The organism is Achromobacter aloeverae (assembly GCF_004121055.1).
Classification (GTDB): Bacteria; Pseudomonadota; Gammaproteobacteria; order Burkholderiales; family Burkholderiaceae_B; genus Bordetella_C; species Bordetella_C aloeverae.
Window position 1 is genome coordinate 112,805 of record NZ_PYAL01000009.1, and the last position, 57,671, is coordinate 170,475.

At 65.9% G+C, this 57,671-nt stretch carries 46 protein-coding genes and 1 other RNA gene (1 of these 47 cut by a window edge); 29 read left to right on the top strand and 18 right to left on the bottom strand.

Going from position 1 to position 57,671, the window contains the following annotated elements; genetic code table 11:
• Positions 1-26 precede the first annotated feature (26 nt).
• From C7R54_RS26030 to C7R54_RS26045, 4 genes are all read left to right on the top strand, one after another.
• The gene (locus tag C7R54_RS26030) at positions 27-968 is read left to right on the top strand and encodes an ABC transporter permease (protein WP_129153832.1); all 942 of its coding nucleotides are present in this window, start codon (positions 27-29) and stop codon (positions 966-968) included.
• 35 nt (positions 969-1,003) lie between these two features.
• Complete coding sequence (locus C7R54_RS26035) at positions 1,004-1,957, top strand: sugar ABC transporter substrate-binding protein (protein ID WP_129153833.1); 954 nt, start codon at positions 1,004-1,006, stop codon at positions 1,955-1,957.
• Between the two features lie 20 nt (positions 1,958-1,977).
• The gene (locus tag C7R54_RS26040; RefSeq protein WP_129153834.1) at positions 1,978-2,727 is read left to right on the top strand and encodes an ATP-binding cassette domain-containing protein; all 750 of its coding nucleotides are present in this window, start codon (positions 1,978-1,980) and stop codon (positions 2,725-2,727) included.
• 73 nt (positions 2,728-2,800) lie between these two features.
• Positions 2,801-3,400, top strand: coding sequence for a LysE family translocator (locus C7R54_RS26045; RefSeq protein WP_129153835.1), 600 nt, complete (start codon positions 2,801-2,803; stop codon positions 3,398-3,400).
• A gap of 17 nt (positions 3,401-3,417) precedes the next feature.
• On the opposite strand, the gene C7R54_RS26050 is transcribed toward C7R54_RS26045, so the two are convergent.
• From C7R54_RS26050 to C7R54_RS26080, 7 genes are all read right to left on the bottom strand, one after another.
• The gene (locus tag C7R54_RS26050; protein ID WP_129153836.1) at positions 3,418-4,458 is read right to left on the bottom strand and encodes a cyclase family protein; all 1,041 of its coding nucleotides are present in this window, start codon (positions 4,456-4,458) and stop codon (positions 3,418-3,420) included.
• A gap of 3 nt (positions 4,459-4,461) precedes the next feature.
• Entirely contained in the window at positions 4,462-5,241 is a 780-nt protein-coding gene (pcaD, locus tag C7R54_RS26055) for a 3-oxoadipate enol-lactonase (RefSeq protein WP_129153837.1), read from the bottom strand.
• A 22-nt stretch (positions 5,242-5,263) separates the two neighbouring features.
• Complete coding sequence (locus C7R54_RS26060) at positions 5,264-5,560, bottom strand: YciI family protein (protein ID WP_129153838.1); 297 nt, start codon at positions 5,558-5,560, stop codon at positions 5,264-5,266.
• 37 nt (positions 5,561-5,597) lie between these two features.
• Complete coding sequence (gene catC, locus C7R54_RS26065) at positions 5,598-5,873, bottom strand: muconolactone Delta-isomerase (RefSeq protein ID WP_129153839.1); 276 nt, start codon at positions 5,871-5,873, stop codon at positions 5,598-5,600.
• An 84-nt stretch (positions 5,874-5,957) separates the two neighbouring features.
• Entirely contained in the window at positions 5,958-6,683 is a 726-nt protein-coding gene (locus tag C7R54_RS26070; protein ID WP_129153840.1) for an SDR family oxidoreductase, read from the bottom strand.
• Positions 6,684-6,723: 40 nt separating this feature from the next.
• Complete coding sequence (locus tag C7R54_RS26075; protein WP_129153841.1) at positions 6,724-8,058, bottom strand: short-chain fatty acid transporter; 1,335 nt, start codon at positions 8,056-8,058, stop codon at positions 6,724-6,726.
• A gap of 121 nt (positions 8,059-8,179) precedes the next feature.
• Positions 8,180-9,112: a 3-hydroxyacyl-CoA dehydrogenase NAD-binding domain-containing protein gene (locus C7R54_RS26080; RefSeq protein WP_129153842.1), complete on the bottom strand. Its 933-nt coding sequence runs from the start codon at positions 9,110-9,112 to the stop codon at positions 8,180-8,182.
• Positions 9,113-9,496: 384 nt separating this feature from the next.
• Here C7R54_RS26080 and C7R54_RS26085 point away from each other — a divergent pair, with 384 nt between their 5' ends.
• From C7R54_RS26085 to ssrA, 5 genes are all read left to right on the top strand, one after another.
• On the top strand, positions 9,497-10,021 hold the full coding sequence (locus tag C7R54_RS26085) for a sigma-70 family RNA polymerase sigma factor (RefSeq protein WP_129153843.1): 525 nt from the start codon (positions 9,497-9,499) through the stop codon (positions 10,019-10,021).
• Positions 10,018-10,992 (top strand): FecR domain-containing protein, encoded by a 975-nt coding sequence (locus tag C7R54_RS26090; protein ID WP_129153844.1) that lies wholly within the window; start codon positions 10,018-10,020, stop codon positions 10,990-10,992. Before C7R54_RS26085 ends, C7R54_RS26090 begins: the two co-directional genes overlap by 4 nt.
• Positions 10,993-11,235: 243 nt before the next feature.
• Positions 11,236-13,665 (top strand): TonB-dependent siderophore receptor, encoded by a 2,430-nt coding sequence (locus C7R54_RS26095; RefSeq protein ID WP_158021283.1) that lies wholly within the window; start codon positions 11,236-11,238, stop codon positions 13,663-13,665.
• A gap of 226 nt (positions 13,666-13,891) precedes the next feature.
• Positions 13,892-14,869, top strand: a complete 978-nt coding sequence (locus C7R54_RS26100) for a Bug family tripartite tricarboxylate transporter substrate binding protein (RefSeq protein ID WP_158021284.1) — start codon at positions 13,892-13,894, stop codon at positions 14,867-14,869.
• 40 nt (positions 14,870-14,909) lie between these two features.
• Positions 14,910-15,313, top strand: a transfer-messenger RNA (tmRNA) gene (gene ssrA / locus C7R54_RS26105).
• 523 nt (positions 15,314-15,836) lie between these two features.
• Here ssrA and C7R54_RS26115 read toward each other — a convergent pair.
• From C7R54_RS26115 to argC, 3 genes are all read right to left on the bottom strand, one after another.
• Complete coding sequence (locus C7R54_RS26115) at positions 15,837-16,688, bottom strand: hypothetical protein (RefSeq protein ID WP_129153847.1); 852 nt, start codon at positions 16,686-16,688, stop codon at positions 15,837-15,839.
• Positions 16,689-16,703: 15 nt separating this feature from the next.
• A complete protein-coding gene (locus C7R54_RS26120) occupies positions 16,704-17,330 on the bottom strand; it encodes a hypothetical protein (RefSeq protein ID WP_129153848.1) in 627 nt (208 codons plus the stop codon).
• Positions 17,331-17,473: 143 nt separating this feature from the next.
• Complete coding sequence (gene argC, locus C7R54_RS26125; protein WP_129153849.1) at positions 17,474-18,403, bottom strand: N-acetyl-gamma-glutamyl-phosphate reductase; 930 nt, start codon at positions 18,401-18,403, stop codon at positions 17,474-17,476.
• Between the two features lie 122 nt (positions 18,404-18,525).
• Between argC and C7R54_RS26130 the strand changes: the two genes are divergently transcribed.
• The 4 genes from C7R54_RS26130 to C7R54_RS26145 all read left to right on the top strand — a co-directional run bounded on the left by C7R54_RS26130 (position 18,526) and on the right by C7R54_RS26145 (position 22,181).
• Positions 18,526-19,410 (top strand): LysR family transcriptional regulator, encoded by an 885-nt coding sequence (locus C7R54_RS26130; protein WP_129153850.1) that lies wholly within the window; start codon positions 18,526-18,528, stop codon positions 19,408-19,410.
• 59 nt (positions 19,411-19,469) lie between these two features.
• Positions 19,470-20,540, top strand: a complete 1,071-nt coding sequence (locus C7R54_RS26135; protein ID WP_129153851.1) for an RNA methyltransferase — start codon at positions 19,470-19,472, stop codon at positions 20,538-20,540.
• A gap of 90 nt (positions 20,541-20,630) precedes the next feature.
• Positions 20,631-20,954, top strand: coding sequence for a helix-turn-helix domain-containing protein (locus C7R54_RS26140; RefSeq protein ID WP_240039721.1), 324 nt, complete (start codon positions 20,631-20,633; stop codon positions 20,952-20,954).
• Positions 20,955-20,960: 6 nt separating this feature from the next.
• Positions 20,961-22,181 carry a type II toxin-antitoxin system HipA family toxin gene (locus tag C7R54_RS26145; RefSeq protein ID WP_129153852.1) on the top strand — a complete coding sequence of 407 codons (1,221 nt, stop codon included), beginning with the start codon at positions 20,961-20,963 and terminating at the stop codon, positions 22,179-22,181.
• Positions 22,182-22,190: 9 nt separating this feature from the next.
• On the opposite strand, the gene C7R54_RS26150 is transcribed toward C7R54_RS26145, so the two are convergent.
• The 3 genes from C7R54_RS26150 to C7R54_RS29395 form a co-directional block, all read right to left on the bottom strand.
• Positions 22,191-23,141, bottom strand: coding sequence for a DMT family transporter (locus tag C7R54_RS26150; protein ID WP_129154058.1), 951 nt, complete (start codon positions 23,139-23,141; stop codon positions 22,191-22,193).
• Between the two features lie 90 nt (positions 23,142-23,231).
• A complete protein-coding gene (locus C7R54_RS26155) occupies positions 23,232-24,002 on the bottom strand; it encodes an AraC family transcriptional regulator (protein WP_129153853.1) in 771 nt (256 codons plus the stop codon).
• An 87-nt stretch (positions 24,003-24,089) separates the two neighbouring features.
• The gene (locus tag C7R54_RS29395; RefSeq protein WP_275669708.1) at positions 24,090-26,048 is read right to left on the bottom strand and encodes a methyl-accepting chemotaxis protein; all 1,959 of its coding nucleotides are present in this window, start codon (positions 26,046-26,048) and stop codon (positions 24,090-24,092) included.
• A 307-nt stretch (positions 26,049-26,355) separates the two neighbouring features.
• Between C7R54_RS29395 and C7R54_RS26165 the strand changes: the two genes are divergently transcribed.
• The 5 genes from C7R54_RS26165 to C7R54_RS26185 all read left to right on the top strand — a co-directional run bounded on the left by C7R54_RS26165 (position 26,356) and on the right by C7R54_RS26185 (position 36,520).
• The gene (locus tag C7R54_RS26165; protein ID WP_129153855.1) at positions 26,356-27,540 is read left to right on the top strand and encodes a helix-turn-helix transcriptional regulator; all 1,185 of its coding nucleotides are present in this window, start codon (positions 26,356-26,358) and stop codon (positions 27,538-27,540) included.
• A 274-nt stretch (positions 27,541-27,814) separates the two neighbouring features.
• The gene (locus tag C7R54_RS26170; RefSeq protein ID WP_192903748.1) at positions 27,815-32,239 is read left to right on the top strand and encodes a beta strand repeat-containing protein; all 4,425 of its coding nucleotides are present in this window, start codon (positions 27,815-27,817) and stop codon (positions 32,237-32,239) included.
• Positions 32,236-33,564 carry a TolC family protein gene (locus C7R54_RS26175; RefSeq protein WP_240039723.1) on the top strand — a complete coding sequence of 443 codons (1,329 nt, stop codon included), beginning with the start codon at positions 32,236-32,238 and terminating at the stop codon, positions 33,562-33,564. The genes C7R54_RS26170 and C7R54_RS26175 overlap by 4 nt, the downstream gene beginning before the upstream one ends.
• On the top strand, positions 33,561-35,330 hold the full coding sequence (locus C7R54_RS26180; RefSeq protein WP_129153857.1) for an ATP-binding cassette domain-containing protein: 1,770 nt from the start codon (positions 33,561-33,563) through the stop codon (positions 35,328-35,330). Before C7R54_RS26175 ends, C7R54_RS26180 begins: the two co-directional genes overlap by 4 nt.
• On the top strand, positions 35,327-36,520 hold the full coding sequence (locus tag C7R54_RS26185) for a beta-barrel domain-containing protein (RefSeq protein WP_240039724.1): 1,194 nt from the start codon (positions 35,327-35,329) through the stop codon (positions 36,518-36,520). Before C7R54_RS26180 ends, C7R54_RS26185 begins: the two co-directional genes overlap by 4 nt.
• A 54-nt stretch (positions 36,521-36,574) precedes the next feature.
• Here the strand turns inward: C7R54_RS26185 and C7R54_RS26190 are convergent, their stop codons facing one another.
• Entirely contained in the window at positions 36,575-37,957 is a 1,383-nt protein-coding gene (locus C7R54_RS26190; protein ID WP_129153858.1) for an HdeD family acid-resistance protein, read from the bottom strand.
• A 236-nt stretch (positions 37,958-38,193) separates the two neighbouring features.
• Positions 38,194-39,096, bottom strand: coding sequence for a pirin family protein (locus tag C7R54_RS26195; protein WP_129153859.1), 903 nt, complete (start codon positions 39,094-39,096; stop codon positions 38,194-38,196).
• Positions 39,097-39,364: 268 nt separating this feature from the next.
• Here C7R54_RS26195 and C7R54_RS26200 point away from each other — a divergent pair, with 268 nt between their 5' ends.
• Positions 39,365-40,276: a LysR family transcriptional regulator gene (locus C7R54_RS26200; RefSeq protein WP_129153860.1), complete on the top strand. Its 912-nt coding sequence runs from the start codon at positions 39,365-39,367 to the stop codon at positions 40,274-40,276.
• A gap of 81 nt (positions 40,277-40,357) precedes the next feature.
• On the opposite strand, the gene C7R54_RS26205 is transcribed toward C7R54_RS26200, so the two are convergent.
• The 3 genes from C7R54_RS26205 to C7R54_RS26215 all read right to left on the bottom strand — a co-directional run bounded on the left by C7R54_RS26205 (position 40,358) and on the right by C7R54_RS26215 (position 44,298).
• Positions 40,358-41,341, bottom strand: a complete 984-nt coding sequence (locus tag C7R54_RS26205; RefSeq protein WP_158021285.1) for a Bug family tripartite tricarboxylate transporter substrate binding protein — start codon at positions 41,339-41,341, stop codon at positions 40,358-40,360.
• Between the two features lie 210 nt (positions 41,342-41,551).
• On the bottom strand, positions 41,552-43,105 hold the full coding sequence (locus C7R54_RS26210) for a DUF1254 domain-containing protein (RefSeq protein WP_240039725.1): 1,554 nt from the start codon (positions 43,103-43,105) through the stop codon (positions 41,552-41,554).
• Positions 43,075-44,298 carry a DUF1214 domain-containing protein gene (locus C7R54_RS26215; RefSeq protein ID WP_204524386.1) on the bottom strand — a complete coding sequence of 408 codons (1,224 nt, stop codon included), beginning with the start codon at positions 44,296-44,298 and terminating at the stop codon, positions 43,075-43,077. The genes C7R54_RS26210 and C7R54_RS26215 overlap by 31 nt, the downstream gene beginning before the upstream one ends.
• A 435-nt stretch (positions 44,299-44,733) precedes the next feature.
• On the opposite strand from C7R54_RS26215, the gene bioA reads away from it, so the two are divergent.
• The 10 genes from bioA to C7R54_RS26265 all read left to right on the top strand — a co-directional run.
• Positions 44,734-46,071 (top strand): adenosylmethionine--8-amino-7-oxononanoate transaminase, encoded by a 1,338-nt coding sequence (gene bioA, locus C7R54_RS26220; protein WP_129153863.1) that lies wholly within the window; start codon positions 44,734-44,736, stop codon positions 46,069-46,071.
• 12 nt (positions 46,072-46,083) lie between these two features.
• The gene (locus tag C7R54_RS26225; RefSeq protein ID WP_129154062.1) at positions 46,084-47,322 is read left to right on the top strand and encodes an aminotransferase class I/II-fold pyridoxal phosphate-dependent enzyme; all 1,239 of its coding nucleotides are present in this window, start codon (positions 46,084-46,086) and stop codon (positions 47,320-47,322) included.
• Between the two features lie 26 nt (positions 47,323-47,348).
• Positions 47,349-48,062 carry a dethiobiotin synthase gene (gene bioD, locus C7R54_RS26230; RefSeq protein ID WP_129154063.1) on the top strand — a complete coding sequence of 238 codons (714 nt, stop codon included), beginning with the start codon at positions 47,349-47,351 and terminating at the stop codon, positions 48,060-48,062.
• A gap of 138 nt (positions 48,063-48,200) precedes the next feature.
• Entirely contained in the window at positions 48,201-49,919 is a 1,719-nt protein-coding gene (locus C7R54_RS29515; RefSeq protein WP_129153864.1) for a peptidylprolyl isomerase, read from the top strand.
• 241 nt (positions 49,920-50,160) lie between these two features.
• A complete protein-coding gene (locus C7R54_RS26240) occupies positions 50,161-50,718 on the top strand; it encodes a sugar dehydrogenase complex small subunit (RefSeq protein ID WP_129153865.1) in 558 nt (185 codons plus the stop codon).
• A 75-nt stretch (positions 50,719-50,793) separates the two neighbouring features.
• Entirely contained in the window at positions 50,794-52,383 is a 1,590-nt protein-coding gene (locus tag C7R54_RS26245) for a GMC family oxidoreductase (RefSeq protein WP_129153866.1), read from the top strand.
• Positions 52,384-52,392: 9 nt separating this feature from the next.
• Positions 52,393-53,814: a cytochrome c gene (locus tag C7R54_RS26250; RefSeq protein WP_129153867.1), complete on the top strand. Its 1,422-nt coding sequence runs from the start codon at positions 52,393-52,395 to the stop codon at positions 53,812-53,814.
• A gap of 160 nt (positions 53,815-53,974) precedes the next feature.
• Positions 53,975-55,624 (top strand): methyl-accepting chemotaxis protein, encoded by a 1,650-nt coding sequence (locus C7R54_RS29400; RefSeq protein WP_129153868.1) that lies wholly within the window; start codon positions 53,975-53,977, stop codon positions 55,622-55,624.
• Positions 55,625-55,748: 124 nt separating this feature from the next.
• On the top strand, positions 55,749-56,657 hold the full coding sequence (locus C7R54_RS26260) for a LysR family transcriptional regulator (protein ID WP_192903749.1): 909 nt from the start codon (positions 55,749-55,751) through the stop codon (positions 56,655-56,657).
• Positions 56,658-56,753: 96 nt separating this feature from the next.
• Positions 56,754-57,671 carry the 5' portion of an MFS transporter gene (locus C7R54_RS26265; protein WP_129153870.1) on the top strand. It continues 426 nt past the right edge of the window, so only the first 918 of its 1,344 coding nucleotides appear in the window; its start codon is at positions 56,754-56,756; its stop codon lies beyond the right edge, outside the window.

Sequence of the window (57,671 nt, forward strand, 5' to 3'; positions counted from 1 at the left end):
GCCGCCCGACGTCCTGCCCGAACCCGATGCGTGATTTTCTAGAAACCTACGGCACCGCTGTCGCCGGCCTGGCCCTGGTGATTTTCTTCGCGGTGGCCGCGCCCAATTTCGCCGCGCCCGGCAACCTGCTCGGCGTCCTGAAGGAGACCAGTTTCCTGGCCATCCTGGCGGTGGGCTTCACGCTGGCCCTGATCAATGCCGAGCTGGACCTTTCCGTGGCCGACGTGGCCAGCCTGTCGGCGGTGGTGGCTGGGGCGCTGATCCAGGGCGGTCATCCGGTGATCCTGGGCGTGGCGGGCGGGCTGCTGGTCGGCCTGGCGTGCGGCCTGGGCAATGGCGTGGCCGTCACGGTGCTGCGCGTGCCGTCACTGATCGCCACCCTGGGCATGGCCGCCATCGCGCGCGGGCTGGCTTTCGCCTTGACCGATGGCGTGTCCTTCGTTGGCCGCTGGCCCACCGCGTACACCGGCCTGGGTCGAGGCAGCTGGCTGGGCGTGCCGGCGCCGGTCTGGTGGCTGGTCGCGGTCGTCCTGGGCGCCTTGTTCCTGGTGAAGTGGACCCGCACCGGCGCCCGCATGACCGCCACGGGCGAGGCGGGAGAGTCGGCGCGCCTGGCAGGCATCGATATCCGCGCCATGAAATGCCTGGGGCTCGCCCTGGCCGGCCTGCTGGCCGGGGCCACCGCCGTGCTGCTCACGGCCAGCCTGTCCTCGGCCGCGCCCAATATGGCCGGCGACTATTTCCTCTATGCCATAGCTTCCGTCCTGCTGGGCATGACGATGTTCGAACCCGGCCGCGCCAACGTGCCGGGCACGCTGGTGGGCGCGCTCACGCTGAAGGTCCTGGGCAACGGCCTGGTCCTGATGGGCGCCCCTTACTATGTCCAGGATATCGTGCTGGGCGTCATCATCATCGCGTCGGTCGCCGTGTCGGCCACCGTGCTCAAGAAAGCGGCATTCAAGTTCTGACCATTCCATCCAGGCTATCCCCGGGGACCTCCATCATGCGCAAGCTGCTCACTGGCCTTACTTTCCCATTCGCCTTCGCCGCGATGATGCTGTGCGCATCCTCGGCCCATGCCTTCGAACTGGGCATCGTGGCGTTCCAGATGTCTTCGGAAACGCACGCGCGCGTGGCCAATGCCGCTGCCGCCGAGGCCAAGGCCAAGGGCTGGAACGTCACCTTGCTGAACTCCGAAGGCTCGCTGCCCAAGCACGCGGAACAGCTGGACACGCTGGTCACCCGCAAGGTGGACGCCATCATCGTCGCCATGGGCAAGCCGGTCGAGGCCGACGCCCAGCTGCAAGCGGCCAAGGAGAACGGTATTCCGGTGATCGGGGTCATGTCCGGCGCCAGCCCCTATATGCTGTTCGACGTCGAGAGCAACGAGTACACCGTCGGCGCGGACGCCGCGCTCTACCTGCTGGGCCAGCTGGGCTACCGGGGCAATATCCTCACCGCGCGTTTCGAGAACAACTCGGGCACCCGCATCCGCGGCAAGGTCCTCGACGTGGTGCTGTCGGAGAATACCGCCGTCAAGGAGCTGGCCAAGTTTTCCATGGCCCGCACGCAGAGCTGGCGCGATGACGTGCGCAACGGCATGCGCGCGCTGCTCATGCAGCACCAGGGCAAGTTCCAGGGCATCTGGGCGTCCTTCGACGGCCAGGCCTATGTCATCGACGACCTGTTGCAACAGGCCGGCATGAAGAAGGGCGACGTCACCCTTGTGTCCATCGACGGCGGTCCGGAAACCTATCGCCGCATCGCCGACCCGCAAAGCCTGATCACGGCGACCGTCATGATTCCCTTCGAGGACATGGGCAAGCGCGCGGTGGACGCGCTGGACGCCATCGTGGTCAAGAAGCAGCCCAAGGAAAGCGTGACCACCGGTCCCTATCTCTTCGCCAATGCCGTGCTGGTGGACAAGAACAACGTCCAGAACTACCTGAAGCCCTGAACCCCAAGCCCCGAAACCCCATGTCCGTTGTCCTGTCGCTCAAGCAAATCAGCAAGTCCTACGGCGCCGTGCAGGCGCTGCACGGCATCGACCTGGACGTGCGCGCCGGCGAGGTGCTGGCCATCTGCGGCGACAACGGCGCTGGCAAGTCCACGCTGATCCGCATCATTTCCGGCGCGCAGCCCCCCAGCGGCGGCGCCATGGCCCTGAAGGGCCGGGCGGTGCGCTTCCGCTCGCCGCACGATGCCCTGCGCCAGGGCATCGCCACGATCTACCAGGACCTGGCCCTGGCTCCGCGCCTGTCCATCGTGGAAAACATCTTCATGGGCGCCGAGCACGTGCGCAGGCTGCTGCCGGGCATCCGGGTACTGGACAAGTCGCGCATGCGGCGCGAGGCCTTGGGCTACCTGCGGCGGTTGTCCGTTCCCATCGAGGATATGCGCCGTCCCGTGGAGCGCATGTCCGGCGGCCAGCGGCAGGCGGTGGCCATTGCCCGCGCGCTGCACTGGAACGCGGATATCGTCATCATGGACGAGCCCACCGCCGCCCTGGGCGTGAAGGAAACGGCGCTGGTGCTGGGCCTGATCCGCCGCCTGCGCGAAGAGGGGCGGACGGTCATCCTCATCAGCCACAATATGTCCGACGTCGCGGCGCTGGCGGACCGTGTCGCCATCCTGAAGGGAGGCACCAAGGTCATCGACCGGCCCATCGCCGGACTGGACGCCGATACGCTGGCCCACATGGTGATGACCGGACAGGACGTGGGCTGAATTGCAGCTCCAAATGTTGACGCCTAACATATTGCCGTCCCAAATATTGCCGCGCCACATGTTGCAGTACCAAATGTTCTCCTTTTCCGACGCGATGCTGCTGGCCCTGGGCGTCATGGTCGTACTGATCATGCCCGGCCCCACCAATACCTTGCTGGCCGCCGCCGGCCTGCGCCAAGGCGTGCGCCGGGCCGCGCGGCTGACCGTGGCGGAACTGGCCGGCTACACGGTGGCGATCACGATTTGGGGCGTCTTTCTCAACCAGGCCGCGCGCCAGTTTCCCTGGCTGCCCATGGCGACGCGCATGGTCTGTGGCCTGTACGTGGCGTGGCTGGCGGTGACCATGTGGCGCAGCGCCGTGGCGCTGCCTGCGGCGCAAAGGCGAGACATCGGCCTGAATACGCTGTTTGTCGCCACGATGCTCAATCCCAAGGCAGCCTTGTTCGCGGGCACGATATTCCCGGCCGCGGCTTTTGCCGGCCTGCCGGCCTACCTGGAGGCCATGGGCATATTCGCGGTACTGCTGCTGCCCATCGGGCTGTCATGGATAGCCTTCGGCGCGCAACTGGGCAGCGGACGCCTGCGTTGGCTCAAGCCGATGCATGCGCAGCGCGGCGCTTCCATCGTGCTGGGCGTCTTTTCCGCGACGCTGGCCTGGGCCGCATTCCACTGAGCGCCGCGGAGTTTTTCCTAGACCGTCGCGATGGGCGTCACCGGCGAGCCGATCGCATGCGGCAGCCGCAGCGGCGGGGCCGTCAGCATGAAGCGATGACGGCCGTTGGCGTGCAGCCATTCGGCCAGGTCCTTCAGGTACCAGAGCTCCGCCAGCGGCAGGCCCAGCTTGAACAGGCAGTGGTGGTGCAGGGGCAGCATGGCGCGCGGGCCCTGGCGCTCGCGGGCGGGGTAGGCCTCGACCGCGTAGTTGTCCGCGCACAAGGCGGCGATGCCGCTGTCGCTGATCCATTGCAGCAGTTCGGCGTCCGTGCCGTCCAGCGCCGCGCCGTAGCCATGCAGCACGTCGGCGTCCGGCTGGCCCGCCATGTCGACCACGGCTTCGGCGAAGCCGGTGCGCAGCACCAGCATGTCGCCCCGTTCGACCTCGATGCCGTCGGCAGCCAGGGCCTGGCGCAATTCCTTCGCGCCGATCAGGGTGCGGCCGGTGCCGAAGTGGCGCGCCAGGTCGACCAGCACGCCGCGCCCCTGCATGCCCTTGACGGCCATGTTCTCCACGCCCAGCTTCAGCGCGGCCGAAGGACCGTCGCCATCGCAGCCGCAGCCGGCGTGGGTGGCGTCCTTGGGGCCGATCACGTCGATGCCGGCGCGATAGCCGTTGTAGTAGCAGAGCTCGGCGCGGCCATCGCCGTCGGCATCGAACAGCGCGCCCACGTGCGCCAGCGAGTCCCACTGCGTGGAGTACTGCATGGACAGCAGCACCTGGTCATCGCTCAGGACATCGACGGCGTCGGGGTTGAGCATGCGCAGGGGGAAGTTCACGTAGGGCGTGTCCTGCAGCCGGGTGGGACTGAGCCGGGGCGGATGGCGGCGCGGATTCAGCACGTTGCCGCCAGGCAGGTCCAGGGGCAGCGACAGGCAGAAGGTCTTGCCCGCGCGGATCTCGCGGGCCCCCTTCAGCACCTGTTCCTCGCCGATCAGGTTGACCCGGCCCAGCTGGTCGTCGGGGCCGAACTCGCCCCAGTTGGATCCGGTCGGACGTTGCTCCCAGCGTGCCATGGCTTACCCCTTCAGAAAGTCGACCAGCAGGCGGGAGTAGGCTTGCGGCTGCTCCCAGTTGGAAATATGGCCGGCGTCCAGCTCTTCGTAGCGTGCGCCGGGGATGGCGGCGGCCAGCTCGCGGCCTTGTTGCGCCGAGGTCGAGGCGTCGTGGGCGCCGCCGATGACCAGCGTGGGCGCGGCGATGCGGCCCACCTGCTCGCGCAGGTCGCCGTCGCGCAGGGCGGCGCAGTTGCCGGCGTAGCCGGTGTCCGTATGGCGGCGCATCATGTCCACCAGCACCTGGGCCAGGCCCGGGTTGGCGGCGCGCCACTGCGCGGTGACCCAGCGTTCGATCAGCGCCGGCGCCATCGCATGCAGCGTATCGCGCTTGACGGCCTCGATGCGCTGGCTCCAGCCGTCCACGCTGCCGATGCGGGCCGCCGTGTTCGACAGCACCAGGCGGCCGATGCGCTGCGGGTAGTCGAGCGCGAACTGCATGCCGGTCGGGCCGCCCATGGACAGGCCGCAGAAATGCGCGCGGTCGACCTTCAGATGATCCAGCAGTTCGGCGACATCGCCGGCCAGCTGCTTGAACGTGTAGTCGCCAGCCGGGGCCGGCGAATGGCCATGCCCGCGCGTGTCGTAGCGCAGGACGCGGAAATGGCGCGCCAGCTCGGGGATCTGCGGCGCCCACATGTCGGCGCTGGCGCCCAGCGAATTGGACAACACCAGCACGGGCGCATCCGGCGGACCGTCCAGGACGTAATACAGGCGGGCTTGGCTCAGATCGGCGTAGGACATGAAGGCTCCGGTTAAACGAGATTCAGATATGGCAGGTGCCGTCGACATAGGCCTTGCGCCAGCGCGTGATCACCACGCGCTCGAACAGGTCGGCCTTGGAGAAGGGGTCGGCGGCGATGAAGCGTTCCGCTTCCTCCCGCGTGTCCAGCGCGACCACGTAGAGGCCGCCGCCCAGGTCGCTGCCGTCGTCATGCAGCTTGGCGCCGCAGGCCAGCAGCAGGGCGCTGTTCGCCTTGAGGAAATCGAGGTGCGCCGGACGGTGCTGCTGGCGCACGTGCTGGTGGTTCGGCTTGTCGAAGGTCTCGATGATGTAGGGCATGGCGGAACTCCGGCTGGATAGGGAGGAGGGGGAAGGATCAGATCGCCGACGGGTGGCGGGCCAGCGCGGTCACCTGGATGTCCATGTACGGGAACAGCGGCAGGGACGAGAGCAGGGCGTGCAGCTCGTCATTGTCCTGCACGTCGAAAATGCTGACGTTGGCGTAGCGGCCGGCCACGCGCCACAGGTGCGCCCACTTGCCTTCGCGCTGCAGGCGCTGGGCCAGGGCCTTCTCGTCCGCCTTCAGCTTGTCGGCGATTTCGGCGGGCATGTCGGGGGGGAGGTTGACTTGCATTTGAGCCATGAACAACATGGTGGTGCTCCTTGAGGCGGTTCGCGCCCGCGGCCGTGCGGGCGTACGGGAAGGGGCGCCCGCGACGTGGCGGGCGCGGGGAGATCAGACGGGAGCCACGCCCAGCGTGGTGCCGCCGCAGACATACAGGACCTGGCCGGTGACGAAGCCGTTTTCCGGCGCCAGGAAGAACATCGCGGCGCGGGCCACGTCTTCCGGGGTGCCCAGGCGCTTGACGACGATGCTGTTGATGATGCGCTGGGTCTGCGGCGCGCCTTCCGGATTGCTCTTCATGAAGAGGTCGGTGGCGATGGGGCCGGGGCCGATGGCGTTGACGGTGATGCCGTCGCCGCCCAGTTCCATCGCCAGGGTGCGGGTCATGCCGATCAGGCCGGCCTTGGTGGCGGAGTACACGACCCGCTCCGGCTTGCCCAGGGCGGCCCGCGACGCCATGTTGACGATGCGGCCGAAGCCGGCGGCGCGCATGGACGGCAGCACGGCTTGCGTCAGGATGAGGGCCGTGCGCAGGTGCAGGTTGACGACGTAGTCCAGGTCGGCCATGGAGGCCGTGTCGGCGGTGCCGGGGCGGGTGGCGCCGGCGTTGTTGACCAGGCCGACGATGTCATAGGCCTCGGTCACCTGGCGCGCCACGGCTTCGGTCCGGGCCTGGTCCGTCAGGTCCGCCTGGAAGGACACCAGGCCGGCGGGCGGGTCGGCGGGCAGGCGATAGTCGATGTTGACGACCTGGCGGCCGGCTTCGAGCAGGGCGCGGGCAATGGCGGCGCCGATGCCGGCGCTGGCGCCGGTGACGAGATAGGCTTGCGTTTTCATGGCGGGTGCTTCAGTTCTCTTCTTGCGATTCGGTGGACGTTCAGTGCGTCATCAGGCCCCAGGCCAGCACGGTGCCGATATGCAGGATGCCGACCCACACCATCATGATGACGGTATAACCCATGATGTCGCGCAGCTTCAGCTTGGACAAGGCCAGCGCCGGCAGGATCCAGAAGGGTTGTACCAGGTCGTTCCAGGCGTTGCCCAGCATGACCGACATGGACGTCTGGTCGATGGCGCTGCCTATGGTCTTGGCCGCCTCGATCATGAAGGGGCCCTGGATCACCCAGTGGCCGCCGCCCGAGGGGGCGAAGAAATTGATCACGAAGGAACTGATCAGGCCCCAGAAGGGCAGCGTGCCCGGCGTGGCGACGTCGACGAAAATCTGCGAGATCGTGTTGACCAGGCCGGAACCGGCCATGATGGCCATGATGCCGGCGTAGAAGGGGTACTGCAGGATGATGCCGGCGATGGTCTTGATGCCTTCATTCAGCTTGGCCACGTAGGCCAGCGGCGTGCCGAGCAGGATGATGCCCAGGAACAGGATGATGAAGTTGATCAGGTTCAGGTCCAGCGAGCCGCCGTCGATGAAGGTGAAGGCCACGTAGGCGATGCCCATGATGCCGATCAGCAGGCTGAGGATGCGGCTGTTGTTCAGGCGCGAGGCCAGCGTGCCGCGGTCCTCCTCGTCGCCCGCGGCCTTGGCCGGCGCGGCGTCCAGGGCCGGGTCGATCTCGGTGACTTCGTTGGCGTTCTTCGGATGCAGCCACGCGTTGAGCAGGGGCAGGGTGATGATGATGGCCAGGCTCAGCAGCAGCATCGGCGTGGAGAAGATCGTTTGCGACAGGGGGATCACGCCCATCTGCTTGGACAGCGGGTGGCCGGGGGTGGCGATCAGCACCGGGATGCTGGCCGACAGGCCCAGGCCGTACATGGTGAAGCCGCTGTACGCCGCCGCGATGATCAGGGGATAGTGCACGCCCTTGACCTTGGTCGCCAGTTTCTTGGCCACCACGCCGCCGATGACCAGGCCGAAGCCCCAGTTCAGGTAGCTGCCGATGCCGCCCACCAGCGTGGCGACGATGATGGCGGTGCGCGGCTGGTGCACGTGGCTGACGATGCGGTCGAGCAGGCGGTCCGTCAGCGGCGCCGTGGCCAGCACGTAGCCCATCGCCAGGATAACGGCCATTTGCGTGGTGAAGGCCAGCAGGCTCCAGAAGCCCTTGCCCCACTCGCGCGTGATCGCGCCCAGGCCCTGGCCTTCGATGCCCCAGGCCAGGAGCAGGGACAGCAGGGTCAGCCCGATGGCGAAGACAAAGGGATCGGGCAGATACTTGCGCATCAGCTCGGTGAAGAAACTGGCGAGTCGACTCATGACGCCTCCAAACGGCTCGTATTGATGATTTTATGGATTGAGGGGGAAGGGGCATGCGTGACACGCATCGCGCCGCGGATCCGGTATCCGTCCCGGCGCGCCATGCCGCGCATGCCAGGATTCAGACGGGCGGGCGGGCGCCGAGCCAGGCCGCGAGTTCGGCCAGGGCGGCGCTCTTGTCGCGCAGGACGCGGTCGCGGCGCTCGGCGTCCCAGGTGTAGAAGCCCTGTCCGCTCTTGGCGCCGAAGTGGCCGTCGCGTACTTTCTGGCGCAACAGGTCCGACGGCGTGGTGCGGTTTTCAAGGTCGGGGTAGAGGTACTCGGCGATCGCGCAGTGCACGTCGATGCCGTTCATGTCGCGCTGTTCCAGCGGGCCCGTCAGGGCCAGGCGGATGCCCAGGCTCCACTTGACCACTTCATCGATATCCTCGGCGCTGGCCACGCCGTGCTCCAGCAGCGAGATCGCTTCGCGGGCAAGCGCGTGCTGGATGCGGTTGGCGATGAAGCCGGGGATGTCGCGGCGCACCAGCACCGGACGCTTGCCGGCATCGCGCAGGGCTGCCATCACCCGGACCACGGTGTCTTCGGACGTATCGTCGTTGCGCACGACCTCGACCAGCGGGATGACGTCGGCGGGCGTGAAGAAGTGCATGCCGACGAAGCGGTCGCGCCGCGTCACGGCATCGGCCAGGGCGTTGATGGACAGGCCCGAGGTGTTGGTGGCGAAGAGGGTATGGGCGGGACAGAGGCTGTCCAGGCGCGTGAAGATATCGCGCTTGAGCTCCAGTTTTTCAGGCACGGCCTCGATGACCAGTTCGGCGCCGCAGGCGGCCTCCAGGCCAGCTTCATAGCGAATGCGGCGCATCGTCGTGGGCACCGCGCCCGCGGAAAGCACCTGGAGCTGCCGGTCGATATTGTGGGCCGCCCGTTCGAGCGCGCCCTCGATCGGATCGATGAGAACGACGTCCAGGCCGCGCGCGGCGAAAAGCGCGGCGATACCGCTGCCCATGGCGCCGGCGCCGATGACGGCCAGGTGTTGCAGAGGAGAAGCCATGTTGATCTCTCACGGAAGCCTATGCCGGGAGGCAGGCCGGCGCGGGGCGTCCGATCGGGGGGCGTCTCTTCCGTGCGTGCCTTCCCGTGCCTGGGCCAGAAAAGTCATTTTGTTCTATATACGAACATATGTGCGTATATAGAATTCTGCCGGCGATCGTAGACCGGCTTTCAGGTTGCCGACAAATGGAGTTTCACGTTGTGTCCATTCTATGGACGCGTATGGATGGAGAACAGTTTTCCACGTTCATGGGTCGAACGGATGCCTAGGGGCGGCGGCCTGCGGGAGTAGCGGCTTGTGACCCTCCCGTCGAACTGTTTAAAATAAAAACAATTCTCATTAATAACTCTATCGTGGGCCGGCCTGCTGGCTCGGCGCTGCGCCATGTCCGCCACCTCATCCGAACGCGACGCCGTCACCGACCTGTACGCCGACCATCATGGATGGTTGCAGGGATGGCTGCGCCGTCGGCTGGGCTGCCGCCACGATGCCGCGGACGTCGCGCACGACACCTTCGTCCGCATCATCCGGGCGCGCAATGCCGCCGACATCCGCGAGCCGCGCGACTATCTGGCCACCATCGCCAAGGGGCTGCTGGTCGATCTTTTCCGGCGGCGGGCGCTGGAGCGGGCCTATCTGGACGTGGTGGCGTCGCTGCCGCCCGCGCATGTGCCTTCGACGGAGGAGCGCGCCTTGATGATGGAGGCGCTGGTGGAGGTCGATGCGATGCTCGCCGGCCTGCCCGCCAAGGTGCGCGAGGCCTTCATCCTGTCCCAGCTGGAAGGGCTGACGTACGCGCAGATCGCGGTTCGCCTGGGCGTGACGCTGCGCACGGTCAACCACTATATGGTCAAGGCGCTGGAGTCCTCCTATCTGGTCGTTGCCGCCCGCGAACGGGGGGCCTCGTGAGCCAGTCCGCCGTGCGCCTCCCGGCGGACGTCTCCGAGGACCATGTCCGCCGAGAGGCCGTCGCGTACTTCGCCCTGCTGGCGTCGGGCAGCGCCACCCCTTCGGACCAGGACGCCGCCGCCCGCTGGCGGTCGGCGCATCCCGCGCATGAGCGGGCCTGGCAGCGGTTGGAGCGGATGCGCCTGGCGTTGGCTGGCCTGCCCCCGCGCATCGCGGCGCCGGTACTGACCGCCGCCGCGCGTCGGCGCCGTGCGATGCTCAAAAGCGTCCTCGCCTGCGCCGGCACGGGGGCTTTGGCGTATGGCGCCTGGCGGGGGCTGCCCTGGGGGATATGGGGCGCGGACTACAGGACGGCCAAGGGCGGTTATCAGGACGTCACGCTGGATGACGGCACCCGCGTGGCGCTGGACACGGACAGCGCCATCGACGTGCGCTACAGCGAGATGGGGCGCGAGATTCGATTGCTCGCCGGCCAGATTCTCGTCACCAGCGGCAAGGATGTCGCGGCGCGTTCGCGGCCGCTGCTGGTGAGCACGCGCGACGGCGTGGCGCGGCCCCTGGGCACGCGCTTTACCGTGAGGCAGCTGGACGGCGGCACGCGTGTCGCCGTGTATGAGGGGCGTGTCGAGTTGGCCCCCGCGCGCGCGTCGGACCGCCTGGTCGTCGCCGCGGGCGAATCCGCCGTTTTCGACGCGGGAGCGGTGGGGACGTTGCGGCCGGCCGATCCGGCCGCGCTGGCGTGGCGGCAGGGCAGCCTGGCGGTGGTTGATTGGCGGCTTGGGGACCTGCTTGCCGAACTGGGGCGCTATCGGGCCGGCTATCTCGGGTGCGATGGGGCGGTGGCCGACCTGCGGGTATCGGGCACGTATCCCGTGCTCGATACCGACCAGGCGCTCGCCGCCCTGGTCCGGGCCTTCCCGCTGCGCTTGAGCCGTTTCAGCCGCTACTGGGTAACGGTCGAGGCGGCGTGAGGGGGCCCGTATGGCGAGTACGGGGTGGGCCTCTTTCGCCGCGGCAAAAAATTTCCCGTCTCCATTGCACTTTTTTCTTCCTGCTTCGGCCCTGGGGTATCGACACACTCCAAGACTGAGGATTCCTGCATGTCCGGCCATCCCCGCGCCCAGCACCGTGCCCATCCACCCGCCGTACCGCGCTCGCCCTTTACACTTTCATCTTTCCCGCATGCATCTTCCCTGCGGCCACCTTCCCCGCGCATGCCCCTGCCCGCCGCGCTGACCGTGCTGGCCGCCATGCTATGCGCGTCCTTGCCTGGCGGCGCGGCCGCGCAGCCCGCCGCGCCAATTGCCCAGGTCGAGCGCCAGTTCGATATTTCCGCCGGGCCCCTGGCCCAGGCGCTCAACGCCTACGCCACGCAGGCGGGCGTGACCTTGTCCTTCGACGCACGGCAAGTGCATGGCCTTTCCAGCGCCGGCCTGCGGGGTGCCTATGGCGTGGACGCCGGCTTCGCCCGTCTGTTGCAGGGCAGCGGCCTGCGCGCCGTCAGCACGGGCGCAGGCACGTATGGCTTGCAGCCCGTGCCGCGCGAGAGCGGCAACGCGACCGAGCTGCCCGTGGTGGAAGTCAGCGGTGCCAGCATATCCGGCTCCTTCGGCGACGAGCGCGGCTATATCGCCGCCGACAGCATCAGCGCCACCAAGACCGTGTCGTCCATCCGCGACACCCCGGCATCGGTGTCGGTGGTCACACGCCAGCAGATCGACGACCAGGGGGCGCAGACCGTATCGCAGGCCTTGCGCTACACGGCCGGGGTCGTGCCGGAGGCCCGCCCAGGCCGTTACGACTATCCCAATATCCGGGGATTCGGCAGCCCCGGCGGCGCCGACGCCAACTTCGTCGGCCTGATGGATGGCCTGCGCCTGCCCAAGGGGGTGTATTACATCGCGCCATCCATCGACCCCTACATGCTGGATCGGGTGGAAATCCTGCGCGGGCCGGCTTCGGTCCTGTACGGCAGCGTCAACCCGGGCGGCGCCATCAATCTCGTCAGCAAGCGGCCCACCGTGGACCCCTTGCATGAAATCGAGGTCCAGTATGGCAGCTACGACCGCAAGCAGGTGGCCGCCGATTTCGGCGGCGCGTTGAACGAGAGCGGCACGCTGTCCTATCGCCTGACCGGCGTGGCGCACGATGCCGGAACGCAGATCGACCATGCCAAGGACGAGCGCTATTCGATCTCCCCGGCGATCACCTGGGCGCCCGACGCCGACACACGCTTCACGGTGCTCGGCAATTACCAGCACGATCCCTCGGCCGGCGCCTTCAGCTACCTGCCGGCACGCGGGACCGTGCACGACTCGCCATGGGGTCGTTTCTCCACCCGCTTCTCGGAAGACGATCCCGACGTCAGCCGCTCCGATCGCGAGCAGTCCTCGATCGGCTATGAGTTCGAGCATCGTTTCAACGACACCTGGACCGTGCGGCAGAACCTGCGCTACATGCACGCCCGCTACAACTACCGCTCCGTGTTCCAGACCGGCTGGGCAGGTGACCAGCCGCTGCTGGACCGCATGACCATAGGCTCGCGGGAAAGCCTGGACGGCATTGCGCTCGACAACCAGGCGCAGGTGAAGTTCGACACCGGCGCGGTGAAGCACACCGCGCTGGTGGGCCTGGACTACCGCCATAACCGCGCCGACGCGCGGCTGGGCTACGGGGAGGCGCCGGCGCTGAATGTGCTGGATCCGGTCTATGGCCTGCCCATCGCCGACCCGCCCTATGACAACTACAGCAAGCAGACCTTGCGCCAGCTGGGGTTGTACGCGCAGGACCAGGTGCGCTGGGGCAAGTGGGTAGGGCTGTTCGGCTTGCGGCACGACTGGGTCGATGCGGACACCGTGTCGTCCGTCGTGGGTTCCGGCGTCACCACGCGCTCGCCGCAGAAGGACGAAGCGACCAGCTGGCGCGCCGGCCTGGTCTACCTGTTCGACAACGGCCTGGCGCCTTATCTCAACTACAGCACATCCTTCGAACCGGTCCTGGGCACCGACTTCCATGGCCAGCCGTTCAAGCCGACCAAGGGCAAGCAATACGAGGCGGGGGTGAAGTACCAGCCGCAAGGCTTGCGCAGCTCGGTCACGGCATCGGTGTTCCAGATCACGCAGGCCAACGTCAAGACGGCCGACCCCGATCCGACGCATCCCTACGCCAGCATCCAGACCGGCGAAGTGCGTTCGCGCGGCCTGGAGCTGGAGGGCAAGCTGGCCATCACCGACCAACTGTCCGTGCTGGCGTCGTACACCTTGCTCGATACCCGGAATACGCGCAGCACCACCGCGCAGGACAAGTGGCCCTACGGCGTGCCGCGCCAGATGGCATCGGGCTGGGTGGACTACACCGTCGCCGAAGGGCCGCTGGCGGGCGTGGGCATGGGGGCTGGCGTGCGTTATGTTGGCGATTCGTACGGCAATGCGGACAACACGTTGAAGGTATCGAGCTATACGCTGGTCGATGCCGCGCTGCGCTACGACCTCCAGCGCCTCGACCCGCGATTGAAGGGCGCGCAAGTGGCAGTGAACGTCTCCAACCTGTTCGATCGCAAATTCGTGGCGTCCTGCTGGGATGACAATTCCTGCTTCTACGGCCCGCGCCGCAACGTCATCGCCACGCTGCGCTATCGCTGGTAGGGAAGGGGATGGCGCCGGTCGTGGCGCAGGGGCGGGCGTGCCCTCATCCGGATGGACGACGATTCATTTTCAACTGTTATGAATGCATCAACGCATGGAAATTGTGCGTGGGTGCATTGCGGCCAATACTGCCGGCACAGCCGCCAGGGCCCTGATTCCTGCATCGAGAGCCTTCTTGCCGATATGGCACGAGAGCGGCGCACATTCGAGACCAAAGGAGAACCTCATGCGTGCACGCTTAGGCGCGGCATTGGCCGCGCTCGCCCTCGGATTCGCGGCGCAGTCACAGGCCCAGTCACAGGCGCCGTCCAATCAGTACCCGAATGCGCCGGTCAAGGTGGTCGTTCCTTTCGCCGCCGGTTCGTCCACGGACATGGTGGGACGGGAGGTGGCGCGCATTCTCGGCGATGCGTTGCATCAATCCTTCATCGTCGAGAACCGTCCTGGCGCGCAGGCGACGATAGGCTCCGCGCTGGTGGCGCGCGCCGCGCCTGACGGCTACACCTTGCTGCTGGGCAGCAATACCTCCATCGCGGCCGCGCCTTTCCTCATCAAGGACGTGCCCTACAAGCCCTTGAAGGACTTCGTGCCCGTCGCCCGCGTCGGTTCGGTGCCCTTCGTGCTGGTCGTCCGGCCTGACGTGCCGGCGAAGACGGCGGCCGAGCTCATCGACTATACGCGCCAGCATCCGGGCAAGCTGACCTGGGGGTATGCCAATTCGGCCAACCAGGCCGCTGCCGCCGCCATGACCAAGGCCGCGGGGCTGGAGACCACGGCCGTGCCGTATACCAGCGTGCCGCAGTTGGTAGTGGATATGCTGGGCGGGCGCCTGGATTTCGCCATTATCGACGTCACCAATGCCGCGCCGCAGATCAAGTCCGGCAAGTTGCGTGCGCTGGCGGTCACCCCGGCGCACGAAATCAGCGCCTTGCCGGGGGTTCCACCGTTGGGCAGCACGCTGTCGGGCTTCGAGTTGGTGGGCTGGTACGGCCTGTACGCGCCCGCCGGCACGCCGCAGGCCGTCGTCGACAGGCTCTCGGCGGCCTTGCTCCAGGGTTTGCAGGACGGCGCCGTGCGCCAGCACTTCGCCCAGGCCGGGCTGGAGACCTACCCGGCCGGCGCGGCGGAGCTGGCCGGCTTCGGGCAGGCGGAGACCGCCAAATGGCAGCGTCTGGCCCATGATGCGGGTATCGTCCCGCAGTGAGCAAAATGTGGCCAAAAGGGGTATACTTTCAGGTCCAACTGGGGCCGATCCGGATTCGACGTGGGTCGCGAAACAGTCAGGGCATGCCGAGCACCAGTCAGCTCGTAAATCCACTGGACAACCACAAACGCCAACGAAGACGTTTTCGCTCAACAGCCCGCCCTGCGTGCTGCCTAAATGAGCTGCGGCACTGACTTGTCTTTGGGTCAGATGGAGGGAGGCAACTCCCTAGGAGAGGTAACTCTTCGAACCATGGCCGTATCACTTAACAAAGAATCGGCGTATTCCGGGGTCTGACGGGGTACGTTTAAATCACATGACTCGCTTCGGTCCGGCCTGTCGACTGGCTAAGATTCGAAGTTAAATCCAAATAGGTCGACTACGCATGTAGAACTGCCTGCGGAGGGCTTGCGGACGGGGGTTCAATTCCCCCCGGCTCCACCATTTACCAAAAAACCAACCGGTCTCGGTTGGTTTTTTTTCGGCCGACGTGCCGGCTTGGTGAATGACGCCAAGCTACCCGACGCCTCAGCCGACTGCACGCCATCTCGACGCGCTGCGTCATCCAAGTTGTTGAACCCGGGAGGCGCGACCCTCTGGATTGTCAATCACCGCACATGATGCGGGGAATGGCTCGCGAGTGCGGGGAAAAGGGTGTTTGATCTCCGCATGATATGCGGAGAAAACGCCATATCTGGCAGGCCGGCGACTGGCCGAAGTGGCGTTACGACCTGTCCGCGCTGGTGTCGTGGTTGACCGAAGCCAGCCGCTCGCAGGTTCGTTGCGAGCGAAACGGCGCGCTTCGTGGCAAATCCAACGCGGCTCGCCGGACACTGCGCTGCGCGATATCGCGCAACTGCTGCAGTTGGGGGTGCTGAAGAAGTCTCCGGCCGGCGGGCGCAGCACTGGCTACACGCTGGCGGGTTGAGTGGGGACCTCAAGCGCCGCGGAACAATAATGACTTGGATCAAGTGGCTCCAGCGTATCGAGCCGCCTCCTGCATCCTGAGTTCCAGATACTTGATATAGGGCTCGGAAAAATGCTTGCTCCTCGCGTATTTGAGCGCATTTCCGTAGAGCATCATTACGTCCGCGTTGGGATTGTGGTCGCTTCCAATGCTGCCCAGGTAAGCCTTGTCCTCATGGACTTTAAGGAGCGAATCGATTTCGCTGAAATAGCGCTCTCCTTCCTGCCTGGCGGCCGTCCCGAAATGCCGTTGCAGGTCGTCAAGCATGCTGGACCTGGACGAAAACCGTGCAAACTGTTCGGGTACGACGTATTTGTCTTTTCCCCCTATCTTCTCGATGATGATGCTGCGGTAGGTGGAACTATCGGGCAGGGCACAGAGGTAGGCCAGGATCAACTGATCCCGCTGTGGAGTTCCACCCACTTTTTCGTTGATGATGGTCGCCGCCTGGTTGTAGTTGAGGCTGACAAGCGCACCGTATATGCCGTAGCTGGTGTTCAGGATATTGGCGTCGCAGGCGTTGTCCTTCTTTATCGGATTGTCCTTGTATCCTCTCCAGAATGCCGCGGCATCCTTGACGTAGAAAACGGATTCGGAATAGCGCTCGGCGAGTATCAGGGACTCGGCGATCATGGCGCTTGTCTTCACGCAGTCATACCATTGATCGTGGTCCCTGAATGGTCTGTGGTCCGTTCCGCAATGGCTCTTGTATTTCGGAATCAGCGCGGAGGAAGCTGCCTTGACGTCATTCGATGTTTTCACATTTTCAGTGTCGCCCAAAAACCCCCGGCTGGAGCCGCACGCCGTAAGAGCCAGGACATAGAGCACCGCGGCCGCTTTCATCATACGCATGTCGGACACCACCTATCAGTTTTCGGTTCTTTCCGCGGCAATCGCCTGCGGGTTGGCCCAATAGTTCTGAACGAATACCTTGAACCGCCAACGGCCGCCCGTGCACTGATAGACGCGATCCCCGTAACTGACCATGGAGCCTTCCTGGTGGTAGTAGAGATGCGCCGCATCGTTATGCTTGGTGAAATACTTGCAGGGCTCGCCGTCGTAATTGGCGTTAGGGTCCAGCGCTTGCTGGCTTGTTTTCGTAGGCTGGCTCTGTGGCGCTTTCTGGCCGCTCGGTTGGCCAGCCTTGTTGTTGGCCCATGGGTCCAAGGACTTGTCCTGGCTCGCCCTGCGCAGGCTCTCGCGATTCTTCCTGTCTTCGTCGGCCTGTTGGATCATCGCCTGCCTGTCCCTTTCCGCCGCCTCCCTTAGATCTCTTTGAGTCCGCTCGGCCTCTTCCTGGTCCATGTTGTCAAGGATGCCTTGAAGGGCTTGCGTAGCGCTCCGATAAGCACTGTCCACCTTGGCATTGGACTTTTGCGGACTCGTTCCTTCATGTACTTCGATAGCATTGCCGCTACCGGCGAACGCGGCGCCGAAAAGACAGGGGATGCCGATAAGGATTCCGATCAGTGAAAGGCTTGGAGCGTATTTCATGGTAATCGGCTCCTTGATAATTAATCTGGATACCCCACCTCTATGCGCATTTGATGCTACGCCGCGGTCAACGGGCCTGCAATCCGGCAGGCACATATGATGGAGGACCCGGCCTCCACCCATTGATCTAAGCCACTGACTCCTTATGCCCGCGCAAGCATCAGGTCCAGGTTCTGAACCGCGGCGCCGGATGCGCCCTTGCCAAGATTGTCGAAGACCGCGGATAGCAGGACCTGCCGGTGCTCAGCATTATGAAAAACGCTCAAGTGCACGTCGTTCGTGCCATTGAGCGCCTGCGGATCCAGGCGCGGCGAGAGGCTCGATTCGTGCAATGGCAGCACGCGTACATGGGCAGCCTCGGCATAGTGGCGTACCAGGCAGGCGTGCAAGGCGGGGCCATCCACGTCGGGAGCCAGTAGCCGCAATTCCAGGGGCACCGTCAGCACGATGCCCTGGCGGAAAGCCCCGTACGCGGGGACGAACAGCGGACGCTGGGCCAATCCGGCGTGCTGCTGGATCTCCGGCGTGTGCTTGTGCGCGAGTTCCAGGCCGTACACCTGGAACGAAGGCGCGTTCGCGGCGCCGGGCCCTTCATGTTCCTCCACGCCGGCACGGCCACGTCCCGAGTAGCCGGACACGGCATGAATGCTGATTGGGTAATCGGCCGGTATGAGTCCGGCGCGCACAAGCGGAAGCAGCAAGGCTATCGCGCCGGTCGGATAACAACCGGGATTGGTGACGCGGTGCGCGCTCGCAATCCGTTCAGCCTGCCCCGGCGAGATTTCGGGAAACCCGTAGACCCAGTCCGGCTGGGTACGGTGGGCGGAGCTGGCATCGATGACCCTGACGGTGGGATTGACGATGGCGCCTACGGCTTCGCGCGCGGCGGCGTCCGGCAAACAGAGGATCGCGATGTCGCAGGCATTGATGGCTTGCGCGCGACGCCGCGCATCCCTGCGCTCGGCAGCGGCAAGCGTGAGCAGGCTTATATCGGTCCGGTTCCGCAGCCGTTCGTGGATTTGCAGCCCGGTGGTGCCTTGGTCGCCGTCGATGAAAACTACGGGGGAACGCATGCTGGGATGACTCCGTTGATGGGTGGGAGAAAGGTGAGTCCTTATGTTGCGCGTCGAGCTAGAATAGGAAAAGTTGAATTTCATGACCTTCTGGTTCAGGTTTCCTGAATCCCGGCGCCCTCATGCGAGAAATCAGCCTCGACCGTTTGCGTACCCTGGTTGCCGTTGCCGACCGAGGCTCGTTTGCCGATGCGGCGCGCGCCTTGCACTTGGCGCCGCCGACGGTCAGCCTACACATTGCCGAGCTCGAAGACCGCATCGGGGCGCCGCTACTGTCGCGCAAGCGGGGACACGTGGGTCCGACGGCGATAGGGGAAGTGCTGCTGGAGCGCGCGCGCAGGCTGCTGGCCGACGCGGAGCAGGCGCTGGACGATATTCAACGGCAGGTGGAGGGGCTGGAAGGTCGTGTGCGTCTTGGGGCGTCCACGGGCGTGATCGCGCATCTGCTGCCGCGCGCGCTGGAGGTGCTGCGCAAGGACCACCCGGCCATCGACGTCCAGATTGCCGTGCTCACTTCGCAAGAAACCCTGTCCCGGCTGGCTGATGGGACATTGGATATCGGGCTGGTCGCGTTGCCCCAGCCTCCGGTGGCCAAGCTCGCCATCAAGCCCTGGCGCCGCGATCCCGTGATGGCCTTCGTGCCGGCGCATTGGCGGTGTCCAGCCCGCGTCACGCCGGAATGGCTCGCCGCCCAACCGCTCATACTCAATGACGCGACCACGCGTCTCTCGCGCCTGACCGGCGAGTGGTTCGCGTCCGCGGGCCATCATCCCGCGCCGCGCATACAGCTCAATTACAACGATGCGATCAAGAGCCTGGTCGCGGCGGGCTATGGCGCCACGCTGTTGCCCCATGAGGCCGCAACGCCTGTCCCGGACAGTCGCATGGTCATGCGTCCGCTGCGCCCGGCGTTATGGCGGCGGCTCGGCATTGCCTATCGCGCGGGATATGTCGAGCGTTCCACGCAACACGTCCTCGATGTGTTGTGGGGGCTGCGGTCGACATAGGCACGTCCGGCCGCCGCCTGGGCTTCGCACCCGCGGGCGCGGGGTAAAATCCGCTCCCCATGCGCTATTCCGACTTCGACCGACGTCTCGCCGCCCTCGGCGCCCAGCCCGTTCATCGTGGCCGGGTCGTGCGCGTCTGGTTGCAGGGACTGGCTATCGATACCGGTACGCGACGGCGGCTTTCCCAGGACTTTCTGCCCCTGGCGCTGCGCGAGGCCGTGCCTGCCTTGACGGCGGCGCTGGACGGCCTGGCCCGCATCCGCTCGGAACATGCCGGCAATGACGGTACGCGCCTGCTGGTCGAGCTTGCCGATGGGCAGATGGTGGAAAGCGTGCTTTTGCCGCGTGACGGCCTCTGTGTCTCCACCCAGGTCGGCTGCGCGGTCGGTTGCCGCTTTTGCATGACCGGCAAGAGCGGCCTGATCCGCCAGGTTTCCAGCATGGAAATCCTGGCACAGGTGGTGCTGGCGCGGCGCCTGCGTCCGGTGAAGAAAGTCGTCTTCATGGGCATGGGGGAACCGGCGCACAATCTTGATAATGTGCTCGAGGCCATCGACCTGCTCGGCACCGAAGGCAATATCGGCCACAAGAATCTCGTGTTCTCCACCGTGGGCGACCCGCGGGTGTTCGAAGCCCTGCCGCGCCAGCGTGTCAAGCCCGCGCTGGCGTTGTCGCTGCACACGACCAGGGCCGAGCTGCGCGAACATTTGCTGCCGCGCGCGTCGAGAATCACGCCGGAACAATTGATTGAACTCGGCGAAGAATACGCCCGCGATACCAACTACCCGATCCAGTATCAATGGACGCTGCTCAAGGGCATCAACGACGGCAAGGACGAGCTAGATGCCGTCGCGCGCCTGCTCAAGGGCAGATACGGCGTCCTCAACATCATCCCCTTCAACAGCCTGGAAGGGGGTGACTACCAACGTCCCGAGCCCGAACGCATCCGCGAGATCGTCCAGTACCTGCACAGCCGTGGCGTGCTGACCAAGGTCAGGAACAGCGCCGGCCAGGATGTGGACGGCGGCTGCGGCCAACTGCGCGCCCGTGCCATCGGCGCGGAACAGGTGGTTGAACTGCGCCGCAAGCGCACGGCAAGGCCGGACGTTGCTGGTACACGTGGTGCCTAAGGACATTAACCCGGCCTGTAGCCTTGCCAGGACAGTCGGCAGCAGCTAGCTCCAGCGCCATCCTTCGCCGAATCAGATGAGCCACGGCCCATGCTCGGGTTTGTAAGTCATAACTTGCAAATCCGCCCTTATTCAACCAAAATGTCAGTTATGGCTGACAAAATTCGTATCCTTAGCGACCTGGCTCCCCAAGTGAAAACTCAGCGGGAATCTGCTGGCCTTTCGAAGACCGAACTCGCGCAACGCGCAGGCAAAGTCCGGGAGGTCATCTATCGTCTCGAATCGGGCGAAGATGTGACGGTATCGTCCCTGCTGGCGGTGCTCGGGGGGATGGGTTTGGCGCTGCAGATCGTCAAGGCTGGCCTGCCCACTATGCAGGAAGTCGCCGCTCGCTTCGCCGAAGACGAGGAGTAAGGCAGAATGCTGCCCGAAAAGATTCCGGAGTTGCAGATCGCCATCGGACGCGACGCCGACGCCGGGCAACTAATCAAACGCTCGAGATATGAGTTCCGCTACCTCGCGGCGCAACCCGAGCAATCCTCCGTCGCATTGCTAATGCCGGCCAGCGCCCAACTCAGTTGGCAGGATGGCGACCTGTTTCCGGTCATGGACCAGAACCTTCCCGAGGGCGATCTCTGGCTTCGATTGCGAGCAGCCTTTCCGAAGCAGCCGCTCACTCCGATGCACTTGCTGGCCCTGATCGGTGACAACGGTATAGGTCGACTTGGCTATCGTTTGCCAGGCGGGCCTTCCGCGGCGCAAGCGCCGATCATGACCAAGGAAATGCTGCTGAACACGGTCTACACGCCAGAGGTGTTCGATGATTTGGTGCAGGCTTACCTCAGCACAGGGGCGGGAATCGCGGGGATGCAGCCCAAGATCATGATTCCGGATAGGCCTACGGTGCCGATTCCATCGTTGATCGTCAAGGCAGGGAGCCCCGCCTATCCGGGACTGGCTGCAAACGAATACCTATGCCTGACGGCAGCCAGACTCGCCGGCATCCTCACGCCAGAATTTGCGCTATCCCATGACGGGCAGATGCTCATACTGGATCGCTTTGACTTGGTGCCAACCAAGGATGGTGGCGTCGAACGCTTGGGTTTTGAGGACATCGCCGCGTTGGCGGGCTTGCGCGTGCGCGACGTGCTGGCTGACCGCAAGTATCAAGGAAGTTACGAGCGCGTAGCCGAGCTACTCAAGCAGTTGCAGTTGCCCCGAGTCAACCTGCACCGTTTCTTCGAGCAGGTGGCCTTCACCGTAATGGTCCGCAATGGCGACGGACACCTGAAGAACTATGGGGTCTTGTATCGATCGGCCGAGGACGCGTGGCTTGCACCCATGTTCGACGTCGTCACTACGTCGATCTATCGCTACGCCCGATACGGTGGTGGCCCGGAACTGGAAGACCGGACGTTGGCGCTGAAGCTCTTCAAGGGGAAGCATCAAAAACGAACCTACCCCACCAATGAGGAACTGCTGCTGTTTGGCAGCAAGGTATGCGAGGTCAGCAATCCCCACGAGGTTTTGCGGAGAATCACCGACGGCATGCGGGAGGCGATGCGGCAAGCCAGACAGGATGCACGTATCCCCGGGGAGTTACGCGCTGACATGGCGACGGCTTGGGGATGTGCCGGCTGACTCCCGCAACTACCTTCCGGCCAAGGCCCGGTCTTTCCTGGATTTCGTGCTGTCGGTCGCGGAGTAAGCCGCACGCCGATGCGCCGCCAGGCAGGTTACGACGCTACCCGCCACCAGCACGAAGGCGGCCGACTCGCTCCACAGGGGCAGGCGGCTCTCCCACGTCAAGCCGTAGATCAGGGCGAATAGCGTCTCGAAGAGGATCATCTGTCCAACCAGGGTAAGAGGCAGCAGACGACTCATCCGGTTCCAGCACGCGTTACCCAGGATAGAGGCGAAGAGGGCGACCGCCATGGCCACCGCGACCAGCCTTGCCCACGCCGGCAGGGAGTGCGGTGCGTGGTCCACGACGAAGGCCACTGGAAGTAGCGCGATCGACAGCAACCCGGTCACCATGCCGGTAACCAGGTTCCAGTCATGGGTGGAGACCTGCGGCAGTTTCACCAGCCATCGGCTATTGGCGACGGCGAACCATGTCCATGAAACGAGCGCCCCAAGCGCACAAAGCAAGCCCGTGATCGTCCGGCCGACATCCCCGACGCTCGGGGTGCTGACGGCCTGCCATCCGATGCAGATGGCGCCGCCGGCGCACAGTCCCAGCGAGAGCTTGAGCCGGGACAGCGGGACGGCGTGTTTTTCGCGGCTGCCGATGATGGTCACGGCGACAGGCAGGAAGCCGATGACCAGGGACGTCATGGCAATGCCGGCGAACTTCACCGCTGACGCAAGAAAGACGTAGTAGAGAATGTTTCCGACGAACGAGAGCTGGGCGACGACGACGATGTCCCGCTTTCGAAAGGTCGCTTGGACGCGATGCCAGCGACGTATCGCCAGCACCGCCGCGATCAGGCCGAAGCCGAGATAGCGTCCGACGGTAAGAAATAGCGGATTGAAGTCGCGGACGAGTTCAGGAGCAAGGAACACGAATCCCCATAACGCTCCAGCGCCCGCACCGTACATCGTTCCGGCTGCGATTCTGGAATTTGTCAAAACGTGGCCTCCGATTGTCCGCAAGGATACTGCGCGGAAAAAATCGGCGTTTGACCAGAGCTATTGTTTATTTGACCGAAGCTCTTGCTGAAGCTTTCGATATTCCGCCGGCGTGAAATTCGTGGCCTGCCGGAAGGCGCGCGTGAGCGCACTTTGGTCGGAGAATCCGGCCATGCCGGCAATCTCGGCGATGGACATCGATGTGGAGGACAGCCCATGACGCACGGCCTGCATGCGCTGTTCAGCCAGCCAGGCGTGGGGCGTGCAGTCGAACGCATTTCGAAAGAGGACGTACAGGCGACTTTCGCTCACGCCCACGATGGCCGCCATTTCGTCGACGGTCCAGGCCCGTCCTGGACGGGACTTCAGCTTTTCCAGCAAGCCGCTCAAGCGGGACTTCGGCCCCGTGACCGGGGTTTCCATGGCGCCGAGAAAAAGAGAGAGCCAGTGCGTCGAGCGCGCCTCATCGCCACCGCCATCGAGCGCCAGCGCCATGTATTGAACCAGGTGCTCCGCCGCCGGCGTCACGGCGAAGAAGCGATTCCTCGATAGCCGTTCCACGGACGCCGAATCCAGCGCCCCGGTCGAGACATCCACCACGAGAAAGCGGTTCTTCGCCCCGCTGGATTGGGCATGACCCGTGTTTCTCGGGACGAAGGCTCCCACCCCCTGGGTCAACCGACCGCCACGGCCTCCCACCTCGATTTCCATGCCGCCGTATACGGGCAGCACCAACTGCTCGAAATCATGAGCATGCAGCGCCCCGGCCGCGCCGTAGCTGCGTACGGCGAGCGAAATTGGGCGAGGGGTGCCAGGGCCGCTTGTAATCACGTGCCCGATTCTACACTTGGGCGGTGCGGCCCCAGGCGATGCTTTCGAGGCGGTGGGGAATGGGCGTTGACCGTACCTCTCCCATGTTCATGCAGCCAAAGCCGCGGGCGCTGCCCCGGTCCGGAAGGCGCTTACCGCGCCGACCAGTTGGTGCGCCTGTTCCTGCTGGGCGTTCGAGGCCGCGGCGGCTTGTTCCACCAGGGCGGCATTGTGCTGCGTCACTTCATCCATTTGCGCCACGGCGTGGTTGATCTGGTCGATGCCGCCCGCCTGCTCCTCGGACGCCGCGGAAATCTCGCCCATGATGTCGGTCACCCGCTGTACCGAGGCCACGATTTCCCGCATGGTGATGCCCGTCTGCTCGACCTGCTGCGCGCCCATGTTCACCTTTTCCACCGAGCTTTCGATCAGCGCCTTGATTTCCCTGGCGGCGACGGCGCTGCGCTGGGCCAGCGTGCGCACCTCGCCCGCCACCACGGCGAATCCCTTGCCCAGTTCGCCCGCCCGGGCGGCTTCCACCGCCGCGTTCAAGGCGAGAATATTGGTCTGGAACGCAATACCGTCGATCACCGACACGATTTCGGCAATTTTGTCCGAACTGGCCGAGATGGCCTGCATGGTGCCGACGACATCGGCCACCGCCGCGCCGCCGCGCACCGCGACTGCCGAGGCGGTCGCCGCCAATCGATTGGCTTGGCGCGCATTGTCGGCATTCTGCTTGACGGTCGATGCCAGTTCCTCCATCGACGCCGCCGTCTCTTCCAGCGACGCCGCCTGCTGCTCGGTCCGCGAGGAGAGGTCGGTATTGCCCGCGGCAATCTGCTGCGACGAAATGGCAATGGCGTCCGCGCCGCTGCGTACTTGCGCGACGATGCCGCTCAAGTTCTCGTTCATGGTCCGCATGGCGTTGAGCAGGGCGCCGATCTCGTCCTTGCCGCCTGTTGGGATGCGGCCCGTCAGGTCGCCCGCCGCGATCCGGTTGGCGACGGACTGCGCCGCCTCGACCGGCAGGGTAATGGCGCGGACGACGATGATCCCCAGCACGATACCCAGTAGGACCAGCAACAGGCAGCCGCCCAGCAAGGCTGCCTGGCTTATAAGGATGTCCGAGCGCTCCGCCTGCAACTGCGCCTGCACCTGACCCGCGGCCTTGTCGGCCAAGGCATACGTCGCATCGATGGTGGCGGTGAGGGTTTGCAGATACTGGCTGGCTGGATAGGCCAGGCGCTGCGCGTCGACGATTTCCCGCTCGGCCAGCGCCAACGTGCTCTTGATCCTGTCGCCGACCAGTCCAAGATCCTGGTCCAACGCCGCCCGTAGCCCGGGGGCCGCGTCGAAGGCCTTGCCATAAACGATCCGCATATCGTGCAGCCCCGCCTCGGTACGGGAGGCCAGCGACGCCAGACGGGTGCGATCCGCGGGACTGGCATCTTGCCGGGTCAATGCCACGACGCCATAGACCCGCATCTGGCCCATGAACTCGGTCAAGCGCGGCAGGTTCACCAGCGACGCGGTGATCGCGAAGTAGTTGGCCGGCACGGACTCCAGCGTCAGCCCGAAATGGTCCAGGATGCGATCATGCAATTCGAGCGCTTGCGCGATCAGGGCGATGTGCCGGGCCACGCTTTCGTCGCTGCTGATGCGCTTGGCGGCGATGTCCGCGGCCAGCGCCTGCCAGTGCCCGTTGAGCCGGGCGTAGTCTTCACGCAAGCGCTCGCTTCCGCCAGGCCCCCGGACAAAGGCGTCGATGCGCCGCGCGATCTGGTCTGCCTGGCCTTGCAGGGCAGTGCGTTTCTGTTCAGCCGAAGCATCGCCCCTGGCATTGAGCGCCAGCGACGACGCCGCCCGATGTTGTTGCGCCAGGCGCATCAGATTGAGCAGGTCCTGGGAAGGACCCAGGCCGCTCAGTTCGGTATCGATGCGGGAAATTTGCTGGTAGGCAGTGTTTACATGCAGGGCCAGCAGGAATCCGCAAACGGTGATCGCCACCCCGCCGAGCACCAGGAATTTCCGGGACAGACGCAGATTGGAAATAAATCTGATCATGGCGGCGAAGTATGTCAAATAGTTACAATGGTTTTGATCATACCTGCGCTGAATTCGGCGGCAATACGTCGATTCACGTATTCGACGATGGGTCGACGCACCGCGCGGTCCGCCTCGGTGTCTCAACCATGCGCCGTGCGGCCGCTCGATATCAGACCCGATTCCCCCGCGCAACACCATGATGTTGTTAGGCAACAATCCCATGAAATCGGCCGCGCGGGTCGGGCGGTGCTCTACATTTCTCCATAGTCATCAATAAGAAAACGCCAAGGCGGCGTTCAAAAAAGAGCAAGCGGGGGAAAGGCTGATGGATATGGCGGTCAAGGAACTGGCGCGCTTCGGGCAGCTTGTCGACCTGATCTATGAAGGGGCGACAGCGCCCGATCGCTGGACCCGGGACATCCTCCCTTCGGTCGCGGAATACCTTGGCGCGCCCAGTTGCATCATGTACTCGTGGCTGCATACGCCGCAGCAGGGTGGCTATTTCTTCCTGCATGGCATCGAGCAGGAACTCGTGGACCTGTACGTGCAGAAGTACTACGACGCCGACGTCTGGAAGATCGCGATGGCGGCGAAGAATCTCTATTCGACAGGCGTCATCGTGAGCGGCGACGATATCGTGCCGCGCAAGCAGTTGCTCGAATCGGTGTTCTACAAGGAATGCCTGTCGCACAACCGGAACATGGTGCAACTGCTGACCGGCATCGTATTTGGAAGCGAGTCCGCGACATCGCTGCCGACCACGTGCTCGTTTTTCCGGGGTTCCCACCATCCGGATTTCACCGAGATGGATCGGACGCGGCTGCGCCTGCTGCTACCCCACCTGTCGCGCTCGCTCGGCGTCATGCAGCGCCTGCGTTCGACCGAGTTGACGCTGGCCACCAGCCTCGCCGCGCTGGACCGCTTGCCGTCCGGCGTCTTGCTGCTGGATCGACTGGGGTATGTGGCCTTCGCCAATCGCGCGGCCTCGGCCATGCTGGAGGCTGGCGACGGACTGTACCTGCGCAAGGCTGCCCACGCGGCTGAACACAAGGAGTTGGCGGGGCACACGCTATCGACGAGCCTGACAATCAGGACCGCCATCGATGCCACGTTGAGCGTGGATCCCTACGCCGCGCAGCATTTTTCAAAATCGATCGTCATTCCTCGCGCGGCGCGTCCCGGCAGCTACGCGCTGCAGTTTTCCGCGTTGGGTTCGCACAACGAATTCGGGGGCGATGGCGGCGCATACGCCGCCATCATTTTCATTGCCGACGGTTCCGATCCGGCGCCGATCAACACCGGCGCCTTGCGGGAGAGCTACGGCTTGACCGCGATGGAGGCGCGCGTGGCGGCAACCCTGGTCGAGCGCGCCTCGGCCAAGGATGTGGCTGCCGCGCTCGGCGTCAGTCCGAACACCGTACGGACGCATATCAAGAGCATCTACGCCAAGCTCGGCGTCGATACCCGGACCCGCTTCGTGAAACTGATGCTGGGCATTTCCAAGCCATAGCGCATAGCGCGTGGATCTTCTGTTCCGCGTCGAATTTCCTATTCCATTTCCTGGCGATTGTCCATCCCCTATTTGTGGGGAGATTTTGATGATGGACAGTTCTAGCATTCGCGCATTCGGGTTCCGTTCAGCTCGGCGTTCGCTGTTTTGTATCTAGATATACCAGTGCCTGAGTTTTCGCCTCGAATAGTTACATTTGGATGTATTGAATATCGAATAGTTAATGCATTCGTCATTATTTGACGATCGTGAATTCTCTACCAAGGGCTCAAACATGGCTGCTGATGTGGTGATCAACGCTTCCTCCACTCCCCTGACTCCCAAGGCCACGCGCGCTGCGCGTCTGCCTGAAACACAGCGAGCCGCGGTGAAGCGACACCCGGGACATCTTCCCGTGGAAGGCTGGACCGTGGATAGCGCCAAGGGCATCCTGGTCCAGGATGACCCGGCGGCCCAAGTCCGGTCCAAGCTGACGGCGCGCATCGACGATGCCGCTGCGCCGGCTTCGCAGGAGGACGACCTCCAGGCGCAAGTCGACGACGCCGGTATCGGCAGCTACCGCGAGGAGACCTACCAGGCGCAAGGCGAACGGATCGAGTACGCCAGCGCTGGAACCGCCCAGACCGATGCCGCGCCGGCGGACAGCGCAAGCGACGCGAGCGCGGCGGGGGGTTCCGGAGGCCTGTCGGGCGGGATGATCGCAGCGCTTGGGGCGCTTGGCGTCGGCATCATCGCCGCCGCCGCGAGCGGTGGCGGTGGTGGCGGTGGCGGCTCGTCGTCGTCCTCCGGCGGCGCCACGGGCGGCTCCACCACGCCCGGCGCGGCTGGCGGCGGCACGGTCGACAATCCGTCCGCCCCTGTCGGCGATAACGGCTCGCCGGGCGAGAATCCCCCGTCCGGCTCGGGCTCCGGCCCCGGCTCCGGCGGCGCGACGGACACCACGCCGCCCAGCTTCGTCAGCATCGCCGCCCACAGCGGCGGCGCCGGGCAAGGCACCATCGTCATTACCTTCAATGAAGCCCTGGACGCTTCCCATCCGCCTTCGCTCGGCGACTTCGTGATCAGCACCAACGGCGCGGCCAACCCCGTCGCCAGCATTTCCATCAGCGGCTCGACCATCACGCTCACGCTGACCAATGCGTTCGGGGCCCACGATAGCGTATCGGTGGCGTACAACGACCCCACCGCGGGCAACGACGCCTCGGCGATCCAGGATGCGGCGGGCAACGACGCGGCCAGCTTCTCGATCAGCTCGGCCTCGGTGGCGGACGGTTACGTGCGCGGCGCCGAGATCTGGATCGACACCAACGGCGACGGTACGGCCGACTACGATACGGGCATCAAGACCGATGCCAATGGCAGCTTCTTCCTGCCCGCCAGCGTCCCGTCGGGCACCGTCGTCGCCAAGGGCGGCGTGAACATCGACACCGGCGTGGCGAATACGGTCGAACTCAAGGCGCCGAGCGGCTCCACCGTCATCAATCCGCTGACCACGCTGGTGGCGGCGGTGGTGCAGGCCACCGGGCAGACGGCGGCGCAGGCGGCCGCGCAGGTCCAGGCGGCGCTGGGCCTGGGCACGGTCGACCTGTTGCACTACGACCCCATCAACCAGAACGACCTGGCCGCCCAGAAAGCCGCCGCCACCATTGCGACGGCCATGGCCCAGGCTGCCGCGGCGGCCTATGACGCCACGTCCGGCACCACGGGCGCGGACGCCTCCGGCGCGGCGGCGACCGCCAGCAATAGCGTGCTGGCCGCGTTGGCCGATTCGATCACCGGCGCCAGCGGCGCGGTTGACCTTGCCGCGACGGTAGGGCCCACGGTGAACCTCGCCGTGACCTCGGCGGTGGCCGATGCCCTGACGCATGCCGGCGTCGACGCCACCATCGCGGGCAACGCCGCGGCGGCCGCGGCGGCAAGCGCCGAGAACCTCGCCGATGCCGCGGCGACCGCCATCGCCAACGCCGGCGACATCGCATCGATCTCCGATGTGCAGTCCGCCGCGCTGGACAGGATCGCGCCGCACGCTACCGGGCTGACGGCCGACGCGGCGCTGACCAATCTCACCACGGCGACGGTACACGTCTCGTTCGATGCGAGCGCCACCGACGGCACGGCCGCGATGGCCGGCGATACCGTCAATGTTTACGCCGGCAACACCGTGGTCGGCACGTACGTGCTGACCGCCGCCGACATCGCGGCGGGCGCCGCCACCGTGACCGTGTCCGGCCTGGTCGAGGGCAGCAATACGCTGACGGCCACGGTCACCGACAAGGCCGGCAACGAGAGCACCGCCACCGCGGGTGTCGCCGTGGTCGTGGACACGATCGTGCCTTCCGCGCCCACGCTGGCGCTGGGCAACGATACCAGCCATGGCGCCGCCGTGACCGGCAATGGCGTCGTCACGGTGTCGGGCCTGGAGTCCGGCGCCACGTGGGAGTACAGCCTCGACAATGGCGCGCACTGGACGGCCGGTAGCAGCGGCATCATCAACCTGAACGGCACGCCCGATGGCGACAAGACCGTGCTGGTGCGCCAGCGCGACGCCGCCGGCAATCTCGGCTCGAATGCCGAGCTGGACTTCACGCTCGATACCACGCCGGCAGCCGCGCCCACTCGCTTGACCGTCATTCCGACGGAAACGGGCGGCACGCTGCGTGTGTGGCTCGACGTTTCCTCGACGGATGGGCACCGCATTGCGGAGGGGGACCTTGTCACCGTGACGATTACCACCATCGACGCGACGAATCCCGCCGGCTCCCAGCAGGTGACGGCGGCCGATCTCGCGAACGGCTATGTGGATGTCGCCCTGTCCAACACGCCCGACTCGGGCTCCGCGACCCTGGGCGCGTCGATCACCGACCAGGCCGGCAATCCCGGCCTTACGTCCGCCTTGGCGCTGTTCATCGGGCAAGACGGCGGGGTTACCCTGGACGAGTCGGGGGTGACGGCGCCCGTGTTCATCATGGGCGGCGATGGCGACGACGTCTTGCGCGGCGGACCCGGCAACGACACCATCTACGGTGGCGCCGGCGACGATCGTATCCGGGGCAATGGCGGCGCCGATACCCTCCATGGCGGCGATGGCGCGGACCGTTTCCAGTACACCAGCCCCGGCCACCTGGCCGGCGACGTCATTACCGGCACCGATACCATTTGGGACCATGTGTCGCCCGTCGCCGACGGCGGCGATCCCACTACCCAGGATCGTATCCAGCTTTTCGGCAACGGGACCTACGATTTCAGCACCGCCAACGTCAGCTACATCGACCGTGTCGACGTGCAGTCGGGAACCGGCTCGGGTCCCAGTCCCTTGCCCAGTTACGCCGCCACCATGGGCGGGGCGACGCCCGGCAGCGTGACGATCGTCCTCTCCGCCGACATGGTGGCGTCGGCGGACTTCAACGGCGACGGCGTCCATGGCGACATCCGCATCACGGGATACGACAATGCCACGGATGCCAACGGCGCCAACCTGCCTACCATGACCAGCATCACGGTGGATGCCCGCGCGCTTGGGGCCGGCCAGTGGATCGAAGTGGATGGCCAGCCCGGCTCGGGTTCCAACGGCCCGGTGGGCGCCCCCAACCAGCCCTTCGGCGGCATGAACGGCAACGACATCATCTACGGCGGCGCCGGCCCGGATCGCATCAACACGGGCCTGGGCGATGACATCATTTATGCTGGCGCTGGCGACGACCGCATCACGGGCGGCCTGGGCGCCGATACCATCTACGGCGGCGACGGCGCGGACCGCATCCAGTACATGAGCGGCGATCCGCTCGAACTGCACGGCGATACCATTACGGGAACCAGCACGGTGTGGGATGGCGACCCGGGCACCCTGGCCGACGGCGGCGATCCCGCCACCCGGGATCGCATCCAGCTCGGCGCGGCATCGACGGACATCACCTACGATTTCCATGACGCGCACAGCGTCAGCTATATCGACCGGGTCGACGTGATGTCGGATACGTCCGGCTCCCAGGGCCACATGACGGTGGTGCTGACCGCCAACATGGCGGCATCGGCCGACTACAACGGCGACGGCGCGTATGGCGACATCGGCGTCACCGGATACGACGTCAACAACAATCCGACCACGATGGGCGTCACCATCGACGGCTCGGCGTTGACGGCGAATGAACACCTGTTCGTGCATGGCGAGGACGGCTCCGGCGTGACTACGGGCGCCTTCGGCGGCATGCAGGGGAACGACACGCTGATCGGCGGCGCCGGCGACGACGTCCTGATCGGCGGCAAGGGGGCCGATACGCTGACCGGCAACGGCGGCGCGGACACCTTCGCGTTCTTCCAGGGCGATACGCCCCTGGCGACCAGCATCCAGCTGGCGGGCGCGACGGTGGACGGCGACGGCAGCACCTTGTCGTTCGCCAACGGACTGGATGTCATTACGGACTTCTCCGCCAGTGACCAGATCCTGCTGGGTCCCGACGTCGGCCTGGCCCACCTCGCCGACGCCAGCCAGGCCGCCGATGGGGTGCTGGCCGACCAGTCGTACCACGCCGTGCAAGGAACCTACGCCGGCGGCACGTTCACCGTGAATGCGGCGGGCGGCAGCACCCTGGTGCTCTACGACGGCGATAGCAGCAGCAATGTGAGCACGACCGCCATCCTGCTGAGCAACGTGACGCTGGACCAGTTGCAGTTCAACAATGGGACCATCACGCACGCATGAGCCGTAGCAACAGGAAGTGGTTGTCGATGGAATCCTGCCGCGGGCCTGCCGCCCGCATGCCGCGGCGGATCGCCCTGGTTGCGGCGCCGACGGTGCTGGCGCTGGCAGTCTCGATGCTGGCGCCGGCCACGTCAATGGCGGCGGGGGACTGGACGATCCCCGCCTTGCTGCAACGGGCGGAAACCACCCACCCGTCGGTGGCCGGCCGGCGCGCCGACCACGCGGCGGCCCAAGCCAACCGCGATGCCGCCGGTTGGCAGCGCTTCCCCACGCCCAGCGTGGAGCTGGGCTCGCGTTCCTTGGGCGGCACCGGCACGGATACGCTCAACGGCTCGACGCGCGCGATCCGGCTGGACCAGCCCCTGTGGACCGGTGGCCGCATCGATGCCGGCATCGATGCGGCCGACCAGCGCTTGCAGGCATCGGACGCGGCGATCACCGAGGTGCAACTCGACCTGCGCATGAAGGTCGCCAACGCCGCCAGCGAGGCCATGCGCCAGCAGGAGCGCGTGCGCGTCGCGCAAGGCCATGTGGCCCAGCTGGACAAGCTGCAGGGCATGATACGGCGTCGTGTGGCCCAGGAAGTCAGCGCCTCCGCCGACCTCAACCTGGCGCAGTCGCGCCTGCTGGCCAGCGTCAACGACGTCAACGCCGGCAAGCAGGCCTTGCGCACGGCGCTGGTGCAGCTGGAGCAGCTGGTCGGCGAGCCGGTGGGCCGCGTGGTCGAGAGCCCAGGCGACGAGGCAGGCCTGGCCGACGACAAGCCCGGCCTGCTCGCGCGCACGCTGGACGTCTCGCCGCGCCTGAAACGCCTGCGCTACGAGGAACGTCAGGCCGAGGCCACGGTGCGCGTGCGCCGCGCGGTCTTGAGCCCGGCGGTGCTGCTGCGCCTGGAAAACCTCCAGGGGACGGCGCTGGTCGGCACCGGCGTGGGATCGACCAACCGCGCGCTGGTCGTGTTGCAGTGGCAGACCGGCGCGGGGCTGTCGGCCTTGTCGGCGGTCAGCGAGGCGCGGGCGCAGCAGGAGGCCACGCGCCAGGCGCGCGAGGCGGCCGTGCGCGAGGTGACCCAGCAGTTCGAATCGGACTGGGCGCAATGGCAGGACGCCAGGCTGCGCCTGGATGTGGCCAGGCGCATACAGGGCACGGCGGCCGAGGTGGCGGATTCCTATTCACGCCAATACGTGGCGGGACGCAAAAGCTGGTTGGACATGATGAATTCCGTGCGTGAAGTGGAGCAGGCCGAACTGGCGAGCGTGGACGTGCGCTACGAGGCCCAGGCCGCGGCCCTGCGCCTGCGCCTGGAATCGGGGAGCCTGCAATGAAGCATTTTCTGGAAAGCGGGGGAGGCGGGTCGGTCGCGCCCGCGCGGCCCAAGGCGCTGCGCTGGGTGATGGCCGCGCTGTGGCTGCGCAAGGGGCCTTTCGTGGAGACCCTGGTGGCGACCACCGTGGCCAACCTGCTGGCCCTGGGCACCTCGATGTTCTCCATGCAGGTGTATGACCGGGTGATTCCCAGCGAAGGTCACCAGACCCTTTGGGTGCTGACGGTGGGCGTGAGCCTGGCGGTGGTGCTGGAGTTCCTGCTTCGCCTGCTGCGCGGCCGCATGCAGGAACGTATCGCCAGCTCGGTCGACCGGACGTTGTCGCGGCGTTTCTTCGAACGCATGATGCGCGTGCGGATGGAGGCCCGGCCGCCGACGGTGGGCACGCTGGCTTCGCAGATCAAGGGCTTCGAACTGGTGCGGGGCGTGATGACCGCGACGTCCTTGCTGGTGCTGGCCGACATGCCGTTCGCGCTGCTGTACATCGGCGTGATCGCGTTGGTGGGCAGCTGGGTCGCGCTGGTGCCGCTGGTGGTGGCGCCGGTGAGCGTGCTGACGGGCCTGGCCCTGCAGGCGCTGGTGCGGCGGCATGCGCGCGCGCAGCAGGCGGCGGCGAACCAGAAGGCCGGCTTGCTGGTCGAGGCCGTCGATGGCGCCGAGTCGGTGAAGGCCAATGGCGGTGAACAGGCCTTGCAGGCGCGCTGGAGCGCATTGGTGGACCAGGCCGCCCTGGCGGAGCGCCAGTCGCGCGATCACGGTGGCCTCGCGCAGCAGCTGGCGACCAGCCTGCAGCAGTTGGGCTACGTGGCCGTCATCGCGTTCGGCGCGTGGCTGGTTTCCGAGAACCGGATCACGATGGGTGGCTTGCTGGCCTGTTCCATCCTCTGCAACCGCGCGCTGTCGCCGCTGATCCAGCTGCCCGGCGTGATGATGCAATGGGCCCATGCGCGGGTGGCGCTGGATGCGCTGGACCGCCTGCTGGCCCTGCCCAGCGAGGAAGACGAGCGCGAGCAGGCGCTCAAGCCCGGCGTGCTGGAACCCTCCTTGCGTTTCGAGCGCGTGCGTTTTGCCTATGTCCGCGAAGCCCAGCCCGCGTTGGACCTGGAGCGCTTGCGGATTCGACAAGGCGAGCGCGTCGGCCTGCTGGGCCCGGTGGGCTCGGGCAAGAGCACCTTGCTCAAGCTGGCCAGCACGCTGTATCGGCCCCACGAGGGCCGGGTCTTCCTCTCGGACCTGGACGCCGCGCAGATAGCCCCGGACGTGGCTCGCGCGGCGGTGGGCTATCTGCCGCAGGACCCGCGGCTGTTCAGCGGCACCTTGCGCGACAACCTGCTGCTGGGCTTGCCCGACCCCGGCGACGCGGCCTTGCTGGCGGCCGCCAGGCGCACTGGGCTGGCGCGCTTGATCACCGGCCAGTCCAAGGGCCTGGCCCTGCCCATCGCCGAAGGCGGCCGCGGCGTGTCGGGCGGTCAGAGGCAGCAGTTGGCCTTGACGCGCCTGCTGCTGGCGCGCCCGGCCATGTGGCTGCTGGACGAACCAACCGGCGCGATGGACGCCGACAACGAGGCGCTGGTGGTGCGCCTGTTGCGGGAAGAACTGCAAGGCGCGCGCACGGCTTTGATCGCCACGCACAAGACCGCCTTGCTGCCGCTGTTTACGCGCCTGATCGTGATGCAGGGCGGCCGGGTCGTGCTGGACGGTCCGCGCGACGAGGTCATCGCGCAATTGAACGCCGCACGGATGCCGGTGGAGGCGCCCCAGTCATGAACACCCATATGGATTTCGACGTCCGCCTGGCGGATGACGGCGGCGTGGGCAAGGGCAGCCGCGCGCTGTTGTGGGCCATCGTGGTGGCGGTGGCGGGCTTCGTGCTGTGGGCCCACTGGGCCGAGCTGGACAAGATCACGCGCGCCAACGGGCAGGTGATCGTCAGTTCGCGCAATCAGGTGATCCAGGCGCCGGACGGCGGCGTGCTGGAGGAGATGCTGGTGCGCGAAGGCGACACGGTCAGGCGCGGCCAGCAGTTGTTCCGTTTCGAACAGACCCGCGCGCGCGCGGCCGTGCAGGAAAGCGTGGCCAAGGTCGCGGGCCTGAAGGTGGCGGTGGCGCGCTTGCAGGCCGAAGTGTTCGACACGCCCTTGCGTTTCGATGCCGACGCCGGCGCCTATCCCGAACTGCGCGACAACCAGATAGCCTTGCTGCGGCGGCGGCAAGCCGCCTTGAAGGAGGAAATCGGCGCGCTGGAGCAGGCCCGCAAGCTGGCGCAGGCGGAACTGAGCATGAACCTGCCGCTGGTGTCGCGCGGCGACGTCAGTCGCGCCGAGGTGCTGAAGCTGCAACGGCAGGTGGTCGACCTGTCCGGCCAGATCACCAACAAGCGCAACAAGTACTACCAGGATGCCCAGGCCGACCTCGCCAAGGCGCAAGAAGACCTCGAAGGCGCCACCCAGGTGCTGGCCCAGCGGCGGGAACAGCTCGAACACACGCAGATCTACGCCCCCATGGACGGCGTGGTGCGCAACGTGCGCCTGACCACCGCCCTGGGCGGGGTGGCGCGCGCGGGGGACGAGATCCTGCAGATCGTGCCGATCGACGAGGACCTGGTCATCGAGGCCAAGGTCAAGCCGCGCGACATCGCGTTCATCAAGGCCCAGCTGCCGTCCAGTATCAAGCTCGACGCCTACGATTACTCGATCTACGGATCCTTGCAGGGGACGGTCAGCTACATCAGCGCCGACACCCTGAACGACGAGGCGAAGGACGGCACGCAGCAACCCTACTACCGCGTGCAGGTCAAGACCAGGAGCCGCGAGCTCACCAGCCGCGACGGCCAGCCCATACAGACCCAGCCCGGGATGACGGCCACTGTCGAGATCAAGACCGGCAAGCACACGGTGTGGGAATACCTGACCAAGCCCATCACGAAGACGCTGGGCGAGTCCTTGCAGGAGCGCTGAGGTTCGCCGCTGGTGCGCCGTCGGTTCGCCGTCGGTCCGCCGCCAGGATTGCCGCTAGGATTGCCGCGAACCCCGGGCGGTCGCCTCCTGATCCTGCCGGCGCCAGGCGGCGCGCATGTCCGCTATCCGTCGTAGCGCCGCTTGCGACATTTGCCACCAGCCGAACGGTCGCGGGTCGGCGAGCATGCTCATGGCGCGCGCATAGTCCAGCGTCAGCCCGGGCGTCCATGCCATCGTCAGCGCGCGCTTGCGTATCTGGGCCGCGACCCACAATTCAGGGGTTAGGAGCAGGCGCAGCAGCACGCGCCATCCCGCTTTCGATCCGTGCAGGCGGCCGACGGCGCCCTCCAGCGCCGCATCGAGCGCGTTGGAGACCGAACTGGAGCAATTCCGGTGGGTGAGGTTGTACGTGGCCTCCTGGCGATACGCCTCCCAGAAGGCCGCCAGCCGCCGCGCATCGTAGTTGCGGATCCTGACCTGGACGGAAGACGGGCACCAGGCCCGCGATTCGGTGGCGTAATCGGGCTGGAACACGCCGGGCACATCGTTGTCGGCGGTGGCGCGCAGCAGCTGGGCGAATTGATCGGGCGATCGATCGATTTCCTGCGCCGGGTACAGGCTGATGTATATCCCGTCGGGCGTTTCCAGCGCCGCATGGCCCGTGGAAATGACGCCGTTGACGTCCACGGCCGCGATGTAGCGATCCACCAGCGGATAGTTGCGCGTTTCCGCCTTCGCCGACCCTGTCGGCGTCCAGATATGGACGGTCAAGGCTCTTTCGGTCTGCTGGGGAGGACCATCGAACGTGACGTCCTGGAAGTGGCCTGCCAGGTCTTCCGTCGGCATGAAGTTCGCCTGTCGATGGTCGTGCAGGGTCGAATCGGCGCCCAGGCGCTTCACGCGTCCGGCCAGCGCAAGCAGCTTCAGGCCCGAGAACGCGAGAAAGAGTCCCAGGAAATAGGGCAGCGTGCCGACGTAATGGGTGGGATAAGGCTGGAAGAAGAAGATCGCCAGCGCGATCTCGGCGATGCCGGACGCGAGGACGTATTTCCAGCGCTCATAGCGAACCACATAGGCCGCCGTGCATTGCATCACGCCGTCGGCCAGGAACAGCAGCCCGAAGATCATCGACAGGACAAAATGCCCATGGTGCTGGCCGGCCAGGATCAGGACGCCTATGGTCACGGCGAACAGGCCTTTGGCGAAGCGCAGCACGCGCTGTCCGCCCACGCCCGATTTCGCGATGAGCAAGGTCGCCGATCCTTCGAGGATGAAGATGATCGCGAACAGGGCCAGCGGGAAATACAGCGCGCCATCCAGCGCGTCGATGAAGACGCCTATGCCGGCCAGCAGCAGCAGCCAACCGATGATGACCAGCATCCTGCCGCGCCGGCGCAGGAACTCGCCGCCAAGAAGCAAAAGAATCAGATGCGTCATGCCAGATCCCTGTTCCCGTTATTTTTGATTTTTCTCGCCGGATGCTAACTGAGTAAACCGTCGGTCCGAAATATTTTTCAGATTTTGTTGCATCTCCATGTGGGGCGGAGGCGCAACGCGCGCACGCCGCCAGGCCAGGACGACCCAAAAAAACAAGCCCGCGAGCGATGGTGCTCGCGGGCTGGGCTGGATGGGCGCGGCGAGGTCACCGGACCCGCCACGGCGGTGCGAACCGCTCAGTGATCCAGCGTCGCCGCGGACGCCGCGCCGCCGGCGGCGGGGATGCGACCGAACTGGCCGCTGCGGAAGTCCTCCATCGCCTGCTGGATTTCCTCGTGGCTGTTCATGACGAAGGGTCCGTAGCCGACCACCGGCTCGTCGATGGGCTCACCCGACAGCCACAGCAAGGTGACGTCGTTGTTGGCTTCCAGGTGCACCTCGTCGGCCTCGCGATCCATGTGCACCAGCTGGCCGGCGCGGGCGATTTCCCCGTTGACCAGGACGGTGCCATGCATCACCACCAGCGCCAGGGTATGGCCGGGCTGGGCCTTGAACGCCGCCGTGGCGCCGGTCTTGAGCCGCACGTCCCAGACATCGATGGGCGTGAAGGTCCTGGCCGGGCCGTGGCTGCCGCCATGGTCGCCAGCGATGACACGGACGAACCCCGCGTCTGCGGGCAGCGCCACTTGCGGAATGTCGGCGTTCAGCAGGGTCTGGTACCCGGGCGCCGACATCTTGTCCCGCGCCGGCAGGTTGACCCAGAGTTGCATCATCTCCAGCGGACCGCCGCTGCGGGCAAAGTCGTCGGAATGGTATTCCTCGTGCAGGATGCCCGAGGCCGCCGTCATCCACTGCACATCGCCGGGGCCGATGGTGCCGCCCGCGCCCGTGGAATCTCGGTGCGCGACCTCGCCTTCATAAACGATGGTCACGGTCTCGAAGCCGCGATGGGGGTGCGTGCCCACGCCCCGGCGCGCCGTGGTGGGCGCGAAGGTCTGGGGACCGGCATGGTCCAGCAGCAGGAACGGGCTCAGGGCCTTGCCATGGTCGCCGTAGCTGAACAGGGAGCGGACGGGGAAACCGTCACCCACCCAGTGGGGGCGAGGGGCGTCATAGATACCCAGGATTCTCTTGAGCATGATGTTTCTCCTTTGCTGCGCTCGCGCGAGCCGGAACGGCGGCGGGCGTTGGACATGGGGGGATTATGATTTTGGAACGATATATTGAATAGTCCTCAATATTTGGCCTCAGCGTTCTATTTATGAAACAATGAAGCCGCTTGCTTCGTACCGGGTTGGTCAGCCGCGTCCACAAGACGCCGGTCCGCCGTCCTTGATGCTGATCCGGCCTTCATGGACCGCCATCGCGTTGGTCTTGGCCGACGCCTGCCCACGAGGGGGATAGACGATGAAACTGCCGGACCTCAACGAGCTCTATTTCTTCGCCCAGGTGGTGGAGCATGGCGGCTTCGCGCCGGCGGGCCGGGCCCTGGGCATACCGAAATCCAAGCTCAGCCGCCGCGTGACCCTGCTGGAGGAGCGCCTGGGCGCGCGCCTGCTGCTGCGTTCGACGCGCAGCTTCGCCGTGACGGACATAGGCAAGCGCTACTACCAGCACTGCCGCGCCATGCTGACCGAAGCCGAGGCCGCGGAGGAATCGGTGGCGCTGGCGCATTCCGAGCCTTGCGGCGTCGTGCGCATGAGCTGTCCCGTGGTCCTGCTGGCGACCCGTGTGGGCCATATGTTGGCCGGTTTCATGCAGCAATATCCGCGCGTGGCGCTGCAAGTGGAGGAGACCAACCGGCGTGTGGACGTGGTGGGCGAAGGACTGGACTTGGCCTTGCGCGTGCGTCCGCCGCCCTTGCAGGACAGCGACCTGGTGTTGCGCACGCTGGCGGAGCGCCGGCAATGCCTGGTGGCCAGCCCCGACTTGCTGGCCCGCATGGGGACGCCTGCCGGGCCCACGGACCTGTCCGGCTGGCCCAGCCTGGACATGGGCAGCGCGCAAGAGGTGCATCGCTGGGTGCTGTACGGGCCGGATGCCGTACGCGCCGAGGTGCGGCATCAGCCGCGCATGGTCACGCAGTCCATGCTGGCGCTGCGTGTCGCGGCCGTGATGGGGGCCGGTGTGGTGCAGCTGCCCAATATGATGGTGCGCGAGGAAATGCGCGCCGGGACGTTGGTGCAGGTACTGCCGGGGTGGGAGCCACGGCGCGAGATCATCCACGCCGTCTATGCGTCGCGCCGCGGGCAATTGCCCGCCGTGCGCGCGCTGCTGGACCACCTGGTCCAGCAGTTCCAGGCCTTGCAGGAAGACTGACGAAGAAGGCCTGGATGGGGAGCGGCGCGGGCTTGGGGCCGGGCTGGGGGTCCGGGCTTTTTTCGGCCGCGGCGGGTCCTGTTACTCCGGCTTCAACATGCCCGAGGAGATCAGCGGTTGCAGCTTGGCTTCCTCCGCCGCCACGATCTTCGAGGCCTGCTCCAGCGTGGAGGGCACCACTTCCGAACCCACGGTCGCCAGCGCCCGCTTGACGTCCGGGTCGGCTACCGCCTTGGACAGCGCGTCGTTCAAGGCCTGGCGGATGGCCAGCGGCGTACCCTTGGGGACCATCAGCGCGGAGTAGGTGACCATTTCGAATTGGGTCTTGGTCAGTTCCGCGACGGTAGGCGTATCGGGTATGCCCGGCGCCCGCTTGATGGAGGTGACCGCCAGCGGCAGCACGGTATGGGCGTCGATCTGCGGCTGCGAGCTGGTCAGCTGGTCGACCATCGCGTCGACCTGGCCGCCCACCAGGTCGCTGAGGGCGGGCGCCGAGCCCTTGTACGGGATCAGGTTCAGCGTGATGCCGAAATCGCGTTCCATCATCAAGGCCGCGATGTGGTTAGTGGTGCCGTTGCCGGCATGGCTGACGGAGATATCGTTGGGGTGCGCTTTCGCGTAGGCGAGGAAGCTGTTGAAGTCCTTGATGCCTTTCTTGTTCCTGGCATTGACTTCCAGCACGGAAGGCGCGACGGCCAGCATGCCGACCGGTTCGAAGTCGCCCAGCCTGACCTTGGTGGCCGGCACCATGACGGGGTTCACCACCAGCGGGACGATGGTGGTGGACAGCACGGTATAGCCATCGGGATTCGAGCGCGCGGCATAACTGGCGCCGATGGACCCGCCTGCGCCGCCCATGTTCTCGACGACCAGGGTGGCCTTCATGATGCGCGCCATCGCCGTGGTGATGGCCCGGGTCGTGATGTCCAGGTTGCCGCCGGGAACATAAGGGACGATGACACGGAGAGGTTTGTCGGGATAGTCCGCGGCCAGGGCGGACGCCGAACAGAAAGACAGCGCCATGGCGACGCCGAGGGCCTTGAGGCCCAGGGAAAACTTCTTCATGCATATCTCCAAACGTTCTAATTTTCGAGCCCATGCCGGGCCCTGCATCGCGAGCCCATGTCGGACCCTATACAGCGCAAAACGCCACGCGACCGAAGCGGCGTGGCGTCTCGAACCGTGAAGGAGCAAATCGTAATCAGGTTGCGCCGGTCCCGCGTTGCCAAATTGAGAACGCCGTTTATCCCGCGCAGCAAGGAGCTATCCGAACCCTCATTTTGCGCGTTGCACCGCTGGCGGCGACCAGGCGCCGTCGGTGGTTGCGGCCTTGGGCCAGTAGGCGCGGACATAGAGGGAGAAATCGCCGTCCTTCGGGGCGGGCAGCCAATTGGCGCGCTGGTCCGGATCGGTCGGGGCGTCGCTCTGGACGTAGATCGTCATCGACCCGTCCTTGTTGAGCTTCAAGTCCTTGTTCTTCGTACCCACTGAATAGCGCTTGATGGGGTTCGGGACGAAGAAATGCTTGTCGTTATAAAGGGTGAGCGACCAAAAACCGTAGACCGGCGGCGTCTGCCCCGGCGCGAAGGTCAGCGTATACCGATGGGCGCCATTCAAGCGGCCGCCATCCTGGTCCAGGTCCTGGTAGAAGTATTTCGTCTCGGTAGGCGCATTGACGAAAATGTTGGACTTCGCCACCGCCGTCCGGGTGAAGTAATCGCTGCCGAATGCCGCCGTATTGGACGTGGTGCTCCAGTGATAAGGGAGCTGCAGGCCATAGTTGCGGAACTGGAACAGGGGTTCTATGAGCTCAGCATCGGCTTTCCCCGCCTCGTCGATGACGGCCTTGCGCAATGCCGGGTCGGACTTGATGGTATCCAGCAGCGCCAGCGCCTGCGCATACCGGGTTTCCTCGCCCGGCAATGGCGGCGCATCGGCCAGCGCGGCGGGCAGCAGGTCGAAGAACGTCCCGGGCGTCACCCATGCTGTTTCAGTGTCGCCGCCTGCGGCTGCGGGAATGTGCTTCAGCCCCTTCCAGTCGATTGTCTTCATCGTGCCGTCGTATTGGGCGAGCGGATATATCGCGATGTTTTTCAAGACATCCTGGACCGCTGCCCTGTCGGCCGCGTCGTCATCCATGAATACCCGCGGGATGACGTTGCCCGTATTGGTGGACGACCTGAACACCCGCGTAATGCCTTGCGGGACGTCGCCATGCCAGTTGGGACCCACCAACAGATAGAACCCCGGTTTGGTGCCGTACATCTTTCCGAGCTGCGCAAACCCGTCGGTCCGGGAGTCGACCACCTGGTAAACCCAGAAGCGATCGCCAAAATCAGGAACCTGCACCACCACCGGGGACTGGTCGAGCGCGACCAGTCCCCCGCCGTACACCACGTCCTGGTTGGGGCAGGCCACCAGGCGCACGTCGGGAGGGAAGTAGTCCGTCAACATGGTCAAGTGGTTCAACGGCGACATGGGCGCGGCGCCCATGTACATCATTTCTGGGACCTTGGTATAAGCGGCCCGCCGGGCGGCCATGTTCACCAGCGGCCACGCCCAGAAATAGGCATCCCGCGCGACGAGGCGAGCATAGGCCTCGGTAAGCTTCGTGCCCTTGACCGGGCCGGCAGGCATGGCCGACGCGAAACCGGGTGACAGCGGCACGGGTTGCGCATGGACGCTGGCTGTGCAAAGCCCGATTCCCGCACCGATGGCAAGGCGGACGGCATAACGACTCCAGCGACGGCCTATATGCATCATCATCATTCCTTCCGGGTGAATTCGTTGCGAACGGATCAGAGCTTGGTGACCGGCGGCGGCGCCCACCCGCCTGTCTTGACCTCTTCCTTCGGGACGTAGGTCCGGAAGGTGAGGGAGAACGGTTTGTCCTTGGGCGCGGGTAGCCAGTTGGACTGCGCAACGCCGGCGACCGGCGCGGGGCCTATGGCGATTTTCAGGGAACCGTCGGCCTCCTTCTTCAGGTCGGAATAGCTGTTGAAGTTGTAGCGCTTCAGGTCGTTCGGCACGACGCGGTAATCCGGCACGCCTACCAATATGACTGACCAATAAGCATCGACCACCGACTGTGGCAGCTTGTCGGCGGGGAAATGGATCACATAATTGTTGGCGCCGTTCAAGGGATTTTCGTCGGCATCGCGAGTTGCCACGAAGTAGATGACCTCGTCATCGGTGTTCGCCCAAATGCCCGCGTAATTGACGACGGTCCTTAGCAGATAGTCGTCGCCGTAGTTGCCTGTCTTGCCCCCGCCTACCCAGTGGTTGCGATACGGCGCGCTCTTCGTGAAGGCATATTCGATGAATCGCGGTATCACGTGCTCGCGCAGCAGTTTGTCCATGGCGGCCCGCGACTGCGGCGAAGACGCGGCGTGGGCCGCGACGGCGCGCGCCTGCTGCTGCAGCTGGGCGGCCATGGGGCAGACATCGAAAGCACTGTTTATTCGCGCGTCGATGTCGTCGAAGATTTCGACGCCGATCAGGTCCTTGTTGCCGAATGCGGGCACGAATGGCGGCGGCACGATCACCGGATTGCCCAGTGCCGTGACCTGGAACGCCTTCTGCAACGTTATCGCGCCTTCCGGATCGCCCTTCAGTTCGACCCGGCCCAGCAGCTTGGCCTTGCGCGAGTGCAGCTCGATGCGGGCCGCGCCCGCGGGCACATCGCCGCGCCAGCCCGGCGCGACGAGGGCGTACCGGCCGAAAGGCTGCGAGGGAAACGTGCGTTCGTTGATGTTGGCGATGACCTCGCCCCATTCGTCGAGTATCTGGGCGGTGTAGTAGCGCCCCTTGATTTCGGGCACCGTCAACAACACCGGGCTGCGGTCGTCAACCGCGAACCAGGCTTCGAGGTAGGCGACATCGAAGTTGGGATTGACGAAGTCCGCCGAGCCCAGGGGGTTGTACTTGATCTGGTTATAGGCGAAGCCTTCGGTGTTGCGATCGCTATGCTCCTGCCGTAGCACCAGGGCGCGACCGAGCAGGTAGAGATAGGCTTGCTCCATGTCCGTGCTGTTGGGAGGAATGGATGTCGCTGTTGCCCAGGAGGCGGACGGAAGTGGGGCGACTGCGGCGATCAGGGACAGGAAACTTCGACGGCTCAAGCGCATGATTTCTCTCTCTACTTACCGGGGTGGAAAAACCGGGGCGGGAAAACGAAGAGATCAATTCCGTGGCGAAACATCGAGCATAGGGACGGACACCGAGCGTAATCTGCCACGCCGCGGGCCGTTCGCGGTGGGGGCGACGCATTTTGATACAAGTTGGGTGCCGCTTTCCTGGTCTTGATATGGCGGCATGATAGGGACGCGGCGTCGGCTATCTCCGGCAATTCCGTGGAGTTGATGACAACCTGCCGCTAAAAACCTCCGAAAGGCTGGTTTGCGCCGTTCTTGCCGCCTCCCTACGATCGCCGCCGTCATTCCGCTGGAGACGTTCGTATGCAAGCCCCGAGTCCCGACCTGGTGACGCGCAGCCTGAGCGCCGTGTGGCATCCGTGCACGCAGATGAAGCACCACGAGCGCATTCCGCTGTTGCCGATCGCGCGCGCCCGCGGCGCCTACCTGTACGACGCGGCAGGGCGGCGCTACCTGGACGGGATCAGCTCGTGGTGGGTCAACCTGTTCGGCCACGCCCATCCCGACATCAATGCCGCCGTGGCGGACCAACTCGGCACGCTGGCGCACGTCATGCTAGCGGGGTGTACGCATGAACCCGCTGTCATGCTGGCGGAGCGCCTGTCCGCATTGACGGGGGGAACGCTGGGCCATGCGTTCTTCGCCTCGGACGGCGCTTCGGCGGTCGAGATCGCGTTGAAGATGAGCTTCCACTTCTGGCGCAACCACGGCCATGCCGCGAAGCGGGACTTCGTCTGCATCGACAACGGCTACCACGGCGAGACGCTGGGCGCCCTGGCCGTCACTGACGTGGCGCTGTTCCGCGACGCATACGGCCCCTTGCTGCGCCATGCGCACCGGGTGCCGTCGCCGGACGCGCGGCTGGCGGCGCCGGGCGAATCGGCGGCCGACGTCGCCGCGCGCGCCCTGGCCGAGGTGGCCCGGCTGTTCGAGGCGCGCGCCACCCATATCGCCGCCATCATCGTGGAACCCCTCGTGCAATGCGCCGGCGGCATGGCCATGCACGATCCTTCGTACCTGCGCGGCCTGCGCGAACTCTGCGACCGGCATGGCGTGCACCTGGTCGCCGACGAGATCGCGGTGGGTTTCGGCCGTACGGGCACTTTCTTCGCGCACGAGCAGGCCGGCATCCGGCCCGACTTCCTGTGCCTGTCCAAGGGCATCAGCGGTGGCTACCTGCCTTTGTCCGTGGTGCTGTCGACCGATGCCATCCACGATGCGTTCTATGCCGACGAGATCGCGCGCGGCTTCCTGCATTCGCACTCCTACACGGGCAATCCGCTGGCCTGCCGGGCTGCCCTGGCCACCCTGGACCTGTTCGTGCGCACGGACGCGATCGCCCGCAACCGGGTGCGGTTCGATGCGCTTGAACGGGCACTGGGCAACCTGGCCTCGCATCCGGACGTCGCGCATTTGCGCCGCCGCGGCGCCATCCTGGCCTTCGACGTCGCTGAGCGGGGCCGGCCGGGGCAGGGCGGCTTCGCGCAACGGTATGCACGGCATGCGTTGGCGGCCGGCGCGCTGCTGCGCCCCATCGGCCGCACCGTCTACCTGATGCCGCCGTACATCCTCGATGACGAGCAGATCGTGCAATTGGCCTCGGCGACGATAGCCGCCCTGGAAAAGACCTTGAGTGAATAGTCCATGACCGCCATCCATCCTCTTGAAGTCCTGCGCGCCGGCCTGGCGGACCTGCAGGTCCGTGGCCTGCACCGACGGCGCCGCATCTCCGACACACCCTGCGCGCCGCGCATCCGCATCGACGGGCGCGATGTCGTCGCCTTCGCCAGCAACGACTACCTGGGCCTGGCGAACCACCCCGAGCTGATCGAGGCCCTGTCGCAAGGCGCCCGGCAATATGGCGCGGGTAGCGGCGGGTCCCATCTGCTGGGAGGGCATTCCCGCGCCCACGCGCTGCTGGAGGACACCTTGGCGGAGTACTGCGGCGGCTTCGCCCGCAACCCGCGCGCGCTGACGTTCTCCACCGGCTACATGGCCAATATCGCGATGCTGGCCGCGCTCGCCGGGCCCGGCGCGACGCTGTATTCCGACGCGCTGAACCATGCCTCCCTGATCGACGGCGCGCGCCTGGCGCGGGCGGACGTGCGTATCTATCCGCATGGAGACGCGGCCGCGTTGGGCGAGATGCTGGCGGCGGACGCGCACGCCGGCGTCAAGATCATCGTGACCGATGCCGTGTTCAGCATGGACGGCGACATCGCCCCGCTGGCGGACCTGCTGGCGCTGGCGGAAAGGCACCAGGCGTGGCTGGCGGTTGACGACGCCCACGGTTTCGGCGTGCAGGGCAGCGATGGCGCGGGTAGCGTGGCGGCCCTGGGCTTGCGCTCGCCCTTGCTGGTCTATATGGGCACGCTGGGCAAGGCGGCAGGCGTGGCGGGCGCCTTCATCGTGGCGGAAGAGACGGTCATCGAGTGGCTGATACAACGGGCCCGCACCTATATCTACACCACGGCGGCCGCGCCGGCGCTGGCGCACGCGGCCATCAGCAGCATCGGCATCATGCGCGGCGGCGACGGCCAGGCGCGGCGAGCGCGCCTGGCCGGCCATATCGAAATGCTGAGCGCGGCGATCGGCACGCGCCGGACGACCGGCACAGGCCAGGCCAGCGGCTTGCCTCGGGCCGGCGCGGCCTGTGCAGGTTCGGAGACAGCCTGCCTGCCCCGGTCCTCCACCGCGATCCAGCCTGTCCTGGTCGGCGCGAACCAGGCGGCGCTGGACCTGGCCGAGACGCTGCTGGCGCAGGGGTTCTGGGCGCCCGCCGTGCGCCCGCCCACCGTGCCGCCCGGTACCGCGCGGCTGCGCCTGTCCCTGTCCGCCGCGCATGAGCCGGCCGATATCGAACGCTTCATCGAGGTCTTGTCCGCATCATGACCGCATCCCGTCCGTCCCTATCGCCCCTGTCCTCGCCCTTGTCTTATTTCATCGCGGGCACCGATACCGAGATCGGCAAGACGCTGGCCAGTTGCGGCCTGCTGCGGGCCTGCGCTGCCCGCGGCCGCGCCACGGCGGCCATGAAGCCCGTCGCCGCCGGCGCGGAGCAGGGCGCGGATGGCGTGTGGCGCAACGAGGACGCGCAGGCGCTGGCGGACTGCGCCACGGTGCCCGTCCCGGCCGTGCTGTCCACGCCTTTCCTGCTGCGCGAACCCGCCGCGCCGCACCTGGTGGCGCGGCAGGCAGGCGTGGCCCTGGACATCGCCCGCATCGTCCGCTGTCACCGCGATATCGTCCAGCGCGCCGACATCACCATCGTCGAGGGCGTCGGGGGCTTTCGCGTGCCCCTGGATGATGAACGCGACACCGGCGACCTCGCGCGGGCGCTGGGCCTGCCGGTGATCCTGGTGGTGGGCTTGCGCCTGGGCTGCCTTAGCCATGCCCTGCTGACCGCCGAGGCCATCGCGCGCGGCGGCCTGCGCCTGGCCGGCTGGATCGCCAACACGGTGGACCCCGCCATGCGCTTCCTTCCGGAAAACGTCGACACCCTGCGCGAGCGGTTCAGCCGCCATTACGGGGCGCCGCTGCTAGGCGCTATCCCCTGGCTAGCATCCCCCTCCGGTGTCACGGCGGCCCCATACCTGGATGTCCAGCCTTTATTGGAAGGCACGGCTAAGTGACGAACCGCAACTCCGACTGTATGATCCAGATACTTTATGGCTCCTGTTGATACATGAGCCGGGCGGGGAAGGGACCTGGCGCTACGGGCAGTGTTTCCCGCAACGCTTCCCGCGATCGGCAGTCGGGGGCCGGGGATCATGAAAAAAGTGCTTTTGCTGGCGGCATGGATAATGGGCTTGATGCTGGGGGCGTCTCTCCAGGCACAGACCGCGCCGGCACCGCCTAGGGTGAAAATCGCCACCAGCCAGGGCGATATCGTGGTCGAGCTGTATCCAGACAAGGCGCCGCGGACAGTCGAGAATTTTCTCCAGTACGTTAAGTCGGGGTTTTATAACGGCACGGTCTTCCACCGCGTCATTCCAGGATTCATGATCCAGGGCGGCGGCTATGACGGCGCGCTGGTCGAGAAGCGCACGCGCGGGCCGATTCCGCTGGAGGCCGGCAGCGGCCTGCGCAACCTGCGCGGCACGCTGGCCGCCGCGCGCACCGCCAACCCGAATTCGGCCACCTCGCAGTTCTACATCAACCTGGTGGACAACCCCAGCCTGGACGCGCCCAAGCCCGACGGCCATGGCTACGCCGTCTTCGGACGCGTGGTGAACGGCATGGACGTGGTCGACCGCGTCGCGTCCTCGCCGACCAGGACGGTGGGCATGTACGCCAACGTGCCGGTGCAGGCCATTACGGTGGCATCGATGAATATCGACGTGCCGGCGCCGCTGATCTCCGCGCGATTGCGCCAGGATGAACCCGGGGCCGACGAACCGGCAGCGCCCACGCGCAAGCCGGAGCCGGTGGCCCCTCCCGGGGACGATGCCGGCGTCTACGGATTCGAGACCGTGCCCGCCAATGCCATCGACAAGGGTGAAGTGTGCCAGGTGCGCAACATGCCGCCCCTGATGCACCAGGGTACCCTGGGCATCTGCTTCGCCGCGGCCGCGTCCACGCTGTTGACGGCGGAGAACTGCCGCGCGCTGAAGGAAGACTGTCAGCGGGTGACACGGGACAAGATGTTCTCGGTGATCGCGCTGAGCGCGGACGGCGCGGCGCAGGACCAGGGGGGCGACCTGCCCAGCATCAATATGGGCGGCAGCACGGCCGCGGTACTGCAGGAGATCGCGTACAACAAGGGGCAGGCGCCTTCGGAGGAGTGTGCGTCGCTGGATGACGCGACGAAGAAGATCGGCGGCGCCGAGGTTGCGTTGGAGACGCAGCTTCGTTTCTGGAATTGGCTGGAGCAGGAGTACCGGCGCCAGCACGCCGTCGTGACCAAGTGCGAAGCCTGCTTCCTGGCGGACTATCCGCGCAGCGAACTCCGCCGCAAGCTCACGGAAAGCCTGAACATGACGGTGGCCGACAAGGACGTCGCCGCTGGCCTGGCTTTGCCGGACTATCGAGGTTTCATCATGAAGATCTTGATCAACAAGCGGTGCCGGCGCTTGAGCACCGCGGTTCAGTTCGAGAACATGTACAACGTGAAGGTGAAGCTCTATCCGGAACAGCCCAAGGGCAAGGGGAACTACAAGCAAGCGATCGCCTATATCAAGGAGGCGTTGCTGGACCAGCGCCCCCTGGCGCTGGGCAATGTGTGCATGGACAAGGCGCCGTCGGCTTCCAAGTGCAAGAACCTGCACGGCGTGGTCATCGCGGGATACAAGCAGGTTTGCGACCCGTCGGGTAAGCGCTGCGCCGATGCCCTTCGGGTGATCAATAGCTGGGGCCAGGGGTGGCAGGCCGAGCACAACGACGGATGGGTGTATGCCAAGCCGCTGCTGGATCGCACCTTCTACACGCAAGCCACCCTGAGCTGGTTCGCCGAGCGGGGTCGATCCGAGACTGCGAGCTCGAACCGGTAGCCGTTGGTGGACAGAGGGCGAACTGTATTTCTTCAGCTAAAATTCAGCTTCTGGCGGCATTTCGGCCATAACGCACTCCTAATTTTGAAAAACAGCTAGGGACGGGCTTATTTTGGCGTTTTGAGATTGTCATTAATTCATACAATTGCCGGCAGCAGAGCAGGGACGCGGCAGACGTACCCGCAGCGAAGTGGAGAGACAAGCAAGCTTTCATTCCTGGTCTTCCCACCGTATCGAGCCAATGAGCAAAATTGCCCCGTCCCGCGTCCTAACGGCGCCGGCCAGCTATGCCCGTCGTGATCTGTTGATGGCCGCCTTGACCTCGGTCGTCACCTTGGCTGCACCGACCTGGTCCACCGCCGCCTGGGCGCAGGCGCCGGACACCGACGCCTCCGGCAAGCGCTTTCTCGATCTGTCCCGCTTCCTGACCGGCAAGGACGATCTCGATCCCGTCATCGCCCGCCGTACCTTGCAGGCCCTCCTGGTCGAAAAGGACTTCGAACAGCGCTATGCGGCGCTGGAATCCGCGTGCCAGGCCGCGCGCCAGGCAGGTACCTTGACCGGCATGGACGCCTTCGATGCGTCGCCGGTCGGCAAGGATCCCGCCCTGCGCGCCACCGCGGTGGAAATCGTCAGCGCCTGGTATCTGGGACGTGTCGGCAGCGGACCGGCCACGCAGCTGATCGCTTATCGCGAGGCGCTGATGTACCGGCCCACCGCGGGCATCACCACGGTCCCGAGCTATCAGCTTGGCGGCTACGGCTATTGGACGCCCAAGCCGGTCCTGCCCGCCGCCTGATCCCCGACCTCCCTCACGCGTCGACGCGCCGGGCCTCGCCGCCCGGGCATAGACGGGATTTCCGCGAGAGTTTTCATGTCTACAGAATTTGATGCCGACGTCATCGTCGTCGGCTCTGGTGTGTGCGGCAGCCTGGCCGCGCATCGTCTCGGCAAGGCCGGCAAGCATGTGATCCTGCTGGAAGCGGGGCCGCGCGTGCCGCGCTGGAAAATCGTCGAGAAGTTCCGCAATACGCCCGTCAAGGGCAATCCCAACGCCCCTTATCCGGATACGGCCCACGCCCCCAAGTCCGACACCAAGGGCTATCTGGAGGAAACGGGCACGACCCGGAACAACCCCAGCTACCTGCGGCTGGTCGGCGGCACGACCTGGCACTGGGCCGGCGCCTGCTACCGCTTCCTGCCCAACGACTTCAAGATGCAATCGCTGTACGGCGTGAGCCGCGACTGGCCGATCAGCTACGACGACGTGGAGCCATACTATGCGCAGGCGGAAGTCGAGATGGGCGTGTCGGGCCCGGACGATGCCGACCAAAGCGCCACCGGACGTCCCGGCACCTATCCGCCGCGTTCGACGCCGTATCCCATGAAGGCCCAGCCGCTGCCGTACATGCAGGCGCGCGCGGACGAAGTCTTGTCGGCGGCGGGGTTCCGTGTCGTCAACGAACCCACTGCGCGCAATTCGCGTCCCTACGATGACCGGCCGACCTGCCAGGGCAACAACTCGTGCACCCCGGTATGTCCGATCGGGGCGCTGTACAACGGGTCGGTGCATGCCTACAAGTCCGAGGACGTGGGCGTGAAGCTGATGACCGATGCCGTGGTCTACCAGGTGGAAGCCGACGGCGCCGGCAAGATCGTGGCGGTGCGCTACAAGTCGCCGGACGGCACGGACCACCGGCTCACGGCCCGCGCCTTCGTGCTGGCTGCCTATTCGATCGAGACCCCCCGCCTGCTCTTGATGTCCGGCATCGCCAACAGCTCGGACATGGTCGGCCGCAATCTGTCCTGTCAGCCGGAATGCCACCAGAACTTCCTGACTGACGAAGCGTTGTGGCCGGGACGCGGCCCTGTGCATCCCCAGACCTTCTTCACCGCGCGCGACGGCGACTTCCGCCGCGTACGGGCAGGCACCAAGCATGTGGTGGTGAACAATTCCCCCAACCAGATGATCGCGGGGAACCTGCTGAAGAAAGGCATCATCGGCCCGCGCCTGGACGAGATGATCCGCGACCAGGCGGCGCGCATCATGGAACTGAGCACCCAGCACGAATATCCCGGTGAACCGTCGAACCGCGTCACGCTCAGCACGACGCGCAAGGATGCGCTGGGCCTGCCCACCCCGGTAGTGCATTTCAACCGGGACAATGCGTACTTCCTGGCCGGTTTCGAGGATACGAAGCACGTCTACAAGCGCGTGGCGGAGTTGTTCGGCGCCACCGAGTACTCGCCGTTGACCTGGGTGCACCCGCATACGCAGGGCACCACCATCATGGGCGCCGATCCCAGGACGTCCGTGGTGGATCCGCACGGCCGTGCCCACGATCACCCCAATCTGTACATCGTCGGCCCCAACGTCATGACGACCACGGGCACGGTCAATCCCACGCTGACCGCGGCGGCGCTGGCCTTGCGCACCGCCGATGCCGTCCTGCATTCGATCTGAGGAAACGCCATGACCACGGTATCCCCATCGCTGCGCCGCGCTGCCGGCGTGATGCTCGCGCTGGCGCTGGTCGGCGCGGCCTCGGCCGCTCCCAACGCCGGGCCGGCGACCCCCCCCGCCGCCGCGGACGAAGCCACGCTCGTTCAGCGCGGGGCCTATCTGGCCACCGCGGCGGACTGCGTGGCCTGCCATACGGCCGCGGGCGGAAAATCCTATGCCGGCGGCAATCCCATCGCGTCGCCTGTCGGTACCATCTGGTCGACGAACATCACGCCATCCAGGCTGGCCGGCATCGGCAACTACACGGAAGCGCAGTTCGCGCGCGCCCTGCGCGAGGGCGTGCGAGCCGACGGCGCCAACCTGTACCCGGCCATGCCGTACACGTCGTACACCAGGATCAGCGACGACGATGTGCACGCGCTATATACGTATTTCATGAAAGGCGTCGCGCCCGTCGACCTGCCCGCGCCGCGGACCAGCCTGCCTTTTCCCTTCGACATTCGTGCGTCGATGAAGGGCTGGAACCTGCTGTTCAACAACGACAAGCGGTTCGAAGCGCCGGCCGGCAAGAGCGACCAGTGGCTGCGGGGCGCCTACCTGACGGAAGCGCTGGCGCATTGCGCCACTTGCCATACCCCGCGCAACGCCTTGATGGCCGAGGACGAGAGCCGCGCATACGGCGGCGCATCGCTGGGAAAGTGGTACGCGTCCAATATCAGCAGCGATCCCGTTCATGGCATCGGCGGCTGGAGCCAGGAGACCCTGGTCGCGTATCTCAAGACGGGGCATGCGCCCGGCCATGCGCTGGCGGCGGGGCCGATGGCCGAAGCCATCGACCACAGCCTGAGCAAGCTGTCCGACGCCGACCTGGACGCCATTGCCATGTACATCAAATCGGTCGCGCCGGTGGCAGGCGGCACGGCGTCGCAGCCCGCCTATGCCTTCGGCAAGCCCGCCACGGACGAGGCAAGGATACGCGGTACGACCATGGGCAAGACGACGGGCGCCACGCTGTACAGCGGCAACTGCGCTTCCTGCCACCAGGCGTCCGGCACGGGCGCGGCGCTGGGCGGGGCGCCATCGCTGCTGCATGTATCGGCGGTGGGGCGTGATGATCCCGGCAATCTGGTCATGGCCATCCTGGACGGCGTCTACCGCTCGGACAAGGACACGCCGCGCCGCATGCCCGCTTTCGCGCGCGAACTGGACAACGACGAAGTCGCGATGCTTGCCACCTACGTGCGCCAGACCTTCGGCAATCCGGCGGCGCCCGTGGTGACCGCGGCGCAGGTGCAGGCCTTGCGCGAGCCCGCGCAGCCGGGCCCCATCGTGACCTATGCCCGCATCGGCCTGGGCGCCGCGGTTGTCGTGTTGCTCGTGTTGCTGGGGTGGCGGTTCAGCCGGTTCGGCCGGCGGCGTCGCACGGCGTGAGGCCAGGTCCCTGCGGCGCGGGCCATGCTGTTGAAAGTACGGGGCGCCATCGTCTGGATGCATGCCATCCGGGCGACGGCGCTCATCCTTGCCGGCTCCGGTTCCTGACGGGGGCGCAGCCGTGCATTCGCCATTTCTGGAAGAAGATGTGACCTTCATCATGAAAAAAATCAATCTCTCCATCAAGGCCCGTATTGCGCTCGTGATCAGTTTCCTGGCCTTGCTGCTCATCGTGGGCGGCGGCATGGGGATGTGGGGTTTCAATTACGGCAACGACACGCAGCAGACGATGTACAAGCGCGAGCTCGCGGCGGCGATCGCCGTGTCGCAAGCAGACATCTACAACGCGCGGGGGTTTCTTGCGATCTACCGCCTGGGGCTCAGCCCCGAAAACCCCGGTGCCGGTGAGCAGGCCAAGCGGTCGCTGAAACTGTTCGAGCAGTCGGACAAGGCCTGGGCGGATTATCTGAAGCTGGTGGCCGATGACGATCCCGAGGAAAAGCGGCTGGCATCGGATCTCGGCGCCAAGCGTACGGCCTTTGCCGACAAGGGCTACAAGGCCATCGTGAACGCGCACGACGCCGGCCGTCCCGAGGACGTCGCCAAGGCCTGGGGCAATATGCGGGACTTGTTCAACGGCACCAGCGAGGCGTCGGCGGCCTTGCAGGCGTACCAGGCCAAGCGGGCGGAGTCGCTGTACGACACGTCCGTGGATGTCTTCCGCCGCTTCGTCGCCATCACCTGCGTGAGCCTGCTGCTCGTCGTCGTGATCTCCGTACTGGTGTGGCGGTCGCTGCGCCAGGCCATCGTGTCTCCCATCGAGCAGGCGCTGCGCACCTTTCGCGCCATGGCGGGCGGCGACCTCACCACCCGCATCGTCATCAAGTCGCGCGATGAAATGGGCGAGATGCTGGGTGGCTTGCAGAGCCTGCAGCAAAGCCTCGCCGACCTGATCAGGCAGGTGCGCCAGGGAGTGGAGCACATGGACGCCGGCGCGCGCGAGATCGCCGCGGGCAATACCGACTTGAGCAGCCGCACCGAGCAGCAAGCTGCTTCGCTGGAAGAAACGGCCGCCAGCATGGAAGAGCTGGCGTCGACCGTCAAGCAGAATGCGGACAACGCGCGCCAGGCCAACCAGCTTTCCACCAGCAGCATGGACGTTGCCCGGCGCGGCGGCGTCGCGGTGGATGAAGTGGTGGGCACCATGCGCGAGATATCGCAGCGGTCCTCGAAGATCGCCGATATCGTCAACGTCATCGATGGCATTGCCTTCCAGACCAACATCCTGGCCTTGAACGCGGCGGTGGAGGCGGCGCGGGCCGGCGAGCAGGGCAAGGGCTTCGCCGTCGTGGCGGGTGAAGTGCGGTCGCTGGCGCAGCGCAGCGCCCAGGCCGCCAAGGAAATCAAGCAGTTGATCGAGGACTCCACCAGCAAGGTAAGCATGGGGTCGGACCAGGCCGAACGCGCCGGCTCCACGATGCAGGAGATCGTCGGCGCGGTCCAGCGCGTCACGGACATCATGGGCGAAATCGCCGCCGCGTCGTCGGAACAGGCCGATGGCATCGAGCAGGTCAACCGCGCCGTGAACCAGATGGATGAAGTCACGCAGCAGAACGCGGCGCTGGTCGAGGAAGCCGCCGCGGCCACGGCATCGCTGGAAGACCAGGCCCGCGAGCTGAAGGCGGCGGTGGCGCGGTTCAAGCTGTCGGCGGCCGACGTGATCGAGGCGGATGCGAACCGCCTCGGCGGAATTTCCACGGCCAGGCTGGCGGTGGAGCCCGCGCTGTCCGGGCAGGCGGTGGCGGGGTAGCGCGCGCGGCACGCCGGCGTGCGCGCTTGTTTTGCACCTGGGGCTCCATGCCGGACGCCCGGGTGCGCGCCGCCGTGCGCTACGATGTCGGCGAAATCGTTTTCCTTCGTTCGACATCCCCGCCATGATCAATCTGAGGCATATCGAAGTCTTCTACGCGATCATGCATACCGGTTCGATCACCGGCGCCGCGCGGCGCCTTAGCGTGACGCAACCGGCGGTGAGCGCTGTGCTCAAGCACCTGGAGGCCAGGCTGGGCATGCCGCTGTTCCTGCGTTCGCATGGACGCTTGACGCCGACCCCGGAAGCGCAGGCCCTGCTGCCCGACGTGGCCGCGATATTCGAGCGCCTGGGCGCGGTTGAGCGGCTGAGCCAGGACCTCGCGGGCGGCCTCAAGGGGACTTTGAGCGTAGCCGCCACCTCTCCCATCGCCAATGGCTTCCTGGCGCGCGCCGTCGCTACGTTCTCGCGGGAGCGGCCAGGCGTGCGCATCGCACTGCAGGCGCTCAGTTCGCCTCTGGTGGTGGAGCGCGTCATGCAGTCCGAAGTGGACCTGGGCATCGTCTACCAGCCCGTCGACAATCCGGCGGTGGACACGAGCGTCCTGACGTCCGCCAGCATCGCCTGCGTACTGCCCGACAGCCATCCCCTTGCCGCCCAGGCATCGATAAGCATTGCCGACCTGGCCGGCATTCCTGTCATCACGTACATGCCGCAGGCCCTGCTCCGGCCCTACGTGGACCGGGCTTGCGAGCAGGCTGGCCGCACGCTGACGATCAGCGTGGAGACGGGGCTTTCCGTCACCGGCATCATGCTGGCCTATCACGGCGCCGGGGTGGCACTGGTCGAGCCGGACCTGCTGGCGTCGATGCCGCTGCCGGGATTGGTCAGCCGGCCCTTGTCGCCGGCGGTGACGTTGCAAAGCGTGCTGCTCAAGCACAGGCACAGGCCGGTGTCGCGCATCATGGACGAGTTCATGGCGCATCTACGCGCCATGCTGGCCGCGGGGGAGGGATCGCGCAGTGCAACATAAGCCTGGTTTATGGCCTGCCACGAATTGGTGAATTTTCCAGGACCGGCGTAGCGCGTACAGTGGCCCGCACTATTTGAATAACATCGCGAGGCGGAAATGGCGCAAATGCACTCGGGCAATCCTGCCCGTACCGTGGCCTGGGCCAGCTTTATCGGCACGGCTGTCGAGTGGTACGACTTTTTTCTCTACGGCATTGCATCGGCCGTGGTTTTCAGCAAGCTCTTCTTCCCCAACTACGATCCCCTGGTGGGAACGCTGATTTCCTTCTCCACCTTCGCCGTCGGCTACCTGGCCCGTCCTTTCGGCGGGGCGTTGTTCGGGCATATCGGCGACCGTGTGGGCCGCAAATCGGTGCTGGTGACCACCCTGCTGATCATGGGCGTCTCCACCACGCTGGTGGGACTCCTGCCTACCTACGACCGCATCGGCATCTGGGCTCCCATTGCCCTGCTGATACTGCGCCTGCTGCAAGGCATCGCCGTGGGCGGCGAGTGGGGCGGGGCGGTATTGATGGCGGTGGAGCATGCGCCGCCGGACAAGCGCGCCCTGTACGGCAGTGCGGCGCACATGGGAGCGCCGGCGGGCCTGATCCTGTCCACCGGCACTTTTGCGGCGTTCGCCCTGATGCCGCAGGACGCCTTCCTGGCCTGGGGCTGGCGCGTGCCTTTCCTGCTTAGCATCGTGCTGCTGTGCGTCGGCCTGTTCATCCGCCTGAAGATCGCGGAGTCGCCCGCCTTCGAGAAGCTGAAGGCGCAAGGCGGCCAGTCGCAGCGGCCGGTCAGCGATGTATTGCGCAGCCCAGGCAACATCGTGCGGGTCGCCTTGCTGCGCTGTATCGATGGCGTGGGCTCCAGCACCTATTCTTTCTTCGCCGCCACCTATGCGGTTGGTCACTTGGGTTTTTCCACCAGCGTCAGCACCATGGGCAACGTGATCGGCGGCGCGGTGGGCCTGGTTTCCGTGCCCATCGCCGCGCGCTTGTCCGACCGCTATGGTCGCCGGCGCGTCTACATG

Excerpts from the sequence above, each read along its gene's own strand:
- C7R54_RS26030 (WP_129153832.1), top strand. The coding sequence starts at position 27 with ATGCGTGATTTTCTAGAAACCTACGGCACCGCTGTCGCCGGCCTGGCC.
- C7R54_RS26035 (WP_129153833.1), top strand. The coding sequence starts at position 1,004 with ATGCGCAAGCTGCTCACTGGCCTTACTTTCCCATTCGCCTTCGCCGCG.
- C7R54_RS26040 (WP_129153834.1), top strand. The coding sequence starts at position 1,978 with ATGTCCGTTGTCCTGTCGCTCAAGCAAATCAGCAAGTCCTACGGCGCC.
- C7R54_RS26045 (WP_129153835.1), top strand. The coding sequence starts at position 2,801 with ATGTTCTCCTTTTCCGACGCGATGCTGCTGGCCCTGGGCGTCATGGTC.
- C7R54_RS26050 (WP_129153836.1), bottom strand. The coding sequence starts at position 4,458 with ATGGCACGCTGGGAGCAACGTCCGACCGGATCCAACTGGGGCGAGTTC.
- pcaD (WP_129153837.1), bottom strand. The coding sequence starts at position 5,241 with ATGTCCTACGCCGATCTGAGCCAAGCCCGCCTGTATTACGTCCTGGAC.
- C7R54_RS26060 (WP_129153838.1), bottom strand. The coding sequence starts at position 5,560 with ATGCCCTACATCATCGAGACCTTCGACAAGCCGAACCACCAGCACGTG.
- catC (WP_129153839.1), bottom strand. The coding sequence starts at position 5,873 with ATGTTGTTCATGGCTCAAATGCAAGTCAACCTCCCCCCCGACATGCCC.
- C7R54_RS26070 (WP_129153840.1), bottom strand. The coding sequence starts at position 6,683 with ATGAAAACGCAAGCCTATCTCGTCACCGGCGCCAGCGCCGGCATCGGC.
- C7R54_RS26075 (WP_129153841.1), bottom strand. The coding sequence starts at position 8,058 with ATGAGTCGACTCGCCAGTTTCTTCACCGAGCTGATGCGCAAGTATCTG.
- C7R54_RS26080 (WP_129153842.1), bottom strand. The coding sequence starts at position 9,112 with ATGGCTTCTCCTCTGCAACACCTGGCCGTCATCGGCGCCGGCGCCATG.
- C7R54_RS26085 (WP_129153843.1), top strand. The coding sequence starts at position 9,497 with ATGTCCGCCACCTCATCCGAACGCGACGCCGTCACCGACCTGTACGCC.
- C7R54_RS26095 (WP_158021283.1), top strand. The coding sequence starts at position 11,236 with ATGCCCCTGCCCGCCGCGCTGACCGTGCTGGCCGCCATGCTATGCGCG.
- C7R54_RS26100 (WP_158021284.1), top strand. The coding sequence starts at position 13,892 with ATGCGTGCACGCTTAGGCGCGGCATTGGCCGCGCTCGCCCTCGGATTC.
- C7R54_RS26115 (WP_129153847.1), bottom strand. The coding sequence starts at position 16,688 with ATGCGTATGATGAAAGCGGCCGCGGTGCTCTATGTCCTGGCTCTTACG.
- C7R54_RS26120 (WP_129153848.1), bottom strand. The coding sequence starts at position 17,330 with ATGAAATACGCTCCAAGCCTTTCACTGATCGGAATCCTTATCGGCATC.
- argC (WP_129153849.1), bottom strand. The coding sequence starts at position 18,403 with ATGCGTTCCCCCGTAGTTTTCATCGACGGCGACCAAGGCACCACCGGG.
- C7R54_RS26130 (WP_129153850.1), top strand. The coding sequence starts at position 18,526 with ATGCGAGAAATCAGCCTCGACCGTTTGCGTACCCTGGTTGCCGTTGCC.
- C7R54_RS26135 (WP_129153851.1), top strand. The coding sequence starts at position 19,470 with ATGCGCTATTCCGACTTCGACCGACGTCTCGCCGCCCTCGGCGCCCAG.
- C7R54_RS26140 (WP_240039721.1), top strand. The coding sequence starts at position 20,631 with ATGCTCGGGTTTGTAAGTCATAACTTGCAAATCCGCCCTTATTCAACC.
- C7R54_RS26145 (WP_129153852.1), top strand. The coding sequence starts at position 20,961 with ATGCTGCCCGAAAAGATTCCGGAGTTGCAGATCGCCATCGGACGCGAC.
- C7R54_RS26150 (WP_129154058.1), bottom strand. The coding sequence starts at position 23,141 with ATGTACGGTGCGGGCGCTGGAGCGTTATGGGGATTCGTGTTCCTTGCT.
- C7R54_RS29395 (WP_275669708.1), bottom strand. The coding sequence starts at position 26,048 with ATGATCAGATTTATTTCCAATCTGCGTCTGTCCCGGAAATTCCTGGTG.
- C7R54_RS26165 (WP_129153855.1), top strand. The coding sequence starts at position 26,356 with ATGGATATGGCGGTCAAGGAACTGGCGCGCTTCGGGCAGCTTGTCGAC.
- C7R54_RS26170 (WP_192903748.1), top strand. The coding sequence starts at position 27,815 with ATGGCTGCTGATGTGGTGATCAACGCTTCCTCCACTCCCCTGACTCCC.
- C7R54_RS26175 (WP_240039723.1), top strand. The coding sequence starts at position 32,236 with ATGAGCCGTAGCAACAGGAAGTGGTTGTCGATGGAATCCTGCCGCGGG.
- C7R54_RS26180 (WP_129153857.1), top strand. The coding sequence starts at position 33,561 with ATGAAGCATTTTCTGGAAAGCGGGGGAGGCGGGTCGGTCGCGCCCGCG.
- C7R54_RS26185 (WP_240039724.1), top strand. The coding sequence starts at position 35,327 with ATGAACACCCATATGGATTTCGACGTCCGCCTGGCGGATGACGGCGGC.
- C7R54_RS26190 (WP_129153858.1), bottom strand. The coding sequence starts at position 37,957 with ATGACGCATCTGATTCTTTTGCTTCTTGGCGGCGAGTTCCTGCGCCGG.
- C7R54_RS26195 (WP_129153859.1), bottom strand. The coding sequence starts at position 39,096 with ATGCTCAAGAGAATCCTGGGTATCTATGACGCCCCTCGCCCCCACTGG.
- C7R54_RS26200 (WP_129153860.1), top strand. The coding sequence starts at position 39,365 with ATGAAACTGCCGGACCTCAACGAGCTCTATTTCTTCGCCCAGGTGGTG.
- C7R54_RS26205 (WP_158021285.1), bottom strand. The coding sequence starts at position 41,341 with ATGAAGAAGTTTTCCCTGGGCCTCAAGGCCCTCGGCGTCGCCATGGCG.
- C7R54_RS26215 (WP_204524386.1), bottom strand. The coding sequence starts at position 44,298 with ATGGAGCAAGCCTATCTCTACCTGCTCGGTCGCGCCCTGGTGCTACGG.
- bioA (WP_129153863.1), top strand. The coding sequence starts at position 44,734 with ATGCAAGCCCCGAGTCCCGACCTGGTGACGCGCAGCCTGAGCGCCGTG.
- C7R54_RS29515 (WP_129153864.1), top strand. The coding sequence starts at position 48,201 with ATGAAAAAAGTGCTTTTGCTGGCGGCATGGATAATGGGCTTGATGCTG.
- C7R54_RS26240 (WP_129153865.1), top strand. The coding sequence starts at position 50,161 with ATGAGCAAAATTGCCCCGTCCCGCGTCCTAACGGCGCCGGCCAGCTAT.
- C7R54_RS26245 (WP_129153866.1), top strand. The coding sequence starts at position 50,794 with ATGTCTACAGAATTTGATGCCGACGTCATCGTCGTCGGCTCTGGTGTG.
- C7R54_RS26250 (WP_129153867.1), top strand. The coding sequence starts at position 52,393 with ATGACCACGGTATCCCCATCGCTGCGCCGCGCTGCCGGCGTGATGCTC.
- C7R54_RS29400 (WP_129153868.1), top strand. The coding sequence starts at position 53,975 with ATGAAAAAAATCAATCTCTCCATCAAGGCCCGTATTGCGCTCGTGATC.
- C7R54_RS26260 (WP_192903749.1), top strand. The coding sequence starts at position 55,749 with ATGATCAATCTGAGGCATATCGAAGTCTTCTACGCGATCATGCATACC.